Source organism: Finegoldia sp. P1-F-LS, from assembly GCF_052932205.1.
Window position 1 is genome coordinate 115,344 of sequence record NZ_JBRFJH010000004.1, and the last position, 57,671, is coordinate 173,014.

Genomic DNA, 57,671 nt, shown 5'->3' on the forward strand with positions numbered 1-57,671 from the left:
ATCTATCAACACTGGTTTATGGAAGTTTTTGAGTACAGATTTTATCAACTCGTAATTTAATTTATCTTTTCCCATTCCACATCCAATTGCTACGCAGTTTTTATTGGAAATATATTCTAAAATTTGAGAAATAGAATTATCACTCAATTTTTTATCCTCACATTCAAGTGGAAGTATTATATTCTCAACGGATTTAATTTGCATAATTTCCGAGATAATTTCAGGAACAATTGTGTACACCAATCCACTTCCGCATCTAAGTGCTGCCATACTCGCCAAGTAGACGCTGCCACACATTCCGTTCGAACCACCAACTATGCATACTCTTCCGTAGTTTCCTTTATTGGAAAAGGGATTTCTTTTTTTTATTGTAAAATCCATTCTAATCCTCCAACATCAACACGCACATTGCTACTGCATATTCTCCATCATGAGAAATGGATGCATCAATATCTAAAACTTTTGGAAATTTATCTGTATTTAATTTTACAACTAATCCGTTATCATGTATAGACTCTACATCCATAAAACTCATTTTACCAATTCCAGTCTTCAAAGCTTTTGACACTGCCTCTTTCATGCAAAACATCCCTGTAATAGTCTGGAAACTTCTATTTTTGGATTCAATATATGAAATTTCTCGTTCAGTGAAGACTTTTTTCATAAATTTATCCAGATTTTTTATGTTTTTTATTCGTGAAACTCTTAGAATATCAGTTCCACATCTAATCTTCATTTTTGATTCCTTCAAATTTTTCCAAGAATTTGTTTCTCAATGCTAAAAAATCTAACTTTTCAATATCTTCCACGCTTTCCACATCTTTTACGAAATCTTCTACGATTTCTCCGATTATTTCAAATGAATTTTGTGAAAAGTTATTAATATTATATGATTCTGACAAATATTTTATACTTTCTTTCACTAATTTATCCGTCAAAATATCTTGGTAAGTTTGGTTGATATTGCAGTTACTGATTTCTTTTTCGATGATTCTTCTTATGGAATATATCACATAATACACAAAATCCATGAAAATCTCGTCGTTTTCTCTGTCATCAATGGCAAATAATATCGACAGACAGAAATTCCAGTTGAAGTCCTTGTCCAATCTGCTATTGAGTCCTTGTGCAAATGATGTGTGAATGTAATCTCCAAATTCCATATCTGAAAAATCATACAACTCACCAAAACTAATCGGCTTGTTACTTATTGCATTTACTTTGTTTAATATGTCGATTAACCTCTCTTCGTATTGTTTTTTCTCTAATACATCCATCACAGAAAACAGATAATCGCTGACCACATTTGCAATATTTCTCATATCTATTACAAATCCTAGATTGTATTTTAGCTTGAGCATGTAACCATCATGAATCATTTTTGTTATGATGCTCTTAAATTGTTGTCTTGTTGCATCATCTTCGTTTGATTCTACTGTCATCATTTTTTTATAAACACTGTTGAGTTGTTTGTCGATAATTGTAAGGTTGTTTTTGATTGAATACATCACATCACGTATCAAATCTTCTGTCATTACATAGTTTGAATTTTTGTACAAAATCGAATGATCTACTTCTCCCCAGAATACATTAACCATGGATTTTATTTGCACTTCGAAATTTATTTTCATTTCTTCATTTTCCACGAAAATTGCGTCAATTTTATAAATTTCAAACCCGTTTTTTTGTTTTTGTGGTTGAGGTTGATCCAAATTAAGCCTGATTCTCATATCATACTTGGAGTAATAATAGCCATTTTCGTCTTTGTAATAAAAAAGTCTTTTCAAATATTCGTACAAATCTTTTTCGTTTTCATTGAAACGACATTCTATTCTAACTCCTATCAAATCCGGAAATAGACTGAACACATCTTCTACGTCTTTACATTTTATATAATAATTTTGTTTTAGTATTTTTTCTTTGATGCTGTCTTCTTTTTTTACACGTGCGTTAATATTAATAACATCTTCGTTCGTTTCAAAAACTTTACTGAAAAACTCTTTTGCTTCTTCCGCAACAAAGTTTATAAATTTATTGCGACTATTTATTAATTTAACAGCATCATTCATAAATTGAAAAATTCCAGCTCTCATTTTTATTCTCCTTTTTATTGCTACTATTATTTTACCATATTTAAGCTTTTCACAAGCATTAAAAAAGAGCACTGCGTGTGCTCTTTTGATTTTACAATTTATAGAAACTTCATCCTGTTGGGATTAATATCTCGTTCTATTTCGTGAAAGCCCTTGATTTCGATGTTATTTTCTTCTATAATTTCTTCGATTTTGGGTTTGTCCTCCAAGTTATCGTACAATATAGAAATCCCACAACACACATCCAAAACTCTTGGTGTTGGCGCAATCGTAGCTTTAATAGAATTTTGTTTGATTAAATCGTAAAGTTTTTGTCCGTTTGCTACATCTTTGAACAAGATGTAGTTCATTTTATCTGCCATTTTCAATCATTTCAACGAACGCTTCAATTCTTGTCTTCAATTGTTCGCTGTCTTCGTCTGTATAATCAGTTTCAATTCCCAATACTGGAATGTTGTGGTCTTTAAGTTCTTTTTCTACAATGTGACCTTCTGTATCGTAAATATTACAGAATTTTAAGTTAACATCGATTACACCATCAACGTTGTATTCTTTTGCAAGTCTGATGATGTCGTCAACTCTTTCAGTGTTTGGAGTGTAGCATGCACAGTTGATACCTTTCATGTATCTATCTGTTAAGTGATCAACCATTTCGTCCATAGTCTTTCCAGATTCATCTACTGTTAATTCGAAATATCTTGAACCTGTACACATTTCTTCACATACAACTGCTGCTCCACTTGATTCGATGATGTGGTGTAATTTCCAGTTTGGAATGGACAATGGAGTTCCTGTTAACATTAATCTTGTAGCGCCTTTTTTGTACACACTAACGTTTTGTTCTTTTCTCTTATCCAATTCATCGCATAATTCATTAACTTTTTGTGCAAATCTTGTTGGGTCATCGTAGAATGCAATTTGTGAAATCAATAAGCAGTCCTTACCACTGATTGGAACATTATCTAATTTACGGAATTCCCATAATCTTTGCATTGCACGTCTTTTGTTATTGATTAAAACAATAGCATCGTGTAAAGATTCTGGAGTTAATTTGTTGCCAGTTAATTCTTCGATTCTATCGATATATCTGTAAACTTCGTCTTTGAAGAATTCAACGTCTTTGTCTCTTTTCATTTGTGGCAAATCGAAGATATACATTGGCGCATCTTTTGACATGATTTCCCAAGCTTTTTTCTTGCCATCGCAAGTTGTTTCTCCAACGAATAAGTCTGCAAGTCTGAAGAATGGACAAGTTTTTTCAAATCTAGCACCCAAAGATGCCTTGATTAGCGGACATGTTGCAGTTGGAAGATATTTTTCTCCACCTGGTACCCAGAATTGTGATCCTGAACACAAACCAGTATTGATAGCTCCGCAGCCAAATACTACTTCATCAGGAACGTGAATACAGAATGTTCCTACAACCTTTCCGCCGTTTTTTTGGAATTCGATTAATTCAGCTGGTCTAATCCCGTGGATTTCTGCAACAACCATGTTGAAATAATCCATTTTTTCTGGTCTGTTTTCTTGTGATAAATATACATCACCAAATGCTTGTGGTAAAACTTCACATAAAACGTCGTGTTGATCGACATCCATTCCTAAATCTTCCCACATTTTTCTGTAATCTGCCATTTTAAATACCCCCTAGTAAGTAATTACATTATCATCATAATCAAATTGGCTGCAGTTACATATCACATAATCTGGTTTGAAATCAAATTGCCTGTACTTTTCATCTATGTATTCAAAACCTTTTTTTGTAAAAATATCGTGATATTCACCTTCACAAAAATAGCCTTCTTTGATTAACTGATCAAATTTTTTGTACACTCCAGCTGCTGCCTGAAGTTTTACAGATGATTTTTCCCTAAATGAATCATCTATATGTCGTTTGATGAATTCTATTCTTTTGTCAATGTCGAAGATAAATTTGGAGAAATACTCCACCTCATAAATTCTTCTCTCATCGATATCGCATTTTCTGAGATTGAATATAAGAGATGAAATTTCTCTTGATTTTTCGATTAGTTCATAGAACTTTTTTTCGTCAAATTTTTTGTTTAATTTTTCTTCCAAATACGCAATCAAAGACTTGTAATCTTTGTATTTGTACACGAAAACATCCTTGTTAGTTTTCTTTTTCAAAGTTTCGTAACGAATTTTGCAACTATCATCTACTATAAAAAACGATGAACTAAACATAAAAGGACATCTCCCGAGTTCCAAATAAGCAAAAGAAGAATTCAACATATCACAGTAGTTATTATCCGTATAATCTTCTGTGACTTCCCTATCTATTCCATAAGAATACACCGTTGTAACTCCAAAACTCTCGACGATTTCCCATGGAACTCTACCCCACAATGAAACAACAGTTGTAGATTCTCTCAATGTGAGTGCATCGATGTATGCGTTTTTTCTAATATCCAAATAATCCATTATCTTGCTAAGACTGCTGCTCCTATTGCCCCTGCAAATCTTGCATTCTCGTTTGTTTCTACAGTTGCTGACAAAAGCTCTGACAAATGTTCTGTCATATAATCATTTCCCGAAAAACCTCCAGTTAAGAAATAATAATCTGTAGCAGGAAGTCTGTGAACCAAAGTCTTCACTTTGTTAATAATAGAATTAATTACACCACAAGCAATATCTTCTTTAGGTGTACCTTTTCCAATTAATGAAATAATTTCTGTTTCTGCAAATACTGTACACATTGAAGAAATCTTGACATCTTTTCCAGTTCTTGCCAATGCAAACATTTCGTCAAGTCCAACTCCAAGACGATTTGCCATTACTTCCAAAAATTTTCCAGTACCGGCAGAACATTTATCATTCATTATGAAATCTTCCACCATACCATTTTTGTAGCTTATCGCTTTTGTATCTTGTCCCCCAATATCGATAATAGTCATGTCAGCGTCGTTGAAAAAACTTGCGCCCTTTGCATGGCATGTTATTTCTGTAACAACTTTGTCCGCAAAAGGAACAGAAACTCTTCCGTATCCCGTAGCGACAACTTTGCTATTATCTTCGTTAACCCCATTTGATTCAAGCCATTCTTTGATAGTTTTGCTAGTTTCAACAGAACTCCATCCTGTTGGCATAACTTTCTTGAATACAATTTCTTTTTTTGAATCATCCAACACAACTACCTTTGAAGCAGTTGATCCGATATCAATTCCTACATAATACATATTTATCACCAATTTCATTATAACATCAAATAAAACCTTTTTATGGTTTATAGAATCATTCAATAAATATGGCCTTATTTATTGATAAAATTTATAAATAAAATTCTCTACTACAATAAATCAAATTTTTAAATCTAAAATAATTTTTAGCAAAAAAATAGTAGCGCATTTTAAAATGCACTACTCATTTATTTTTTATTTAAAATAATGGCCAAATTATTCTTAAAACGAATACTATTGCCAAGATATACATCAAAATTGAAATATCTTTTCTTTTTCCTGCTAATAATTTAATCAATACATAGCTTATCATTCCAAAAGAAATTCCTTCTGCGATTGAATAACAAAATGGCATTGCAATTATTGTTATAAATGCTGGAATTGCTTCCGAATAATCGTAAAAGTCGATTTCTTTGATTGAGCTAAGCATGAATAATCCAACGATTACTAATGCAGGTCCTGTTGCTTGTGCAGGAATCATTCCAAACACTGGGAACAAGAATAAGCTTAGGAAGAAAAAGAATGCAGTAGATAAAGCTGTAAGGCCACTTCTTCCACCTTCTGCAACTCCTGATGCTGATTCAACAAATGTAGTTACTGTACTTGTTCCAAGCAAAGCACCAGCTGTTGTACCAATTGCATCTGCTAATAATGCAGGAGAAGCTTCTTTTAATTTACCTTGTTCATCTAACATTCCAGCTTTTGCACTAACCCCTACCAAAGTTCCAACGGTATCAAAAATATCTACAAATAAGAATGTGAACACTACTGTGAACATATCGAAAGTAAATATCTTGTCGAATTGAATTTGAAAAGCTACTGGAGCTAATGATGGTGGCAATGTTATTGGAGATCCACCTTGGTATTTTGACACTCCCAAAATCAACGCCAAAATTGTTGATGCCAAAATTCCATACATCAACGCTCCTTTGATTTCTCTAGCCAAAAGCAATGCGATAATGAATAATCCTACAACGAAAACTACACTTTCTCTGCTCAATAGATTTCCTAATTGTAAAACAGTACCTTCACCTTTTAAAATAATTCCTGAATTTACTAAACCAACTAACGCTATAAAAAGTCCAATTCCACAACTAACTGCTTTTTTCAAATTAATTGGAATCGCATCAAAAATCATTTCTCTTACTTTAAATAGTGAGAGAATTAAAAATATAATACCTTCTAAAAATACTGCAGTAAGCGCAAATTGCCAAGTATAGCCCAATGTTTTAACAACTGTAAATGTAAAAAATGCATTAAGTCCCATACCTGGAGCAAGTCCAAATGGTAAGTTCGCTAAAAAAGCCATGCAAATCATTGCAATTATACTTGCAACTACACTAGCCGTAAAAACACCGCCCTTGTCCATTCCAGTTTGGCTCAACATTTGTGGATTTACTGCTAAGATATAACTCATAGTCATAAACGTAGTAAATCCTGCCATTAATTCCGTCTTAACATCTGTTTTTTTCTCAGTTAAACGAAATCTTTTTTCTAAAAAATCCAAGTTTTCCCTCCTTAATTTTTATCAAAATCTTCGTATTCCAATTGTTTATCTTCCCAATCTGAATACAAAGAATTTTTCTCAGCGTTAAGATTTTCCAATTCTTCATTTAATTCAAGAATTTTTTTCGGATCATCGTAAATGTCATTTTGACAAAAAATATCTTCAATTTCTTTGATTCTCTCATCAATTTTATCAATATTTGATTCGATAGTCTCGATTTGTTTCCTTAATTTTTTAAGATTATTAGTAATAGCGCGTTGTTTTTTCTTTTCCTTAACAGCGGCAGTTTTGTTCAAACTTTCTTCTGTTTCATCTGTTTTAGAATCATTTATTTTTTCTTGATAATAATCGTAATTTCCAAGGAAAGTCGTCGATTTGTCTTTTTCTAATACAATAATTTTATCACAAACTCTATTTAAAAAGTATCTATCGTGGCTAATTACAAAAACCGTACCCTCGTAATTTATTAAAGAATCTTCCAAACTTTCCTTTGAGTCTATGTCCAAGTGGTTAGTAGGTTCGTCCAGTAATAAAAAATTTGATTTTGAAAGCATCAACTTCAATAACGATACACGAGCCTTTTCTCCACCACTTAAATCTTCAATCAGTTTGAAGATATCGTCTCCAACAAAATTCATAATAGCAAGCGCACTTCTGATTTCGTAGTGAGTCATTTTGGGATATTCGTCCCAGATTTCATCGATAATCGTGTTTTTGTCGTTCAAATAAATTTGTTCTTGGTCGAAATATCCGATATTAACATTAGATCCTAATCTGAATTTTCCTGAAGTTGGTTTTAATTTTTTAGTTATAATATTAAATAAAGTCGTTTTACCAACCCCATTTGCTCCGATTAGTCCAACTCTTTCTTCCTTATATATATCTAAGTTACAGTTCTCAAAAATTAACTTGTCGTCAATTTTTTTGGACAAATCTTCAACCATCAACACGTCTTTGCCGCTTGGCGAGGATATTTTGAATTTTATTCCAAATGTTCCGTCATCATAAGTAGGCTTATCCATTAGTTTCATTTTATCTAGAAGTTTTTTTCTGGATTGTCCTTGCTTATTCTTTTTCGCATTATCAGTACTTGTATATTTTTCAACGATTTCAAGTTGTCTCTTGTACTCACGTTGCTGATTTTCGTATGTTTTACGTTGAATATCCATGTAGATTTTTCTTTGTTTCATAAAACCAGTGTAATCTGTTTCGTAAGTTTTGATGGTTTTATTTTCCATGTGAAAAATCCTGTTTACAATTCCATCTAAGAAATATCTATCGTGAGAGATTATAACGCAAGCACCTTTGTAATTTTTTAGAAAAGTTTCCAAAAACTCGATAGCTTTGATATCCAAATGGTTGGTAGGTTCGTCTAATAATAATACGTCGCATTTTTGAAGAAGAAGTTTTGCGAGCATTATTCGTGATTTTTGACCACCACTGAAATTAGTGACGTTTTTGTCCAAATCATCATCCGAAAATCCCAGGCCCTTTAATGTGCCTCTGATTTCAGAATCGTAGAGATATCCCCCCATTGATTCGAATCTTTCCAAATCTCTGTGGTATTTGTTCATCAAATCTTCCAAATCTTCAGCATCATTCATTTGATTTTCGTATTCTCGAAGTTTGTTCTCCAATCTCAATACTTCTGAAAAAACACTCAAACATTCTTCGTACAAACTATTACTTGAATCAAATGAATTGTGTTGCTTCAAGTATCCTATTTTCAAATCATTTTTAATGAACAAATCCCCACCGTCTTTTGATAATTCTCCTGTCAAAATATTAAACAAAGTGGATTTGCCAGCACCATTTATTCCTATGATTCCAATTTTATCATTGTCGTTAATATTAAAAGTCACTTTTTCCAAAATGCTCTTATCTAAGAAAGATTTTTCTATGTCTTTTGCGCCTATTAGAATCATTTTTTTCACTTCCTAACTAAACAGTCAATCAACCCAATGATGAGTTAATTGACCTTATTTTTTTAAAGATGACACAACTTTATTTGAATCTACATCTATAAGTTTGATTTCATCTTCATCTATTATTGCGACTGATTTGACACCGTCTTTTGGAATCGAAGGGCTTCCAGGATTTAACAAAATAACTCCGTCTTTTTCTTCCAAAACTTTTACATGAGTGTGACCTGTTATCACGATATCGCAATTATTCGCATTGGCAATCCTAATTCTATTGTCTTCATCTTCTTCATATCCATGAATTGTGAAAATTCTATATTTGCCAAGATTTAATATTCTATGCTTTTGTGTCAAATCGTGTTCAATTACCATTTGATCTACATCGCTGTCGCAATTTCCTCTAGTATAGATTACATTATCCATAGATTTGAAAATAACCGCCAAATCTTTTGGATTATAATCTTCTGGAAGAGCATTACGAGGTCCATGATACAAAACATCTCCCAGATGCAAAATCGTATCGCAATCTTTTAAAATCTCCAGAGCTTTTTTTGTATTGTCCAAAGATCCATGAGTGTCGCTTATTACGCCTATTTTCATTAGATTAATACCTCATCCAAAATTTCTTTTACATTACTTGTAAAATAGAATTTGATTTTTTGTCTTATTTTAGGATCAATATCTTGTATATCTCTCTTGTTTTCTTTCGGCAAGAACACCTTATTGATTCCGTATCTGTGAGCAGCCAATACTTTTTCCTTGACACCACCAATTGCCAAAACCCTTCCTGTAAGTGTTATTTCTCCGGTCATTGCAAAATCGTGTTTTACTTTTCTTCCTGTCAATGCACTAACCAAAGCTGTAACCATTGTAACACCTGCTGATGGGCCGTCTTTTGGAACAGCTCCTTCTGGAACGTGAATGTGAATATCTTTTTCTTTGTAGAATTCACCTTTTATTCCCAAAGCTTCTTGATTGCTTCTGATATATGAAATAGCAGCCATGGCCGATTCTTTCATTACATCTCCAAGTTTTCCTGTAAGTTGTGTTTTGCCGCTACCATCCATTACATTCGCTTCAATTGTAAGAATTACTCCGCCAACTTGTGTCCATGCTAATCCATTTACAACTCCAACTGTATCTTCTCTTGGAATTTCATCATCTAAAACTAATTTAGATCCCAAGAATTTTTCCAAATTTTTATTGTTAACTACAACTTTTTTTACATCGTCTTTTACGATTTTTACCACAGCTTTTCTGATAACTTTCCCGATATTTCTTTCAAGCTCTCTTACTCCACTTTCTCTAGTGTAGTTGTTTATAATTGTATAAATAGCATCTCTTGTGATGTGAAATTGTGATTTATCCATTCCATTTTCTTTTAATTGACGCGGAAGCAAATATCTATTAGCAATTTCAAATTTTTCAGAATCTGTGTAGCTTGTAACTCTGATAACTTCCATTCTATCTAACAAAGCATCTGGGATTTGTTCTTGTGAGTTGGCAGTTGTAATAAATAAAACATCTGACAAATCTACAGGGATTTCGATGTAATTATCTGTAAATTCGCTATTTTGTTCTGGGTCTAAAACTTCCAATAAAGCACTTGCAGGATCTCCTCTAAAATCAGAAGCTAACTTATCAATTTCATCCAATAAAAATACTGGATTTAATTTCTTAGCTTTTTGCAATTGAGTTATAATTCTTCCTGGCATCGCACCAATATAGGTTTTTCTGTGACCTCTAATTTCTGCTTCATCGCGCACACCACCCAATCTCATTGATACAAATTTTCTGTTAGTAGCATCAGCGATTGATCTTGCTATTGAAGTTTTACCAACTCCTGGAGGTCCAACCAAACAAAGTATAGGTCCTTTCAATGATCCTGTCATTTTCTTAACTGCCAAATATTCTAAAATTCTTTTTTTCACATCTTCAAGTCCAAAATGACCATCGTTCAATACTTTTTCTGCTACCTTCAAATCAATTGAACTTTTTGATTTTTTATTCCAAGGAATATCCAATACTTGATCGATGTAATTTCTAATCACAGTACTTTCAGGATTATTTGGATTCATAGAAGATAATCTGTTGATTTCTTTTAAAACGTGTTCTTCGGAATCTTTTTTGAGTTTTAGTTTTTTAACCCTATTAGCATAATCGTCTGTATCTTCGATATCATATTCTTCTCCCAATTCCATCTTAATTTGACGCAATTGTTCTTGAAGAAAATATTCTTTTTGTGTATCAGATATTTCTTTATTTGTTCTTTCTTCGATATCTTCTTTTATCTTCAAAAATTCAATTTCTTTGATTACAAATTTGTACACCAATTCAATTCTTTCATCCATATCCAAAGTTTCTAATAGCAAAATAGAATCCTTGTCATTTAATGAAATAAGCATTGCAATTGTATCTATTAAAGAACTAGGATCTTCTTCATTTAAAAGACCGCCGAGTAAATCTTGTGGCAATGGCTTTTTGATAATTTCTGCCAAACTTTCAAACGAAGAAATAATCATCCTAATCATAGTCAATGATTTATCTGTTGGATGATATTTTGTCTTATCGTACTCCATAACCTCTACGTTTGCTTCTAGGAAACTGTCGTTTTCGACAAAGTCTACGATTTTCGCTCTATCATAAGCTTCTACCAAAACTCTTATATTTCCATTTGGCATTTTAATTGTTTGTTTGATACTTGCAAGAACTCCTGTATGATAAAAATCTTCCTTTGTAATGTTTTCTAACATTGGGTCTTTTTGAGTACAAATAAAAATCTCAGAATTCCTGAGCAAACTAGCATTTAAAGCATTTAATGAAACTTCCCTTCCAACTTCAAAATGTTGGATATTATTTGGAAACAACCACAAACCACGCAACGCGATTATTGGAAGTTTCTTTTCTGATATTGTATAGTATTCTTTCATCAAACTCCTCTTTCGAATTTAATCTATTGATAAAAATAGCTCACCTTACGTGAGCTATTTGTGTTATTTATTATTTGTTTTAAAAACAAGTTTTGGGTCTTTTCCTTCTAGTACACTTTCTTTTGTCAAAATAACTTTTGAAATGTCTTGTCTTGATGGTAGCTCAAACATAATATTCATCAAAGATTTTTCTATTATTGTTCGCAAACCTCTGGCGCCTGTTTTTCTATCATAAGCTAATTTTGCAATAGCTTTTAATGCATCTTCATCAAATTCAAGCTCAACATCATCCATTTTGAATAATTCTTGATATTGTTTGATAACCGCATTTTTAGGTTCCAAAAGTATTCGAATTAAAGCTTGTTCATCTAGTTCATCAAGTGTAACTAAAACTGGAATTCTTCCTACAAATTCAGGAATTAAACCGAATTTAATCAAATCTTCTGGTCTAATATCTTTGAACAATTCAGAAATTTTCTTGTGTTCATTATCTCCCAAATCCGCACCAAAACCTATCGATTTTGTTTCTGTTCTTCTTTCGATTATTTTTTCTAAGCCTTCAAAAGCTCCGCCAACAATGAATAAAATATTTCTCGTATCAACTTGAATATATTCTTGGTTAGGATGCTTTCTTCCACCTTGTGGTGGTACGTTACAAATTGTACCTTCAACTATTTTTAGCAAAGCTTGTTGTACACCTTCACCGCTAACATCTCTAGTGATGGAAGGATTTTCGCTTTTTCTAGTAATCTTGTCGATTTCGTCGATATAGATGATACCTTGTTCTGCTTTTTCGATATCGTAATCTGCCGCTTGAATAAGCTTCAAAATCACATTTTCTACATCTTCTCCGACATATCCAGCTTCTGTAAGACTAGTTGCATCGGCAATAGCAAAAGGAACATCTAATATCTTAGCTAATGTTTCTGCCAAAAGTGTTTTACCACTTCCAGTCGGGCCTACCAATAAAATATTCGATTTTTGTAATTCTACATCATTGTTCATTAGATTAGAATTAATTCTTTTGTAATGATTATATACTGCAACAGCCAAGGCTTTCTTGCCTTCTTCTTGTTTGATTACATAATCATCAAGCACATCCTTGATTTCGATTGGCTTAGGCAAATCAATTCTTTCTTGGATATTATCTACATCTTTGAATTCTTCTTCGATTATGCTATTACATAATGAAACACATTCATCGCAAATAAAAACTCCAGGTCCAGCAATTAATTTTTTTACTTCATCTTGTGATTTCCCGCAAAAAGAACATTTATATTGATTTTCGTTTTTTGGCATAAATATTTCCTTATTTAGAAGTATATATAACTTCGTCTATCAATCCATACTCTTTTGCTTCTTCTGCTGTTAGTATGAAATCTCTGTCTGTATCTCTTTCAATTTTTTCTAGAGGTTGTCCAGTTCTTTCAGATAATATCTTGTTTAATAATTCTCTCTTCTTCAAAATATTCTTAGCGTGAATTTCGATATCACTAGCTTGTCCTTGCGCTCCTCCAAGTGGTTGATGGATTAAAGTATCTGCGTTTGGAAGTGCATATCTTTTTCCTTTTGCTCCACTTGTTAGAAGAATTGCGCCCATACTAGCAGCCATACCAACACAGATAGTTGAAACATCTGGTTTAACGTATTGCATAGTATCGTAAATTGCTAATCCCGCACTTACAGAACCGCCTGGTGAATTAATATATAATTGAATATCCTTTTTAGGATCTTCACTTTCTAAAAACAATAATTGAGCTATAACAAGATCCGCCATCTGATCATTAACTTCGCCTGTAACGAAAATAATTCTTTCTTTTAAAAGTCTAGAGAAAATATCATATGATCTTTCACCTCTATTACTTTGTTCTACAACCATTGGTACTAAAGATGGCATATTAATAACCTCCTATTATTAATTCTAATATATTGAAATATTATTTATCTTCTTTGTCTTCAGATTTTTTAATTTCGAATTTAGTGTTTTCTACTAATTTTTCTAAAGCTTTCTTTCTCTTGATGTCTTCTTTTAAGAATTCAACATTTGGGCTGTTTTTGAATTCTTCGATGAATTTTTCTTCATCGTCTTTTCCATAAACCTTAGCGAATTCTTTTAATTGTTCATCTAATTCTTCATCTGTAGATTCGATTGCTTCTTTTTCGATATATTTTTCTAATACCAAATCGCCCTTAACTTTTAATTCAGCGTTAGCTCTTAATTCTTTTTTAACATCTTCTTCTGAAGTGTTAGTGATTTGGAAGTATTGATCTGTATTTAATCCCATTTGTTGAACTCTTCTTGCAAAATCTTGGAATTGACGATTAACTTCGTTGTCAATCATAGATTCTGGAACTGAAATTTCAGTAGCTTCAATCAAAGCTTCTACAGCTTTGTTTTGTTTTTCAACTAATTGTCTTTGTTCGTTGTCTTTTTCTAAGTGTTCTTTGATGTCTTTCTTGTATTCATCAAGAGTATCGAATTCAGAAACGTCTTTTACGAATTCATCATCTAATTCAGGTAATACTTTTTCTTTGATTGAATTGATTTTACATTCAAACTTAGCATCTTTTCCCTTTAAAGAATCTTCGTGGTAATCTTCTGGGAATTTAACATTAACATCAAATTCATCTCCAGCATTGTGACCTACGATTTGTTCTTCAAATCCTGGAATAAATGTGTGTGAACCTAAAACTAATTCGTAATCTTCAGCTTCTCCACCATCAAATGCTTTATCATCTACAAAGCCTTTGAAATTGATAGAAACAGTGTCGTTTTCTTTAGCTTCTCTTCCTTCAACTTCTTGAACTCTTGCGTTTGATTCTAATTCGTGGTTGACTTTCATATCAACATCAGAATCAGTTACTTTGAATTCTTCGATTTCTGCTGAAAGCTTAGAATAATCACCTAATTCAAATTCTGGTTTTAAATCAACAGTGAATTTTACTTTTACATCATTGTTTTCAGTAATATCATCAAGATCGATGTCAGGTTGAGAAACTGGTTCTAATTCTAATTCTTCGATAGCTTTTTCGTAAATTCCTGGTAATAAAAGATTTACAGCATCTTCGTAAAATAAACCTTCACCGTAAGCTCTTTCCAACATTTTTCTTGGAACTTTACCTTTTCTAAATCCTTTTAAACTAAATCTAGATCTATTCTTTTTGTAACTTTCCTCAATTGCGTTATTGAAATCTTCTGCAGGTATTTCACATGTGAATACCGCTTGGTTATTTTCTTTACTTACAAGCACTGCGCTCATACTTTCCTCCTAATTTTTATTTAAAACTTAAATTAATTTCACTTAAAATAGAAATTCCAGGTAATATTATACCCTAAATACCATTTTTTTTAAAGTTTTTTAGCTAAAATGATTAAAAAAATGTCATTTTTGCTCAACTTTGTAGTATAAATCCAATTTTTTTGCTAATTTTTCAAAATTTTCTTGCGTTTTGCCAATATAAACACCGTTTTGTATTGATGTCGTGAGAAGCTTATTGGTAGACTTGTCTACATTTCCTTCATTTACTAAAATATTTACGTAATTTTTTTGTAGACTAACATAAGACGCCAATAAAGATGTTCTTATATCCTTATACTCCGTAAAGATAATCTTCGAGTATTTTATATTGGAATTTTGTGCATAGTTTGCATCATAAACAGATCTGTAATCATTTCGTGTGACCTTGAATCCATTTTGCTTTAACTTCTCATCGTATTCACTACTTATCATTGAAGTTGGTTGATCTATCAATATGTTTGAAATACCCTTATTAATGGCAAATTTTATAATCGATTCGTCAAATTTCTTACCAGATAAAAATGTAATCGCATATCCATTTTTTAGATAGTATCCCATCTTTGCTTGAATAAAATTAAAATTAGACATATCGCTAAGAACCAACGTATCGGTAGGGTTAAGATTAGTATTTTCTTTGATGACATTCTTTGATACCTCTGCGCGATTTTTCCCGTCAATTCTCGAAACCAACAAACCACTCAATTTCAAATTATCAGAAATCTCTTCTGAAACTGATTTTGGACCACCGATAATATACACATTTTTTGCTTTCAGTCTATTTACTTCTTTTAATATAGGACTTTCCTTCTTTATATATGCTCCATCATTTTGAATAAACAAAATCGCCGCCTTGTTCTTATATGCAAAACTTAGTGCCGAAATTATATCACTTTCTTTCTTTTCATTTACAATAACCAAATTAGGGTTTTTATCATAAACTTCTGCAGTCAATTTCTCTGATAAATTTGAACAGTCTTCCTCAATTATTTTGTCCAGAACAACATTCGTATCACAGAAAGATTTTGTTGATAAAAACAATAAGCACATACACAAAAATAAAATTCTTTTCATATTTACCTCTTTATTAATTATATATTAAAATCAAAACAAATTGCAAAAATATATCAATTGTTGCAAATTTCTGCAATTTAGTTATATAATTAGTTAGTACTATCAAAATGATGAAAGGAATTGTATATGTTCGTATTGGAATCAAAATTGATAAAGGCAGTTCAGATAAAATCAAATGAAGAATCTCACGAATTAGCCGATAAAATATTAAAAAATTGGGAAGAAACTGAAACTAATATTAGATCCCAAAAGAACACAATTATTCAATTGCTAGGGATATTTTGTTGGAATCAGGTTAAAAATATAAGTGATCCTGAAAGTCTAAAATATAATGAAATAGAAAAAAACAAATTATTAAATAAATTAGATCGCGATGATTCAGAAAATTTAAATGAAATATTTCACGAAATCGTTGAGTATTATACAACAAATCAAAATATATTTACTAAAGGCTGTGAAAATCCTTTAATCAAAAGAACTTTGGATTATATTTACAACAATAGCGAACAAAAAATTTCGCTGGAAGTGTTATCTGATCATTTGCATATATCTAAAAGTTATTTGTCGACATTGATTTGCCAAAACACCGGCACTACACTTCCAAATATTTTGGCAACTTTCAGAATTGAAAAAAGCCTCCTACTTTTGACTTACACTGACAAATCAATCAGCGAAATATCAAAAGAATTGGGCTTCCAATCAGATTCTTATTTTTGCCAACAATTTAAAAATATAAAACAAATCACACCTAAAAAGTTCAGAACAATAACAAAGCGTGACCTTTATTAAGGCCACGCTTTTTTTTATTGTTTATCGTAATCTTTAGAATGTGGACAAGAACTGGATCCGCAATCACAGCTGCCACCTTTTTTTATAATATGACGTACTGCAAAAACAACTGCAGCCGCAATTATTATTAATATTATTATATCTGCGATATTCAAAAAATCACCTTCTTTTAAATTATAACTCTATTGTACCGCTCTTTTTGATTCATTATGTTTGTATTTATCTTTTCTAAAAATCAAATACAACATTACAACAAATACTGCAAGTGCTATACCTGTCATTATTGTAAATGGTTGTTTTACTACCAACACATTTAAGAATTGATATACCATGAATGAAATTAGATAAGCAAAAACAATTTGATAAATAATCGCAAATGCTGTCCATTTTGAAGAATTCATTTCTTCTTTTATAGCACCAACTGCCGCAAAACAAGGAACTGTTAATTGGTTGAATACCAAGAAACTCAAAGCAGATGCTATAGTGAAGTTGTTTTTTACCAAATCAGCTATTTTACCTGTATCATCACCTACACCAGAAACTATTCCGTAAACGCTGACTACCATTTCTTTAGCAACAGTTCCTAAGAATGAAGCTACAGTTGCAGTCCAATTCCCGAATCCTAATGGAGCAAACAATGGTGCGAATATTTTTCCGATATAAGCCAATATAGTATCAGTACTGTTAGCGTCGAAATGAACAAATTCTCCCTTAACAGAAATATTTTGTAAAATCCAAACGCAAATTGATGCAACTAAGATTATTGTACCTGCTTTTATGATAAATGATTTAGTTCTATCCCAAGTTACACGCAAAACATTTGAAACAGTTGGTTTGTGATATTCAGGAAGTTCCATTACGAATGGAGCTGGTTCTCCTGAAAAAGCTTTTGTCTTTTTCAAAATAAGGCCACTGATTATTACTGCCAAAATTCCTGTAAAATACAATAATGGAGCAAACCACCATTGACCGAAAATCGCTGCTGCAAATAATGCTATGATTTCTGTTTTTGCACCGCAAGGCATGAATGATGCAACGATGATAGTCATTTTTCTGTCGTTTTCATTTTCAATAGTTCTTGTTGCCATAATTCCTGGAACTGAACAACCAGTACCAATTAAGATTGGAATAAATGATTTACCAGATAAACCAAATTTTCTGAACATTCTATCCAACATAAATGCAATTCTTGACATGTATCCTATATCTTCTAAAATAGCTAACAATAATTCCAACGTTGCAACCAAAGGCAAGAATCCCAATACTGCACCAACGCCGGCAACAATACCATCTACAACAAGGCTTGTTACCCATTCGCTAGTTCCGATTGCTTCTAATCCTTTTGTAGCTAAATCAGCTAATGCAGTTCCCATCACAGTATCTGCCCACCAATCGTGGAATGGAGGACCACCAACAACTTTTACCGCAATAAAGTAAACGGCTATCATTATCAATGCAAAAATTGGTAATGCCAAAAATCTGTTAGTAACCACCCTGTCGATTTTATCACTAGTTGTTAATCCCGATCTTCCTTTTTGTACAGAATCTGAAATTACTGAAGTAATGAATGTATATCTTTCATCTGTAATTATGGATTCACCATCATCATCGTATTCTTCTTCAATTTTTGAAACAATTTCTTCAACTTTTGCTTTTTCTTCATCAGTGATATGAACAGCTTGCAATGCTTTTTCGTCTCTTTCCAAGGCTTTTACAGCAAACCATCTTTTTGATTCAGAATTTTTAATGGATTCTACACTATTTTCTATTTCAGTAAGCACATTTTCAATTTCATCACTAAATGATTTTATCGATTCATGATGAGATTTCACTTGTTTTTGTGCAACTTCAATTAATTCATCCAAGTTTAATTTTTTAAGTGCTGATACTTCAACTATTGGAACTCCCAATTTTTCAGATATTAGTTTTGTGTTTAATTTATCGTTATTTTTCTTAACGACATCCATCATATTAAATGCCAAAACCATTGGAATTCCAATTTCAGATAATTGTGTTGTAAGATACAAGTTTCTTTCAATATTTGAAGCATCCACAACATCAATAATTACATCTGGTTTTTCGTTTATTAAGTAATTTCTACTAACAACTTCTTCCAAAGTATATGGAGAAAGCGAGTAAATTCCCGGTAAGTCGGTAATTTTAATATCTTTGTTATTTTTTAAGGTTCCCTCTTTTTTTTCTACAGTAACTCCTGGCCAGTTACCAACATATTGATTGGATCCTGTCAATGCGTTAAACATAGTAGATTTACCACTATTAGGGTTACCTGCTAAAGCAATTCTAATTGACATAAGTCCTCCTAATTATTTATTTATCAATTCTATTAAAATATTTTCTGCATCATCTTTTCTAAGACTCAACTCGTATCCTCTCAAATTGATTTGAACTGGATCTCCTAACGGTGCTACTTTTCTGATATAGATTTCTACATTTTTTGTAATACCCATATCCATAATTCTTCTTTTAACAGGACCTTTTCCTAAAATCTTAACAATCCTGTAGTATTTTCCTACTTCGGCATGCTTAAGATTCATTTCGTTATCCACTTTATGTATCCCCCTTGATAAAATATCATTAAATATGATTTACCATAATTCTCATAGCTATATCTTTTCCTATAGCCACTCTTGAACCTTTGATTTTAACTATCAAATTTCCGTGGCTTTCTGAAACAACACTAACGAGCGCCCCTTCAACAAAGCCCATATTATTCAACAGTTTTTTTTGTGCATCATCTTTTATTGATTTTATTTTTATGATTTCAAAATCTTCGTTCAGTGGCACTAGAGCCAAATTCATTTAATCACCCTCATTTAAACGTTTAAATCTGTTACCTTGATATTATATTGATAAATAGTATTAATGTCAAGAGAAATTGAGAATTATTTTCCTTCTCATTTACATTTGTTACAAAAATGTTGCAATTTGCTAATAAAATTTACACTACATTTTATATTTGATATAATATCTCAAAGAGATAAAAACAAAAAAGCGCCAGACCTTTACGGTTAACGAGGGATAGAGTCATCGAGTTTTTCGGCGGGAGCTCTATAGGTAACACAGCCTTAGCATTTAACAAAGTTCAAAAGTAATTTTGAAACAAAAATAATGAAGTGTATCTCTAAAAAATTTGGAGGTAAATATATGTGCGGAATAGTATGTTATAACGGCGAAAAATCAGCCGTAGAAATCATATTAAACGGATTAAAATCTCTGGAATACAGAGGATATGATTCAAGCGGTATTTCTGTCGTAACAGACAAAATCGAAACAGTAAAAAGAAAAGGAAAATTACAAAATTTAATAGATTCTATAGATGAAATTGATAACAATGCAAGTATTGGAATTGGTCACATCAGATGGGCAACTCACGGCGAACCTAATGAAATAAATGCCCACCCTCAAGTAAGTGAAGATGGCAAATTCTCAGTTGTACACAACGGTATTATCGAAAATTACAAAGAATTAAAAAAAGAAATGGAAGATAATGGCTACACTTTTAAATCAACTACTGATACAGAAGTTGTGGTTGCTTTGATTAGCCACTATTACAAAGATAATTTGTTGGAAGCAGTAAAATCTACAATCAATAGATTAAAAGGAGCTTATGCGTTAGGAATTGTTTCAGAATATGAAAAAGACAAACTAATTGCAGTGAGAAAAGAATCTCCATTGATTTTGGGTAAATGTGATGACGGAATAATCTTAGCGAGTGATATTCCTTCTGTTTTAAAGTATACAAGGGACATTGTGTATTTGGAAAATGGAGATGTCGTAGAGATAGATAAGAAAAATTACACAATTTACGACAAAGACTTCGCAAAAGTTGATCGTGAAGTTAAAACCGTTGACATGACAATTGATCAAGCTAGTAAAGGCGGCTACGATCATTTTATGTTAAAAGAAATTCACGAACAACCAGAAGTTGTGAAAAAGACTTTGGAAGTTAATCTAAATAATAATGTAATAGATTTTGCAGAAAACTCACTAACCGAAGAAGAATTATCGAAAATCAACAAAATTTATATCGTTGCATGCGGTACAGCATTCCATGCAGGTGAAGTTGGTAAAGTTGCAATCGAAAAATTGGCAAAAATTCCTGTAATTACTGATATCGCATCAGAATTCAGATACAACGATCCATTTATCGATGAAAATACTCTAGTGATTTTGATTTCTCAATCAGGAGAAACTGCTGATACATTAGCAGCTCTTAGAGAATCCAAAAGCAAAGGCGCAAAAATCTTAGCAGTTACAAACGTAGTTGGTTCATCAATCGCAAGAGAAGCTGACAAAGTCATCTACACTTTGGCAGGTCCAGAAATCGCAGTAGCCAGCACTAAAGCATACATTTCACAATTAGTTACAATGATTATGTTGGCTTTGGATTTCGCAAAGAAATTAGGCAGAATTGAAGATTCTGAATATACAAAATACATCGAAGAATTAAAAACAATGCCTAAAAAAATTGATGAAACATTAAAATCAGAACCTATAACTGAAAAAATCGCTGAAGCAATCAAAGATGATAAATCAATGTTTTTCATCGGACGTGGATTGGACTTTTTGAGTGTAAAAGAAGGAGCTTTGAAATTAAAAGAAATCTCCTATATTCACACTGAAGCCTTCCCTGCAGGAGAATTAAAACACGGTTCCATCGCTTTGATCGAACAAAACACTCCAGCATTATCAGTTATTACGCAATCAAAATTAGCTGAAAAGACAATATCAAATGTTCAAGAAGTTGTGACAAGAGGAGCTAAGGTATTTACAATCACAGTTGAAGGAAATGACAATATGAAAGATTTCTCAGAAGAAATCATCTTCATTCCTAAAACTTTAGAATTATTGTATCCTATACTTTCAGTAGTTCCCGAACAATTATTGGGATATCACACTTCTTTGAAAAAAGGATTAGATGTGGATAAACCACGTAACTTAGCAAAATCAGTTACAGTTGAATAAAAAAATACGGAGTACTCATTTTAATGTGAGTACTCCTTTTTTAATGATTAGTATTAAATTTTTAAATACATTTTATAATTCTAAATTAGGATAAACTTTCAAATCAAGTCCATCTTGTTTTCCGTTGATAAAATCATAGTATCCAGCAGTAGCAATCATTGCGGCGTTATCTGTGCACAAGATTTTATCTGGGAAGTAGAGTTGTATTCCCTTTTCTTCTGCTTTTTCTAATACTCTTTCTTTTAATCTAGAATTTGCTGCAACTCCGCCACTTAGAACGAAAGTTTTTTGGTTTTTTTCTTCTAATAATCTAAAAGATTTTTCAACCAAAACATCTATTACAGCTTCTTGGAAAGATGCTGCAACATCTTCTTTTATTATTTCTTCATTTTTTTGATTTTTATTGTTCAAATAATTTAACACAGCTGTTTTTAATCCACTAAAACTAAAATCGTAACTGTCTTTTTCAAGCATTACTCTTGGAAAATCTATAGCTGTTGGATTTCCTTGTTTTGCAAGCCTGTCAATAACAGGTCCTCCTGGATATTCCAATCCCAACGCACGTGCAACCTTGTCATAGCTTTCTCCACAAGCGTCATCTCTTGTAGACCCAATTATTTCGTAATCTTGATAATCCACAACATCTATTAAATAAGTGTGCCCACCAGATACAACCAACGAAATAAATGGCGGTTCTAATTCTTTGTGGCTAATGTAGTTTGCACAAATGTGGCCTTGCATGTGATTTACCCCTACAAGAGGCTTCTTCAAACAATAGCTCAATGATTTTGCACAAGAAATCCCAACTAATAACGCTCCAATAAGTCCGGGACCTTTTGTAACACAAATTACATCAATATCTTTCAATGATAAACCTGCTTCGTCCAAAGATTGTTGCAAGATAGAATTCATCGCTTCCAAGTGGAGACGGCTCGCAACTTCTGGAACCACACCACCATATCTTTTGTGCACATCTATTTGAGAAGAAATCACATTACTCAACACTTCTCTTCCATTTTTTACAATTGCAACACTTGTTTCATCACAAGACGTTTCAATTGCAAGCGTAATTATATTTTGTTTAATATCATCCATATTCAACATCATCCTCAATGCATTTTCTCTTGGAGTTTCGTAATATCCATTAATTCTACCGTTTTTTTGAAATCCAAATTTTGTGTAAAGATTAATTGCCTCAAAGTTAGATTCTCTAACTTCCAAGAAAATATTTTTGACATTTTCCTTTTTGCAAAAATCTAACATAAATTTTATAAATTCAGTTGCAATCCCACAGTTTCTGCAACTTTTTTTCACAGAAATTGTGTGCAATTCAGCCTCATCAACAACTACTGAAAACCCAAAAGCTCCTACAATCTCTCCGTTATTTTCTCCGACAAAATAGTGATTGAATTCATTTTTCAAACAAGCTTCGTATCCAATTTTGCTCCAAGCATCAGAAAAACTTTCCCTTTCAATCTCAACAACATCATCCAAGTCGAAAAAGTTCATTTCTCTAATTATCATTATTTTGTCTTCTTTCATAATCTCGTTGTGCTTGAGATTTTCTAACATAGTCTGGGCTAAGAGTGTAGTAGCTATCAAATTTTTCAGTTTTATTTGCCAAATCGCAAATCGATCTTGTAATGCAATTATTCAATGAAGAATTTGCAAGGTAGAAGTTATCATTTGAATTGATTTCATCTACAAAAGAACACACTCCATCTCCAACGAAAATATATTCCTTATCATCGTCAAGTTTTTCTATCAAATCTTCAAAATAAATCAAATCATCATCCATCAATCGTTCTAATTTTGAATCGTTAGTGAACATTGAGTAATAAACTCTTCCACCTCTAGCATCTAAAATAGGAATGATAATTTTGTCAGTGTTAATCATATTTGCCAAAGCTTCTAATGTGGATATACCGACGATTTTCTTATCGAAAACTTGTGCAAAAGTCTTCGCAGTAGTCATTCCAATCCTAAGACCTGTAAAAGATCCCGGTCCTTTGCATACTGCGAACACGTCCACATCTTCAATTTCTGTATCTAATTTTTCAAGCATTTGCTCAATCATCAAGACCAAAGTTTCGCTGTGAGTTTTCTTTTGATTTATATTATAATCTCCAACAATCAACCCATCTTCCATCAAAGAACAAGAGCTAATCATAGTCGAAGTATCAATTGCTAAAATTTTCATTTAATTCCTCTATAATTTCTTTTTCTCTTTTATTGTTGCCATCAATTCTAATTTTTCTGGAAACATCACCAGTTTTTTCAATGTAAATTTCAATTAAGTTTCTAGGCATATAGGACTGCGCCTGACTTGCCCATTCAATTATAGTAATTCCTTCAGGATACAACAGCTCATCGATATCCAAGGATTCTATCTCCATCTCATCTTCTAATCTATACAAATCAATATGATTTAATTGAATGTTCCCATAGTATGTATTTACCAGTGAAAAAGTCGGACTTGTTACATTTTCTTCAATTCCAAAACTCTTCGCAATAGATTTAGTAAGAGTAGTCTTTCCAGCTCCCAAATCTCCAATCAAAGATATAACATCTTGTTTTTTCAAAGTTCTTGCAAAAATTTGTCCAAATTTTTCAGTATCTTTTAAATCATTTAAAATATATTCCATAAATATCACCAAATAAATTATATCACAACTGAACAACAACAAAAATGACTCATTATGTAGAATAATGAGTCATTGTATATTTTATGAATTTTTACATGTATATTATTGATTATTTTTTCAAAAATCTTGAAATTGGCTTGTAAAGTGCAATAGTAACTGCAGATACAATAATACCTTTTACAATGTTAAATGGCACAATACTGAAAAGCACAAACATTAATGGAGTGCCTGCCAATGAATTTACTTTTGCGAACTCTTTTGTAAAATCAACCAAATTAATTCCGTACAATGGGAAAATTACAAAATAGTTAGAAATGCAAGCAACTATTGTGTAAGCCAAGACTCCGAAAACCAATCCTGTGATAGCTGATTTTCTGCTTTTACCTTTATTGTAAATTGAGCTAGCTACAACTACAAACACTGATGATAATATGAAGTTAGATAATTCTCCAACTCCACCAGTTGTTGTTCCGTTGATGATAAAGTTCAACAAAATCTTAACTGCAGAAGTCAACACACCTGCTACAGGTCCTAGTGCAAATCCTGAAATTAAAACTCCCAAATCTCCAATATCCACTGTCATAAATGGTGGTGCAAATGGTAGTGGGAATTTGAAAATCATAAGTAATGCACTTATTGCCCCTAAAATACTAATTCTTACCATAGTTTGAGTACTAGATTTTTTTCTTGTGGTTTCCATAACCTACCTCCTAAGATTTTCAAGGGCAAATAAAAAAGCCCTTATTTTTTAGGGCTAAATGTTAATTATTACACTTACTTCTTTCGTCCAGACTTTACTGTCGGTATTGGAATTACACCAATTCATGCATAACGCTCGCGGACTGTAACCGCCGGTGAGGAAATCAACCTCGCCCTGAAGTAATTTCATTATACCACTAACAATATTTTTTGTAAACTTTTAGTATTAAGTATTTTTATTTTTGGGTATACTATTATTGAGGTGATTTTATGAACATAACAAAAGAATTAATGAATTTTATTGATAACAGTCCATCCGTATTTCACGTTATCGATAATTTCAAAAAAACACTAACAGAAAACGGATTTACTGAATTAAAATTTAAAGATAATTGGAAAATCGAAAATGGCGAGGGATATTTTGTAACAAATAACGATTCATCAATTATTGCTTTTAAAGGAAGTTCTGATTTCGATAATATCAGATTGATCGGATCACATTCAGACAGTCCAACTTTTAGAATAAAACCAAATTCTATAGTAAACAAAGACGGATTTTTGACATTAAACACTGAAGTTTATGGTGGACCAATATTAAGCACATGGTTTGACCGCCCATTGTCTGTAGCTGGTAGAGTTGTGTTAAAATCAGACAATCCATTCAAACCTGAAATCAAACATATCAATGTAGACAAGAATTTATTGATAATTCCTAACGTTGCAATCCACATGAACAGAGAAGTTAATAATGGATACAAATTCAATGCGCAAAAAGATACATTGCCACTTTTAGCATTATCAGAAAAAGATTCGAAAATTTCTTTCGAGGAAATTTTGGCAAGAAATACAGGAATAAACGCAGATGATATTTTAGATTTCGATTTATTCTTGTACGACAGACAACAAGGAGAATTTGTCGGAGAAAACGACGAATTTTATTCCGTAGGAAGAATCGATAATTTGGGAATGGCTTTTAATTCTATAAAATCATTAATAGATTCAAATGTTACAAACACATTAGCATTGACTATGGTTTTTGATAACGAAGAAATAGGTTCTTCAACAAAACAAGGTGCAGGCAGCACACTTCTAAGTGATTGCTTCAAAAAAATCGTAGAAGATAACGATAAAAACTTCTACGAAGTATTGCACAATTCTTATTTGATAAGTGCAGACCAAGCTCACAGTTTGCATCCAAATTACACAGAAATGGCAGACCCTACTAACAGACCACTAATTAACAACGGCCCTGTTATTAAATACGCTGCAAATGGAGCATACACTTCTGACGCTGTTAGCTCTTCAGTATTTAAAAAATTATGCTTAGATAAAAACATTCCATGCCAAGAATTCACAAACAGATCAGATAAAAGAGGTGGATCTACAATCGGACCAATCACTGTTTCTAATTTGGATATTCAATCTATTGATATTGGAAATGCGATTCTTTCAATGCACTCTGTAAGAGAATTAGGTGGATGCAAAGACAACGAATATATCTACGAATTATTCAAATATTACTACGAATATTAACAAATTGTAAATAAAAAGTTAATTTTTTAAAAACTTAGAAAAACGGAGATAAAACGAGATTGTTAAATTTAATCAGTTTTATCTCCGTATATTTAATTATAAATCGATTTGTCATAAACGCTGTTCTATCGTATACTAATAAAGTACTTGAGATAAGCAAGTAAAAAACGTCGGGGTGTAGCGCAGTCCGGTAGCGCACGTGGTTTGGGACCATGGGGCCGGGGGTTCAAATCCTCTCACCCCGACCATAATCACAAATTAATTTTGTGATTTTTTTGTTTCCTTTTGTTATTGATATTATGAAAAAATACATCTGTTTCGTACAGATGTATTTTTTTGCTCATTTTTAAGTAAAATAAAAAACGTAGGACAAATTTACATTCATCCTACGAATTCATTACATATTTTTAATCAACACAACCACACTGTGTGCAGCTTTTTTGGTCTTTTCTTCCAAATTATTATCAAATTCATCATCCGCATCATCGTCTGCAAAATCAGACAAACTTCTTATAACCAAGAATTTCACATCGTTAAGATAGCAAGTATGAGCAATGGAACAACCTTCCATCTCTGTTCCCAATGCGTGATATTTTTCGAATAACTCTTCTTGTTTTTCAGTAGTGCATATAAATTGATCTCCTGTAACAATAAGACCAATCCTGTGCTTCAAGTTTTCTTGAGTCATTATTTCATCTAATTTTTGTAAAGTTTCACGATCTGCCTCAAAAGTGTCGGTGTATGGGATTCCGTCACTTAAAATATCCAAGTTTATATCGTGATATTTTAATTTATCTGCAAGAATTATCTCATCAAATGTAAGAGACTTGTCCAATCCTCCGCACACACCACAATTTATTACCAAATCAGGATTATACATATCAATAATTCGTTGAGTCAATGCAGCAGAATTAACCTTTCCAACTCCACAAACGCAATTGATAATTTTCTTATCCTCAAATTCAGAAAAATAAATTTCATAATGATTGAACTTATCCATTTTAATTGGCTTGAATTGTTCTCTGAAATACTCTTGTTCACTTTCTAAAGCTGAAATAATCGCTATCGTTCTCATATCAACTCACACCTTTCTTCGATTAAATCTTTCAATTCAATAGCCTTCTTTTCCAAAACTTCTTGGTTTTCTCCTTCAATCATTACCCTAATCAAAGGCTCAGTTCCTGAAGGTCGTATCAATACCCTGCCTTCATCTTTAAATTCATGCTCAAGTTCAGCTATTTTTTTGTTAATGACTTCATCATCTTTGTAAACTTTTTTGTATTCATTATTAACCTTAGCATTCACCAAAACTTGTGGGAAACTTGTCATCAAATTATTCATTTCTGAAAGTTTTTGTTTTGATTTAACAGCTATTTCTGCTAATTTAATCGCAGATAATATTCCATCACCAGTTGTATTATCTTCTATGAAAATAATATGTCCAGATTGTTCTCCACCAATAATGTATCCATTTTTTCTCATTTCTTCAAGAACGTACCTGTCACCAACTTGTGTTTTGATAACATCTACTCCAATTTCCTTCAAACTTTTGATAAGACCGATATTAGTCATAACAGTTCCTACAACTGCATTGTTTTTTAGCTTATTGTTTTCTTTTAAGAAATGTCCAACTGCACAAATAACATGATCTCCATCCATTATTTCACCAGTTTCATCACAAGCAATCAACCTATCTCCGTCTCCATCGAACGAAAATCCCATATCAGATTCAGAAATTTTTACCAAATTACTTATAACTTCAGGATTTGTTGAACCGCATTTGAAGTTGATATTCTTTCCGTCGTATTCAGTATTTGTAACTGTTACATCGGCGTTTAATCTATTGAAAATAATTGGTGCGATTTCAGAAGTTGCCCCGTAACCACAGTCCAAGCTTACCTTCACACCTGTCAAATCCAAATCAACCCTGCTCAAAAGATAATTGATATATGTATCTCTTGCACATTCTTCTTCATAAACTCTACCTACTTTTTCTCCTGTAACCTTCAAATCAATCTCATCTTGATGATCAATCAAATATTCAATTTCTTCTTCAAGACTGTCTTTTAATTTGAAACCCTCATTTGAAAAATATTTTATTCCATTAAATTCGTAAGGATTGTGGCTTGCAGAAATCACTATACCGCAGCAAGCATTGTAAAATCTAGTTAAATACGCCACAGCTGGTGTAGGAATCACTCCTAATCTGTACACATCAAAACCCATGCTAGTAATTCCACTAATCAAAGCCGCTTCCAACATATCCCCAGAAATTCTAGTATCTTTTCCTATAACAATTAATTTATTATCTACATCTTTTAATTTATAACAAGCTGCTCTCGCAAGCTTATAAGCTAATTCAACAGTTAAATCTTCGCCTGCAACGCCTCTTATACCGTCAGTTCCGAAATATTTTCCCATCAATATCCCCCTCTATTTTTATAATCTAATTATAACACATAATGTAAAAATCAATAAAATGTGAATTTTTTCCAAATAAAAAAACGAGTTTGCACTCGCTTTTATATAAACATGAAACTTGTAATTGGTAACAAGAACAATGTATTTATTATTAAAGTTTTTAAATTATCAGATTTATATGAAAAGTATACACCAATTAAAGAGGTGATTGGCAACAATAAGAATGTAACTTGTCCGAAAAAATTCGGTGAGTCTGGTGATGTTTCAGCTACTTTTTTCATATAAAAAGAAACTATTGTTAGAATTAAACACAGTACAATTGTTATTAATGGGATTTTGTTTTTTGTTTTCATATTATTTTTCCAGAACAACTGTGGCTGTGATTCTACCATTGGATCCTTCTGCAAGTACTATTGATTGCGGTAAATCCAATGTTACATCCACGCTGTTTTCTCCTTCTTTAAAATCTGTTAAATCTATTGGTTTTGTGGTTACATGTGAGTGTGATTTTATAATATCATCTTGTCCTTTTATCTTTACTGTGGGTCTGCTAAATGTAATTTTAGCTACTTTTAATCCATTTGGAATATTTGTAACTACTGGTTTGATTTCGACATCTTTTTTCAGCAAAACATCTATAATAACTTTGCAGCTTTCAGATGATTTGGTCAAAAATGATTTTGCAGCATCATCTTTTAGGCTTAGATTAATCGGTAAATCTAGATTGATATCCTTGTCGATATTTGATTGATCGATTTTAACCGATGCGTAATCAATTGAGTTAAGATAAGTTTTTGCTCCAGATACTGTGATTTCTTGTGGATCTAATTTTATAGAATCAACTTCCACATTATCTGGTAAATCTCCTACCTTCATTATTCTTATAGGAAATTTTACCGTGTCTACTGTTTCTGTCTTTACTAAAAGTGTTTCGTCTGATTGGTCAACTACGTTGACTCCTTGTGGAAGGCTCAACTCTATAGGTAGTGTTTCAGAATCTACTTTTATGGATTTTACATCAACAAAAGCCTTAATTTCTGAATTTTTCATTTTAGTTATTGTATTTCTTCTTCCTTCTACACGCATTGATATTGTCGGAGCTTTCGGAGATATTATCACTCTTCCATCTTCTCTTAGTTTATCAACTCCTCGATATTCAACGCCAATTACTGGAATATCCTTTGTGACTACTGGATTTTTGTTTTCCATTACAAATGACCATAAAAATATCGCCAAGAATAGACAGACAATTTTTATTATAAGATTATTCGAATAAAATCCTTTGAAGTCAATGTTTTTTAAGTATGAATTATTCTTTATTTTATCTTTCATCTTCTATTTCCTTTCTGTTGAAAATATAAGAATCTTGATCATTGTATAATTTTGTCAAAATCTTTGTTAAAGTTGGTTCATCAACATATCTGTTGATTTTTCCGTGTTCAGCTATTGAAATACCACCAGTTTCTTCTGAAACTATTAGTGCCAAACAATCACTTTTCTCGCTCATTCCTATAGCCGCTCTGTGCCTTGTACCCAATTCCTTGGATATGGATTGTTCTGTGGACAATGGCAAAAAACATGCTGCCGCTTTGATGGTATCATTTTTGATTACAACCGCGCCATCATGAAGTGGAGTGTTAGGTATGAATATATTTATCAAAAGTTCGCTAGAAATCGCAGAATTTAAAACCGTACCAGTTTCTACTACATCTCCAAGTCCTGTGCTTCTCTCGAAAATAATCAATGCGCCAATTCTTTGTCGTGAAAGTGAGAACACAGCATGTACTATTTCTTCCACGCACTTATCCACTTTTTCTCCTCTGATATCGGCAAATGATTTGGTCAATATATTACTTCTACCTATTGTTTCCAAAATTTTTCTAAGTTCAGGCTGGAACACCACTATTATCATAATAGCCAAAGCCGTCATCATGTTTTCCAAAACCCAATTTACAGTGTATAATTTCATCGAATCACTGATTTTTACAAAAATAAATATGATAACTAATCCTTTTACAAGCTGTTCGGCTCTTGTTTCTTTTATCATCATATATAATTTGTAAATACAGACTGCAACTATAGCGATATCTATGATATCTAAAAATCTTAATGTATTTATCATGTTAAAAAATTTATCCAAAAAAACCAAATTAATCATTCCCATCTTTGTTCTTTAATTATATGATACCATAAATTTTTACTAATTTTTCGCAAAATTAACAGCTTATATCAACATTTATCTATAAAAACATTTTCACAGTTATGTTTAATAATCCAATCCGTTTTCGAGTAACTCGCTTAATTTTTCAAGTGCCAAATTTTCATCTTCACCATAACATCTCAAAATAAGCTCACTACCTTTGTGTGCAGATAATGACAAAATGCTTATAATGCTTTTGCCACTGTATTTTTTACTATCTTTGATAAATTCAATCTCACAATTGTATTTCACTGCTTCATTCAAAAATTTGGATGCAGCTCTTGCATGAAGTCCTATCTCATTTGTTATACAAACCTTTTTCTCTACCATGTTTTCCTCCGTATTTTTAAAAATATAAGCCGGTATTATTAACCGGCTTAAATCTAAATATTAATATTCTATGAATTTTTCGGATTTACATCCGCAGATTGGACATGCATCGATTTTTTCAAATCCAATATATCCACAAATTGGGCATAGTAATATTTGTTCTACTTCTAAGTCTTTTCCACCGTCAACAAATTCTTTTGCTTTTCCGAATCTTTCAGCGTGAACTTTTTCTGCTTCCACAGCAAATTTCATAGCTCTTACCGCTTCTTTTTCTTCTTGCATTTCAGCTACTTCTATGTAAGCTGGATACATTTCTGTTGCTTCGAAGATTTCTCCGTTTCTAGCTCCTTCTAAGTTTTCTGAAGTGCTTCCAATTCCGAAACCAGCCATGCTAGTTACTGCGAAATCACCATGAACATCTTTTAATGCATCAAAGTGCAATGCAGCATGAATTTTTTCTGCATCTGCTGTAGCATTGAACAATCTAGCAACATTTTTAAAACCGTCTTTTTCAGCTTTATTCCCCCAAATGTTGTATCTGTTTCTTGCTTGAGATTCTCCCCCGAATGCTGATTGCAAGTTTGCTTGTGTCATCAATTTCATATCAATTACCCCCTATTTAATTTTATAATAATATTATACCATATTGTTAACAAACAATGAATACAATTTGTAATTATTACATTTTATCTCATTCTGCTTACTATTACTTTTCTTCTTAAATCCTGATGAGAATCGCTGTCTTCTTTCAATTTATCCATCCACATAAGTGATTTGCCAGTTCCCCTAACAACTGCCGTAATCGGTCCGTCTACAATTCTAGCATTCACTCCAATTCTTTCAGAAATTAATCTGTCCAATCCTTTTAATAGACATCCTCCGCCACTCATGATGATTCCTCTTTCATAAACATCAGCCGCTAATTCTGCTGGAGTTTGTTCCAAAACTTCTTGTACCGTGTCTACGATTTTATCTATCGGTTTTTTCAATGCAACAGAAATATCTTTTGATGAAACGTAAATGTGCATCGGCAATCCATTTACCAAATTTCTACCCTTAATTTCATACAACTCTCCATCATCTCTTGGATATGCACTACCTACATTTATTTTTACTTTTTCTGCAGTGGATTCACCAATAATCATGTTGTATTTTGTTTGGACAAAATCTTGTATTCTTCTATCAAATTCATCTCCTGCTACTGGAATTGATTTATTGATTACAATTCCACCCATAGAAATTACAGCAACATCCGTAGTTCCACCACCGATATCTACGACGATGTTTCCTCTTGCATCTGTTACATCAATTCCTGAACCTATAGCTGCTGCCAGTGGCTCTTCAATCAAATATGTGTTGTAAGCTCCTGCGTATTTTGAAGCTTGAATAACAGCTCTTCTTTGCACTTGAGTGATTTGACTTGGAACGCAAATTAAAACTTCAGGTCTGATTAATGATTTGCCCAAAGTTTTTCTGAGCAAATACGAAATTATTTTTTCTGTAGAATTGAAATCTGCAACCACACCATCTTTTAATGGCTTCTTTGCGATAATATTTCCCGGAGTTCTCCCCAAAATTTTCTTAGCGTCTTTTCCAACTGAAATTATTTTGGAATTAAAGCTATTCATCGCCACAACTGAAGGCTCGTTCAATACAACACCTTTGTTTGGCAAATAAACAAGAACTGATGCAGTTCCCAAATCTATCGCTATTTTTCTTCGAAAATTCATATTATCACCTATAATTCTTTTTTATTCAAAATGCAGACACTGTTTGCAGTAATTCCCTCACATCTACCTTCGAAACCGAGTTGTTCTGTTGTAGTTGCTTTTACTGAAATATTAAATGTATTAGTGTGCAAATCTTGTGCGATATTTTCACGCATTTTGTCAATATAATCTCTAAGTTTTGGTTTTTGACAAGAAATCGTTGAGTCAATATTTCCAATTTCATATCCCATATCATCCATGATTTCAAAAACTTTTCTAAGAAGCACTCTGGAATCAATATCTTTGTATTTCATATCAGTATCTGGAAACAATTTGCCAATATCTCCAAGACAAAGTGCACCACATATAGCATCCATTATCGCATGAATCAAAACATCCGCATCGCTGTGACCCAAAAGTCCCTTGTCGTGTGGAATTTCAACTCCGCCTAATATTAATTTTCTATTTTCAACAAGTTTGTGTACATCTAACCCAAAACCTATTCTCATTCATTTTCTCTCTTTCTAGCAATTAACTCTCCAAACAACAAATCTTCTTTTGTCGTAATTTTAATATTGGAATAATCGCCCTTAATAATTTTTACTTTTTTCCCGACGATTTCAAGCAACGATGAGTCGTCTGTTACATTTATTTGTTCGTCAAATACTAATTTGTATGCGTCTTTTATAGCCTCATATTTGAAAACTTGAGGCGTTTGTGCCATATACAAGTGTGATCTGTTCGGAGTGTTCACAACCGTCATATCATCGTCAACATATTTGATAGTATCCTTGGCTGCTACGCTTACAACTAGCCCATCGTAATCACCAATCGATTCGATAGCTTCGAGTATTTTCTCGCGCCTGATAAAAGGTCTTGCTGCATCATGGCTTATTATCAAATCACAATTTTCATTTACTTTGTTCAATCCATTATATGTAGATTTTTCTCTTGTATCGCCACCGAAAGCAATCACGATATCTCTGTAATTTCTATCTTTTATAAAATTTTGTACAAATTCTTCGTCTTCTTCTCTAATTACAAGAATGAATTCTCTGATTTCATCAATTGATTGAAAAACATCCAGAGTCATCTCCAAAATCATTTTATCTTTTATTTCCATAAATTGTTTCGGAATTTTATTATTCATTCTTTGAGAGGATCCAGCTGCAGTTATAATAGCTGAAATATATTTATCCATATAACACCTCATTATTATTATATCAAAAAATCAATTTAATTAAAAAAATATGAGATTGCAATAAAAAAAGAGAACTAATAAAATAGTTCTCTACATAAAATTCAAAAGTCATTTAATTGAATAATACTAATTATCCTTCTCATCAGATTTTTTTGCGAAAATCATTTTTCCTGCAGAAGTTTGAAGAACACTCGTTACAGTACACTCAATAATTTCTCCAAGATACTTTTTGCCATCTTCTACTACAATCATAGTGCCATCGTCCAAGTATCCTATACCTTGATTGTTTTCTCGTCCTTCTTTTATGATTGACACATTTATTGGTTCACCTGCCACAAAAACAGGTCTCATAGCATTTGCCAAATCATTTATGTTGAATACGAAAACTTCTTGCAAGTCTGCAACCTTATTCAAATTATAATCGTTCGTAAGTAAATTGGCATTCAATTCTTCTGACATTTTCACAAGCATTGAATCTACCTTGTCAATGTTTGGATATCTCTTATCAACAACTTTAACCTTGTCCTTGTACTCAGTTTGCATAGTTTTTAAAATATCCAATCCACGTCTTCCTTTTTGTCTTCTCAAATAATTATCAGAATCTGCGATATGTTGAAGTTCTTCGATGACAAATATAGGAATTATTAGATTTCCTTCCAAAAATCCTGTCTTCAATATATCGATAATTCTACCGTCAATAATAGTAGAAGTATCTACGATTTTAGGTCTAACTTTGCTATCTTTGTTGGAAAATTTTAGATTTGGTTTTTCTTTGGTTCTAACTTTTTCAAAAAACGAAATGAAATCGTCATGGTAGTTCAAAGCAAGCTTCGCCCCCAAAAAACCCATTCCTATGAAAAACACAATTTCTAATATTACCGTCAACACAGTTCCTATCCCTGGAATATTTAATTTTAACAATGGCTGCGATATCAAAAAAGCTAATACAAGCCCAACCACAAGACCAATTGTTCCTATAATAATATCGACCAGAGAGAATTTTTTAAGCGAATCTTCGATAGATTCTATTAATTTTAATTCTACCGATATTAATTTCGGAGCCAAAGCATAAAATATAAATCCAAAAACAACTGCTGCTACAATCATTGCAACTATCTTGATAATCATACTTGTTGATTTCTCGATAAAATTGCTGAAAATAACATTAGTAAATATAATTCCTAAAACAGCTCCGATGATAGATATCAGTATTGACATCCCTCGTCTGAACAAAACATTTCTCCTTTCAAAAATATTTTAATCTAAATCGATCAAATCGTTCACCATACTTTCAGCTTCTGATGGTTTTAAATTCAATCCACTTGCTATTTCGCTAATAAGCATTTTTCTGGAGGTATTGAGTACTTTCTTTTCAATCATGGATAAGCCTTTTGATGAATCTAATTCATACAAACCCTTGTACACGATAGCAGTTTCTTTTATATCTCCAATTCTTAATTTTTCGAGATTTTCTTTGTATCTTTGATTCCAATTTGAAGGAAAATCAACTTCTTGATTCTTTAAAATATCTCTTAAAGAATGGATTATTTCTTCTTCTGCAACAAATCTTATTCCCATATCATTTATCTTATCTACAGGTATCGAGATTTTCATTTCCCCCATTGGCATTTTCAAAATAAAATAATCTTTCTTAACTCCCAAGACCTCTTTATTTTGTACTTCGGTAATTATGCCTGCACCGTGCATAGGATAAACAATCTTATCACCTATTTTAAACATACTATCACCTCACTTTATATTATAGCTTAATCAGAAATTTAATTCAATAATAAAACTTTTAATTATATCATATCTTATGTATTTGTCAATTAAAAAAAGGCGATGAATTTCATCGCCTGATTTATCGTAATAATATATTAATTTAAGATTGTAACTCTAACTGTTCTTCTTCCCCAACGATTGCTTTGCGCTTTTGATCCAAATACTAAGTCAATTTTATTTCCTTTGATTGCTCCACCAGTATCTTCTGCTCTAGCGTATCCATAACCTTCAATGTACAATCTAGTTCCCAATGGAATAACATTAGGATCTACAGCTGCTACACCATATCTTATAGCAGTTCCCATTGCTGTTGTAGAATATCCGCCATTTTCAGAAGGATCTGAAGTATAAGCAGTAGATCTCATTGTAATAGTTCTTCCTGAAACATTTTTAGGAGCTGATTGGGCTTGTTTTTCTTTTTCTTCTTGCTCTTTTTTTCTTTTTTCTAAAAGTTTTTGAGCTTGGATTTTTCTTTCTTTTGCCAATCTTATATCTCTATCTTTTGGAGATTCTTTTGTAGTGTTTTTAGCTTGAATATAAGCTGTTCTTCCAAAGTAAGTAATTCTTAAATTATCTTCTTCTATGTGACCTTTGATTTCCGAGTCCTTGTCGATTAAACCCAATTCTTTTGCTTCTTTTTCTTTTGAATCAAAAACTTTAGTTTCAACATTAACCCATCCTTCAAATTTATTTGGATCTGGTTTAACTTCTTTTTCTGACAAATATGATTTGTAAATAAAGCCTACGTAATTTTTACTATCTATAGTAACAGAAACTTTTGCAAAAACATCTCCGATTTTTTCAACTTTTACATTATCACCTTGATCCAAAACTTCGATTATTTTGCTATGTTCATTATTCTCTTTAAATAAATCTGTATCATCATTTATCCAATATTTTTTTGATTGTATATTTTCACTTGATTTTTGTTCTACTTTAACATTATTCAAATCTTTCGCTTGTGAATTTGATGGTACAAATGCTAATAAGCTTGTCATAATGACAACCGAAGAATTTAAAATTAACTTTCTAAAATTCATTTGTATCTCCTCTTTCTTTTCTAGATTTTTTGTGTTTATTTTTTTACTACTCGGCTATTTTATAAAACCTCGAAAAATAATTCAAGAAAAAGGAACATGTTTTTTCGTATCTAATCGATATATATTTTCATTTACATGCTTTGTATCTATTTGCTCAAATTAAAAAAATATTAAACGCTTGAAATTTAAGGGTTACAAAAAGGTTACAGCAAATTTCGTTTTCGTTTGTCAACTGAGTACAACTACTGAAAATATTACATTTTTGTAATATTTTCAGTAGTTTTGACTGCATCTCAATAAAATTTGTCTTGTTAAAGTAAAAAAAATCCTCATAAATGGTATCTAAATTCTATTTTAGATTCCAAAAATGAGGTTTTTATCTGATATATTTTTGTAAATGTTGGTGTTTTACAATTCTCCCAATTCTTTTTTCAATTCGTACACTAATTTATTCTCTATTTTTTCTACATCCATTACGAAATTCATCAATCCACCAAATATAGATTTGTTATGAAGCTTAATGTCAACATCCACAAAACTTCCTGAATTTAAATCTCCAAAATTAAAATTCAAATATCCATCAATATTTCTGGAATTTAAATCAATATACATTTTTTCATTTTCAACGATCTCTTTTATAGTGTAGGTCATTGAAACTCCCAAATTATCTATTACGTATTGGTTTTCAACTCCTGTTGGTTTTGAATTGTCTAATAATCTATCTTTTATCGTCTGGAAAACTCTACTTTTATCAGATTGGAATTCTTCTCTTTTCTTTAGTTCACCCATTTATAATTTCCACCTTTCTTTTAATTATTTCATCCAATTTTCCTGAGTAATCTCTCAAATTTTTGTAGTTCGTGTATTTTATTATACCATCTTTTATGATTTTAGAATTAGCAGTCATTCCAAATCCTATTATACTTTCTAATTCTTCGTTGATTACAATATTGTATCGTGAAGGAATTTCCTTGCAATATCCGATATTTTCCATGTTATTCAGAATATTTTTCTGACGATATAAATAATACGGAATGTAATTATTGTATGATGTCCATTCTTTTACTAATTGCATTTGTTTTTCTGCAATATTTTCTCTGAAATTTTCTTTGTCGTATCGTTGTGAATACTTACTTCCATTTTTAATCGACAATGTGTGAAAAGTTATATTATCCGGTTGTAGTCGACTTAAAATTTCGAGATTTTCTCTCGTATTATTCACATCATCATACAATAATCCTAGTATAAAATCCATATTTATCACAAATCCCAAGTCTTTAGCTTGAGTGTACAAATCAATCAAGTTTTCATTGTTTTGAATTCTTCCCATAGCTTTCAGTGCTTTTTCGTTAAAAGTTTGTGGATTCAAGCTAATTCTTGTGACGTTGTACTTTCTCAACAATTTTAGCTTATCAAAGTCCAGGCTATCTTCTCGTCCCGCTTCAAATGTGTATTCAAGTAAGTTTTCTGACACAAAACATTCCTCAATTGCTTTCAATAATTTTTCAAGCGTTGTGTAATCTAAACTTGTCGGAGTTCCACCTCCAACATAAATTGTTTTGATTTTGTACTTGTCGATGCTTTTCGAAACTTCTGTTATTTCTTTTAATAGATAACCCATATATTCTTCTCTTCTGTCGTTGTTTTTGTAAACAATTGTTGGAAAGGAACAATAATCACATCTGCTCGGACAAAAAGGAATGTTGATGTAGATGTTGTAGTTTTTCTCATCAAAGTCTATGTTAGACTGAACTTTTTCAATATTTCGAAGTAATTTCAAATTCTCATCATTAACTAAATACATTTGTTTCAATTCTTCGTCTGTGTGATTTCTCAAAATCTTTGATGGCTTTGTTCCAGTTAATATTCCCCAATCATTTTTATAATTGTATCTTTTTGAAAATATCGTATACAGTATTTTTTTTAATTCTAATCTCGTTGTAAATGGATATGTTATATCTTTTTTTACGTAATCTTTTCCTATCACAAAATCACATTCTCCAAATTCTAGATTTTGTTTCAAATCAAATATCGTAAAAATATCGATACACTCTTTTTGATATCTTTTGTCTTCTAATTGTATTTTCATATTTTTAAAATAAATAATCCGGCATTTCTTTTAAGAAAAATGCCGGGTTTGGTTTTATAAATCGTCTTCTATTATCGCTGATTTTGAATATGCTGATGGTTTTGCTTCGAAGAAGTCTGTCTTAATTTTGTTTGGATCAGAATATTCGCTCACCCATTTCATTGAAGGAATTTCTCTTTCATAACCTGGATAAATAACCCCAAAACCAAGTCCTGTAGATCTCAAATTACCCAAATATTTGATGTAATCTTCAACCATTTTAATGGACAAGCCTTGGATTTTTTCACCAATAACGTATTTTGCCCATTCTATTTCAGCTTCTGCCCCTTGTTTTATCATTTCTTTGTATTGAGCATTTTTTTCTTCAGTAAACAATTCTGGACGTTCTTTTTTCAAATCCAAAATCATAGATCTGAACAACCACAAGTGAGTATTTTCATCTCTATTGATATATCTGATTTCTTGAACAGTTCCTGGCATTTTACCCATTCTACCCAAGTTATAGAAGAACATAAATCCAGAATAGAAGTAAATTCCTTCCAAAATATAGTTTGCAATAAGAGCTTTCATGAAGTTTCGTTCGCTTTTCTTTTCAAAAAAGTCGTTGTATTGATCTCCGATGAATCTGTTTCTTTCTAACAAAAACTCGTCATCTTTCCATTGGTACAAAATGTCCGTTCTTTCTTCTGGAGAACAAATCGTATCCAAAATATAGCTATAGGATTGAGAGTGAATTGATTCTTGGAATGCTTGGATGGATAAGCACAAGTTTATTTCATTAGCAGTAATGTATGCTTCCAAGTTTGGAAGTTGTGCAGTTTGCAAACTATCTAAGTAAATCAAGAAAGATAAAATTTTATCGTAAGCAATCTTTTCGTCTTCTGATAAATTTCTGTAATCCTTGATATCTTGATTTAAGTTGATTTCTTCTGGAATCCAGAAGTTGTTCATAGCTTGTCTGTACCATTCACTTGTCCAAGAATATTTTATGTTGTTAAAATCGTTCAAATTAGTAGTGTTGCCATTAATAATTTTTCTCTTTGATAATTCAATATCTCCGTGTTCATTAAATAAACCACGTTTTTGTAATTCGTCCATAACTCCTCCTTGATTTTTCATACTTCTATTATATTCTATTTAAGAAAAAATCGATAGCCTCGATATATCCTTCTGCACCTTTTCCTTTTATAACTTTTTTAGCAAAGAGTGACACGTAAGAAAATTTTCGAAAAATTTCTCTCTCGTCAACATCTGACAAATGCACCTCAACAGTGTCAATATTCACAGCTTTCAATGCATCCAAAATCGCAACAGAAGTGTGCGTGTATGCGGCGGGATTTATGATTATTCCGTCCGCTTTTTTGTAAGCACTTTGAATAATATCCACGATTTCTCCCTCGTGATTTGATTGATAAAACTCTACATCAATATTATTTTTCACACAGTATAATTTCATCTTTGATTCAATGTCTTGTAATGTCAATTTACCATAAATTTCTGGCTCTCTTATGCCGAGCATATTCAAATTTGGCCCATTAATAATAAATAGTTTCATTGAAATCCTCCACGATTAATTTGGCAGTTGTTTTCGCATTGTAATTGTTGAAATATTTGTCGCTAAATCTTCGGTACAAATAATTTCTGTTTTGTCTAATTTCACGCATAGTATTTGTTTTATAAATCGGTCTATTTTTCTTGGATAATTTACTGTTCGGTCTGTCAATCCAATAAACGACAGAATTTTGGTGAAGATAATAAAAATTCTTCTTAACAGTAACTGCTCCTCCACCAGTTGCGATAACCAAATTCTTTTCTTTAGAAAATTCTTCCAATACCTCAGACTCTATTTTTCTGAAATAATTTTCTCCTTGTGCAGCAAATATATCGCTAATATCTCCATATCTTTGCGTGATGATTTTGTCGATATCCACAAGTTTCTTGCCAGTGTTTTTTGCGATGATTTTAGCAACTGTGCTTTTTCCACTTCCTGGCATTCCTACTAGCGCAATATTCATGTTTTTCGTTCTAATTTTTTGTACGATTTTTTCTACAACATCGAAGTCTATTTTTTTAGAAGTGAAAATCTCGCACGCTTTAACAGCTTGATACACGAGCATTCTCAAACCATTGTCGTTTGGAATTCTAAGCCTATCACAATCCATCAAAAGAGAAGTTTTGTTTGGATTATAAATCACATCAAACACAGCTTCTGGTTTAATTTTTCCAATTCTTACAACTGATTTCAAATTATTCGGATACATTCCAACTGGAGTTGCGTTGATTAAAATGTCACAGTTTTTGTAATATTCTACATCTTCAAACTTGTGCTCACCTTTTCTTGAAATCACTTTGATAGTTCTTGCTTGAAGCCTTTTCGCACATTCTACGGCAGTTTTGCTAGTCGCGCCATCTCCCAAGATTACGACTTCTTTGCCTTTTATGTTGACAATTCGACTAATCATGTATTCCATTCCGTCGATATCAGTGTTGTATCCTTTGATAGTATCGGCGAATTTTATTGTGTTTACACAGCCGATTTTTTTCGCATCGTCACTCATTTCGTCCAAATATTTTATGACCTCTTCTTTGTACGGAATGGTTACATTGATACCATTGATGTCTTTTCTTTTGAAAAATTTATCCAAATCATCTTCTTCAAAATATCCGTAATTGTAGTATCCTAATAGTTCGTGAATTTCTTTTGAATAACTGTGCTTTAAAGATTTCCCTAATAGTCCGTATTTCATTTCAAATTATCCTGAATTTTTTTCGATTCTAGTAAAATTTTAGCTTCAACTTCCTTTATATTATCACGATATTTTAAATCTGTTTGATCTATCTTTTCAAAAATTTTCTTTTCTCTCGATTTGTCTTCTGTTTCAATATTATTTTTTGATTTAAACTCGCCAATTTCGGAACAAATCTCAAATCTTTCTTCTAATAACCTGGCGATTTCAGAATCAATTTCATCTATTTCTTTTCTAAATTTTTCCATCCATACTCCTTTAACAAATCGTAAATCACAAACGCCGTGATAGATTCCATAACACTTACAGCCCTGATTCCAATGCTTGGATCATGCCTTCCCTCAACGGTCAAAGTAGTGTTTGTTCTATTTCTCAAATCAATTGTTTCTTGTGTTATTCCAATCGATGCAGGTGGTTTGAAAGTAACTAAGGAAATTATAGGCATTCCCGTAGAAATCCCTCCAAGTATTCCTCCGTTGTAATTCGTTTTGGTTTTAATCTGTTCGTTTTCAATATAATAGCAGTCATTCACAACAGACGCATTTGATTTGTCGAATGATTTTCCAAATCCAAATTCAACCGATTTTACTGCACCAATTCCAAAATAACTTTGCGACAATCTCGATTCAATCGAATCAAAAAGCGTATCCCCAACACCTGCTCTCAAATTATACACAACAGTTTCAACGCTTGATCCAATGGAATCTTTTTTATCTCTTAAACTTTCTATCTTCTTATCTATTTTATCGATTATTTCATCATTTATTACTTCGATTTTTTTATTCTTCAAATCACTGTAGTCTGTAAATTTCAAATCATCAAATCTTTCATCTACAATATCGCCGAGTGAATACAAGTGGCTAAACACATAAATATCGTGTTGTTCCAAAATTTCTTTTGCAATAAATCCTGCCACGTTAATCACTGCTGTTAATCTTCCAGAAAAATGTCCGCTTCCGTTGATATCGTTGAAACCATTGTATCTAACAGTTGCAGGATAGTCTGCATGCGATGGCCTTGGCGTATTATAGATATTGGAATAATCTTTTGAATGATAATCTGAGTTTTTAATCACAAAAGATAATGGAGCGCCCGTTGTTGTATCATTCAAAATCCCTGATACGAACTCAACTTCATCTGATTCTTTTCTCAGTGTAGTGTTGGATTTGCCGGGAGATCTTCTTTTCATGTGTGCTCTCAATTTTTCGTAGTCGATTTTGATTCCTGGATCAACTCCATCAATCACTCCACCAATCATCGAGCCATGAGACTCTCCCCACACAGTTAACTTAACTAATTTACCTATCGATGACATCGCTACCCAACCTTTCTATTTCATCAAAAAACGATGGATAAGATTTCTTCACAGCTTGCCAATCTTTTATCTCAACTTCTTTTGTAATGATCGAAGCTATTGCAGCCGCCATTACAATTCTGTGATCATCACAAGAATTTACAACTGCAGGTTTCATTTCTGATTTGTAAATTACGAGATTATCTCCTTCTATCTCGCAGTTTACGCCGAATGATTTTAACATATCGTAAGTTGATTTAATTCTATCCGATTCTTTGAGTCTCAATCTTTTGGCGTTTTTTAAGACTGATTTGTCGCATTTTTGAGACAAAACCACCGCCAAAATTACAAATAAATCTGGCGTTTGTGATATATCGATTTCGCAGTAATTCTCGTTATTTTCAATTTTTTCTAGAAACTCAACGATTTTTCTGTCTGCTTGTACCGAATCCTTTTTCAAATTTTCAACTTTTATATCTGCACCCAATGCATTTGCACACAAGAAAAATGCTGCGTTTGACCAGTCTCCTTCTACGATAATTTTTCCTGGAGATTTTAATGCGCCTGGTTTTACGATGACTTTGTCGAGCAAAATCTCAGAATCTACACCAAATAATTTTAAACATTCTTGTGTGATTTTGATATATCCAGTAGATTCCAATTTTGATGATAATTTGATTTCGCAGCCACCGATTAGTGGTGCAATCATCATTATTGCAGAGATATACTGGCTGGATACATCGCCTGGAAATTCGAAATCAATTTTGTGAAAAGTTCCATCAACCGTAAATGGAAGTTTCTCTTCACTAAAAGTAAGACCCGCTAATTTCAATTGATTCACCAATTCTTTTATCGGTCTATCTTGTAGTCTTCCGCTACATTGTATATTTGTTTTTTGTGATAGGAAACTTACCAATGGCAACAGAAATCTAAAAGTTGAACCTGAATCATTCACATTGATATCCGACACATCTTTTTGAAAAAACGAAGGATTAACTGTAACTTCGTTTTCATTTATTTCGATTTCTACTCCCAAATTTCTCAAACAATCAATAGTTGTCATTATATCGTTCGAAAACTCATTGATGATAATAGTAGTGTCTGTATCTGCAACACTTGCCAAAATCAAAAATCTGTGTGCAAATGATTTGGAAGATATAGCATCCACCTTTCCTTGTAATTTGTCAGTTTTAATCTTCATAAATATCACTCAAAACCTTTTTGTAATCAGATTTATTCATGCTTAAAATCGTACAATCACCGATTTTTTCTGAAATTATCAAAGATATCATGTCTTTTGTGTTCTTCTTGTCACGAAGAGTTACATCGTACACATCGTCTACAGAATAATCGTAATTTTCATCCAAATTATACATTTTCAAAACTTCTAATATTTTGTCGTAGTCTTTGCTGTATTTTTTCGCCATGCATTTCATTCCATAAGCTACGCCATGCCCATGCATCACACTATAATTAGACAATTTTTCGACAGCATGTCCCAATGTATGCCCGTAATTTAGTAATCTTCTCAAGTTCTGTTCCAATTTATCTTTAAGCACGATATCCTTTTTAATAGTTACACAAATTTCTACAATTTCCGATAAATTGCTTTGTTTTGTGTATCTTCTGGAACTTATCATGTCAAATAATTCTTCATCAAAACAAATTGCGTATTTGATTATTTCTCCAAATCCATCTTCAAATACGTAATCGTCCAATGTTTTTAGTAAAAGCGGGTCTATAATACAAAGTGCTGGATCTTTAAAAGCACCAATTAAATTTTTCCCAGTAGGTAAATCAATTCCCGTCTTTGAGCCTACAGAAGAATCCACCATCGACAAAACAGTCGTGGGAATTTGAATAAAATCAATTCCTCTCATGAAAGTCGCTGCCACAAATCCAGCCAAATCACCGACAACCCCTCCACCAAAAGCAATCACAGTGTCATTTCTGTGATAAGACAAACTCATGTAATTCATTATTTTTTCGTATTCAGATATGCATTTGGAAGATTCACCAGGTTTAATCACGTAAAATTCATGCTCAATTTCCAAATCGTCTAGCAAAATATCCAATGTTTTGTGATGATATCTATCCACATTTTCGTCAGTAATAACAATCGCCTTGGATTTTATAAAATTTTTCAAATAATCTCTTGATTGATTTAAAGCATCTAATCCAATCATGCAGTCGTAATTATTCACATTTATTACTGAATACATTGTCTTAATTTCCTTACTTTTCTCATTATTGTTCTAAATCTTTCGCAAGTGACAGATTGTGGTCCATCGCTAAGTGCATTTTCAGGATCATTGTGAACTTCAATCATAAGCCCATCGCAGCCTGCAGCAGTCGATGCAAGTGATAGCGGTTCTATCAAAGTATATTTGCCGCTTGCGTGTGATGGATCCATAATTATAGGAAGTTGTGACAATTCCTTCATAACAGAAATAGCTGAAATATCCAAAGTATTTCTTGTATAAGTTTCGAAAGTTCGAATTCCTCTCTCGCACAACACGACATTTTCGTTGCCACCAGTCATAATATACTCAGCGCTCATTATCCATTCTTTGTAAGTCGCGCACAAACCTCTTTTTAGCAATACTGGTTTATCTGAACGTCCCAACTCTTTAAGCAAGGAATAATTTTGCATATTTCTAGCTCCAACTTGCAACATATCTACATCGTTGAAATAATCCAAGTCAGACAAATCCATAATCTCTGTAATAATCGGAAGTCCAGTTTCTTTTTTTGCTTGGATTAACAAATCAATTCCTTTTTTACCCAATCCTTGAAAAGCATAAGGCGATGATCTTGGCTTAAATGCTCCACCTCGAAGGATATTTGCTCCATTTTCCTTCACACTTTTTGCAATCGTAATGATTTGTTCTTCGCTTTCAACAGAGCAAGGTCCAGCCATTACACAAAAATTCCCGTCACCTATTTTGACGCCGTCTACATCGACAATTTTAGGTTGTGGATGATTTTTTTTGTTCGCCTTGCTAAAAGGTTCTTCAATTCTAATAACCTTGTCCACGATATCAAAACGCGATATTAATTTTTCATCAATACTTGAAGTATCTCCTATTAATGAAATAATCGTGTATCTATCGCCAACAGTCTCGTCAACTCTGACGTTTTGTTCATTTAAAAAATTTATTAATTTTTTTACTTCCTTTTCGTTAGGATTTCTTTTTAATTTTACTATCATAATTTTCTCCGATAATCTTATTCTATTAATAGTATATCAAAACTTGAAAATTTAGTATAATATAAGTAGAGAAATTTAGAAAGAGTGATAACATGATAGAATCAAACGATTGGCTATTAAAACAAATCAACGTAGTAAGTGAATTTTTGCAAAAATTATTTACAGATATGGAAACAAGTAGAAAATTAAACGAAAATGAACAATACCAAAAAGATTCATTCGAATTTGAAAGATTGTTGGAAAATCTTATCGAAGAAGATAGAATTAATGATGCAGAAAATATTTTATTCGAAAAGCTAGAGACAAATAATCTAATGTATGCGACAATTGCTACTAGATTTTATGACAAATTAAAAGGACTTTCTGACGAAAAACTTCAAAAATCAAACTACAGTCGTGACGAAATCCTACAAGGATTAAACGATATGTGTAATATGTTTGGTTTGGAAATATTTAAGGGATAAAAAAAACTGGTTTATACAAACCAGTTTTTTTAATCGTATGATCTTTGCCATATGTCTCTAATTTTTTGCATAATATCTCGGTCAACTCTCTTAGGATATTCGTATCCCAAAATTTCTGCAACGTGAAGTCCTTGTTTTCTAAAAAGATCACATGATTTGAATAAAGTACTCCACAAGTTTTCCAATTCAGGTAACGGATATGTTTGCAGATATCTTTCATAGTGCTCTTTTGGAAGATAAGTCTTGATGTATTCGTAATTGTATCCAATATTTACATTAAAGTCGTAATTACTTCCAATGTAGTAGCCAGTCATTTTATCTACATTTTCTCTGACATGATAAAACATTTGAATGGCGTAGATTTCTTCTTTTCTATACAATCCCTTTGCAACGTTCAATGAATTTATGAACATTTGATTGACTAACGATTCGAATTCGTGTTTTGTTGGCTTTAATTGTCTGAAACAAACATCCGATTTTGTGCTATTTCCAACCAAAACTTGGTCTTTATCCAGCAAAATTTCCGATTGACTATCTTCATTAATATACGCTTGCATCGTGTTTTCTTTTATGAAAAATATTCTAATTTTCGAAATATCATCGAGAATAATAGTGTAGCTTATATTATGCGGATTAATTTTATTTGTATAAGTTAATTTGTCAGATTTCTCCAGCATCAACACATCACCGAATAAACTTTCAATGAAGTGTGAATCCTTAAACTTTTCGAAATCACTTACTCCAAAAACAAAATGATAATCAGTGTTTTCGTCCTTTTTTAAAGTAGGATTAAGTCTTCTTCCCGTTTCTATAAGACTTCTAACTTCTTCATTTTCTTTTGAAAATTCAATAACTTTTCCTTTAATATTATTAACCATTCAAATCACCTATCATTTTGATTAATCACATATTCGTATACATCAGATGGTTTATTTGCAATGAAAACTGCATTTTTGTATTCATCTTCGTTTCCAAATCCATATCCTGCAGCGATTGCTTTGATATTGTTAAGCCTTGAGCCCTCAATATCGTGAAGTCTGTCTCCAACCATAATTGATTCTTCTGGTTTTATACCAGTTTCATCTATCAAATAAGCTATTACATCTTCCTTCTCAACCCTCGATTGATCCATAGTAGCACCGGCAGCATAAGAAAAATATTTCAACAGATTATTGTCTGCAAGAATTTTCTTGGCTGATGATTCTACTTTACTTGTAGCCAAATAAATTTTATATCCTGTGTCGTGAAGTTTTTGTATAGTTTCTACTATTCCCTCATACAAGTGCATTTCCTTCATGCCTTTTCTGAAATAATAATCTCTGAAATCTTCAATTCTATCTTTTGATTCTTCTTCACTAAAACCCAAATTCATGTAACTGTCTTTCAAAGGAGGTCCTATAAAAGATATAAGCTTACTTTCATCATATTTAAAATTTATTTTATCCAAACTAAACTTAACGGCATTTACAATTCCTTCATAAGAATTTGTAATAGTGCCATCAAGATCAAATAATATATTCTTAATCATAATTCCCCTCTCAATTTATTATATCATAGCAAATTTAAATAAGCGTAATAATAAAATAAAATTTGCACTATTGATTATTTTATCATATATTTCGTTTTGTGTTTGAATTTTGGGCAAAAGAAAACCTCGCACTTGGCGAGGTTTGTAATTTATTTTGTCATTCCTGTAGAATCGATGTTTCTAGCTTGAGCTTCGTCTTCTAATCTCTTGTCCATTTCAGCTTCTGCTGTTGTTTCTTCAACATTTTCTTTAGCTTCAACAGGTGTCGTACGACTAAGCTTTGCATCTTGTTCTTTCATCGCTCTTAAGCCTTCTTCTAAGCCTTTATCAAATAAGTGACACGCTACGAAGTGCTTATCGGAAATTTCTTGTAAAACTGGTCTGTCTTTTTTACAGATTTCCATTGCGTAGTTACATCTTGTACAGAACTTACATCCTTCTGGCGCATTAATTGGTGAAGGAATTTCACCTTGTAATTTAACACGGCCTTCACTTGAAACATCTGGATCTGGAATAGGAATTGCAGAAATCAATGCTTTAGTGTAAGGATGAAGTGGTTGATGATAAATCTTTGTGTTTGAAGATACTTCAACCATACTACCCAAATACATTACGCCGATTCTATCTGAAATGTGTTTTACCATTGACAAATCGTGTGAAATAAATAGGTAAGTTAATTTCTTTTCTCTTTGTAATTCAATAAGCAAGTTTACTACTTGTGCTTGAATACTTACATCAAGAGCTGAGATAGGTTCGTCACATACGATAAATTCAGGTTCTACAGCCAAAGCTCTGGCAATACCAATTCTTTGTCTTTGTCCACCAGATAATTCGTGTGGGAATCTTGCTCCGTGTTCAGCGTTAAGTCCTACAGTTTTTAATAATTCTGTAATTCTGTTTTGAATATCTTTTTCCTTCATTTCAGGGAAGTGAACTCTGATACCTTCTCCAATAATATCGCCTATTGTCATCTTAGAATCTAGAGATGAGTATGGGTCTTGGAAAATCATTTGAGCTTTTTTCTTGAAAGCTTGTCTTTCTTTACCGCTCAATTTTGAAGTATCTTTTCCTTCATATATAACTTTACCATTTGTAGGATCGTATAAGTTAATTACAGTTCTGCCGCATGTAGTTTTACCGCATCCAGATTCTCCTACAAGTCCGAAAGTTTCCCCTTTATATATTTTAAGATTTACATTTTCAACAGCTTTTAAAGTCTTGTTCTTACCAACTTTGAAAAACTTATCTAAGTTTTCTAAATCAACAAGCACTTCTCTGTTTGAATAATCTATGTTTTTATCTTTAATAACTTTAGTTTCTGACATAATTCACTCCTAATAAGGTCTTTCAACTTTTGGTGCTTGTTCATGTGTCAACCAACATCTGCAAACATGATGATCTGAGTATCTTGTTTCAGGCGGTTTCTTTTCTCTACAAATTTGCATTGCATAATCACATCTTGCAGCAAATGGACATCCTGGAATTTCCATCAATAAATCTGGTGGAGTTCCACCTAATGAATACAATTCATTATCTTTTGATGAGTCAAGTCTTGGAACACTCATCAACAATGCCCATGTGTATGGGTGATGTGCATCCTTAAATATTTCTTGTACAGTACCAGTTTCCATAATTTCACCGGCATACATTACTTGAATTCTATCTGCAAAGTCAGCTACTACACCTAAATCGTGAGTTACAAGAACTATAGAAGTGTTTTTAGTGTCTCTCAATTCTCTCATCAAATCCAAAATTTGTGCTTGAATTGTTACATCTAGTGCTGTAGTTGGTTCGTCAGCTAAAATAACATTAGGGTTACATGCCAATGCAATGGCAATCATAACTCTTTGTCTCATACCACCAGATAATTCGTGTGGATATTGTTTAACACGTTCTTCAGCATTAGGAATATTTACAGTCTTTAACAATTTAACAGCTTCTTTTTTTGCTTCATCCTTTGATAAATCAGTGTGCAATAAAAGTGATTCTGTAATTTGTTTACCTATTTTCATTGTTGGGTTAAGAGAAGTCATAGGGTCTTGGAATATCATAGATACATCAGATCCCTTATATTGTCTCAATCTCTTTTTGTCCATTTTAAGAACTTGTTCATCCATATATTTAATTGAAGATGGTTCTTTGATAACTGCTGATTGAGGTAAAATTTGAAGTATAGACTTACTTACTACTGTTTTACCACATCCAGATTCACCTACTAAGGCCAACGCTTCTCCATCGTAAATGTCAAAGCTTACGCCTCTTACAGCCTTTACTTCTCCAGCGTAAGTATTGAAAGATACATTCAAGTTATCTACTTCAATTACTTTTGGTCTGTTAGTGTAATCCTTAGCTACTCTTGCAGTTCTTGTAATTTCTTCTGATAAATTTATTTTTTCGTTCATATTATTTTCTTCGTTAACTATATCTTCTACAACTTCAGATGAAACAAACTTAGTTGTTGTTTCAACTTCACCATTTTCATCAATAGCAGTTTCTTCAACAAATGTTTCTTCTGAAAGACTTTGTTCTCTTTTTAATTCGTCTACATCTTTGTATTTATTCTTGCTCATGTTTTTTCCTCCTACTGTCTAAGGTTAGGGTCAAGCGCATCTCTCAAACCATCACCTAACAAAGTAAATGAAAGCATTGTTAACCCGATCATTAGAGCTGGGAAAAACAATTGATAAGGATAAAATTGGAATACTTGTTGAGCTTGTGAACACATAAGTCCCCAAGAAGTTTCTGGAGGTTGTACACCAAGTCCCAAGTAACTTAAGAAAGCTTCACCAAATATATATCCTGGAATATCAAATGAAATTGATACAAGTATTACGTTCAAAGTATTTGGAATAAGGTGTTTTATAATGATATCTTTGTTGCTAACACCCAATACACGAGCTGCCATGATATAGTCTTGTTCTTTTAATGAAAGAATTTGACCTCTTACAAGTCTCGCAAGACCACACCATCCAGTGATAGTCATGGCTAAGATAAGAGTTCCTACACCGTTCGAATTTAAAGCCAATCTTAAAATAATTACTAATAAAAGGTAAGGAATAGAAATCAAAATTTCTACAATTCTCATCATTATTGTATCAACTTTTCCACCAAAGAATGCTGAAGCCGCACCATAAATAGAACCAATTACAGTACCAATAATAGCACCTGCAAGACCTATTATGATGGAAATTCTACCACCTCTCCAAATTCTTGTGAAAATATCTCTTCCTAGTTCGTCAGTACCGAACCAGAATTTTCCACTTGGTGATAAGTTTACTTCTCCAACTAGTTGTTCGTGAGAATATCCTGTTAACATCGGTCCGATGATAACCATTACAACTAAAAATACTAATATAATAAATGCAACTAAAGCTGCTTTGTTTTCTTTGAATCTTCTCCAAGCATCAGACCAGTATGTTACTACAGGTCTTGCTATAAACTCAGATGTTCTATCATCATCTGAAAGTCTTTTAAATTTGCTTTGATCTATTTTTTCCATACTAATCCCCTAATCTATAATTTTAATTCTTGGATCTGCTATACCATATAAAACATCTACAACTAATTGAGATACTAAGAACAAGAATGCATAGAAAATTGTTGTACCTATAATCATAGGATAATCTCTGGCAGTTATAGAGTTTACAAAATAACTTCCCAAACCTGGTATAGAATACATACTTTCAATAATGAATGATCCAGTAAAGATACCAACGATTTGTGGAGCTATAATAGTGATGATAGGAAGGATAGCATTTCTAAAAACGTGTTTTCTAATTACGTTAAAGCCTGATACACCTTTTGCTTTTGCAGTAAGTATGTAGTCTTCGTTCAAAACTTCCAATACATTACTTCTCATATATCTAGCATATGTAGCTATAGAACCAAAGCATAATGCTATTGAAGGCAAAATTGTATATTTAATTTCGTCTCCATATCCTGAAGTTGGAAACCAGTTTAATTTTACTGCGAAAGCGTATTGTAAAAGAGCCCCCAAAATAAATACCGGTATAGTAATACCCAAAATAGCCAATACACTGATAATATAATCTGGCACTTTACCCCTGTTTAAGGCCGCAAGAATACCAAAGATAATACCAATTGTAATACCTATTACCATGGCTTGTCCACCAATTCTTCCAGATACTGGAGCAGTTTGAGCTATAGTAGTCTTAACTTCTCTACCTGGATATTTGTATGAAGCACCTAAGTCTCCGTGCAATGCATTTTTTAAAAATATTGCATATTGTGTTGATACTGGTTTATCCAAACCGTATCTAGCTTTGTAGTTTTTAATTGTTTGCTCTGGAAGAGTTTTACCCATAGCAGACAATGGATCCCCTTGAATATTATGCATCAAGAAGAATGTTGCTGTTGTGATTACAAATAATGTAAGCACCATATACAAGATTCTCTTTATAAGATATTTTAACATGAGTCCTCCTATATACAATTAGTAGGCTGTTACAAATTATTTGTAACAGCCTGCCATTTGCTACTAGTTATTTTATTTTTTTTCTAAATAAGTGTCTTTGAATCCTGCTGTTGAGAATTGGTTTAAGTTAATATGTTTTACATAATCTTGATAATACATATTTGTAGTACCAGAAATTATTGGAATAATAACTGTTTCATCAGCAAGAATTTGTTCAGCTTTCTTATACAATTCAACTTGTTTGTTTTTGTCTTTTTCTTTGGCAGCGTCTCTGATTAATTTATCATATTCTTCGCTCTTCCATCCAGTTCTAACTGCGTTAGCACTTGAAGTGAATAGAGACATCATTGCTGATGGGTGGTTGTAGTCAGCAGTCCATGCTAAATAACCCATTTGGTAATTACCTTTATTGATTTTACCAGAAAGGATAGCCCATTCCATCATTTCCAATTTAACTTTAACTCCAAGTTTGTTTTGGAAGTTTTGTTGGAAATATTCACCGAATTTTTTCAAGTCTGGTGAGTTAGTCATAATCAAGCTTACTTCTAATTTAGATGGATCTGGATCCATTCCTAATTCTTTAAGACCTTCTACTAATAATGCTTTTGGATCGCCTAATTTATCAGCCATTTCTTTAACAGGGTTTCCTGCCATTTCTCTGTATTTCAAATCTTCAATTGTAATAGCTTTTGGTACCCAGAAATAAGCTGGAGCTGATTTTCCTTTAAGAACTGTTTTGTTGAAGCCTTCTCTGTCTAAAGCGATGTTGAATGCTTGTCTAACTTTTTTGTTCTTAAATAACTTATCTTGGTGGTTAACTGCGAAGTAATCTACTGCTGGAATATCAATTTTTTGAGTCTTAGTTCCTTCTCTCTTATCGAACTTAGAAGTCCATTCTGGTTTGTTTGTACTTACACTCATAACTTCTCCAGATTGGAAAGCATTCATCATTGTGTTTGTATCAGTGATAACTCTTATGTTAACTTTTTCTAATTTAACATTGTCTTTGTTCCAGTAATCTTTGTTCTTTTCAAGAACTAATTTAGAATTGTGAGTCCATTCAGTTAATTTGAAAGGTCCGCAACCTACTATTGTGTTAGCTTCAGAACCGAATTGTTCACCGTGTTTTTCAACTATGTCTTTTCTTTGTGGGAAGCATACTCTGAAAGGTACGATGTTAATGAAATATTGTGCTGGAGCACCTAATTTAATTTCCAAAGTTTTGTCATCAAGAGCTTTAACTCCTAATTTATCCAATGGAGCTTTTCCTTCGTTAACTTCTTGGAAGTTAGCGATATCAGCTAGTAAGAATGATGAACCAGAACCTGTCTTAGGGTCTACAGTTCTTTTAATACCATATTCAAAGTCTTTTGCTGTTAATGGTTGACCATCTTCCCATTTTAAACCATCACGTATTGTGAATGTGTAAGTCATAGCATCTTCAGATACTTTCCATTCTTTAGCTGCTGCTGCTTCTGGTTTCAATGTTAAGTCATCATTTTGAACCAATCTAATAAGTGGTTCATATACGTTATTAACAATTGTATTACCATAACTGTCGCTACCTTTTTGAGCATCAATAGAGTCAGGGTCAGCGCTTAAGAAAGTATTATATACTGTGTTTTCTCCTTTAGCTCCTCCGTCTTTTGATCCTCCATTTCCACATGCTGTACCAGCAACCATTAAGCCGGCTAACATCAAGGCAACAAACCTTTTCTTGTTTCTCATTTACAATTCCTCCTTAAATATTTTAATCATATGAGAAAATCCGAATTAATCGTGAATACATATTTAAAATTAAATAAGTTCTAGTCTTCACGTTTTTCGTAATTTCATTATAACATGAATTTATGAAAATGATAACATGAAGAACGTTTTTTTCAAATATTTTAATATTAAATTGTTATTTTATTATCGTGTTCTGTTTTTTTATAAAATGTTTCGTTTTATTTTTCTTTTGTGTAATTGAAATATTTTTGTAATATTCTGTATTTTATTGAGATATTGTTTTCATAAAATTATCATTTGATATTTATTATCATATCTGTTCTGAGTGAAATATTTTAACATTTTTTTCTAATATTTTTGTGTTTTTTGTGTGAAATATTTATTTAATGGAATTATGTACATAAAAAATGAGATATTTTAGGAATTTATAGTGTCAAAGCATTTAGTGAATTTTTCTAAATCATTGTAACTTATTTGTAATATTTTTTTATTTTTTAATCCCATTAAAAAATACGACCTTTTATGGTCGCATTTTTATAAATCTTTTATCAATTCATCTACCATGTGCTCTTCGGTAGACCAAGATGTACAAATTCTTATATTGATATAATCATCTGTTTTGTAGTTTTCGCAAAAATTATATTTATGTTTTAATCTGTGATATCTTTCATAATCCATGTTTACGAATATCGTATTGGTGGTTGATTGTGTAGCTAATTCATAATTTTGTTCTTGTAGTCTGTGTCTAATTCTGTCAGCTTGCTCATCAGCTTTTTCTGCTAATTTGAATATCAAATCGTCAGTGAATAATTCTCTAAATTGAATTCCTAAAAATCTGGATTTGGCAATTAACATTCCCGAACCTTTTATGTAATTTTTGAAATGAAGTTTGAATTCATCATTGTTTAATATCAACGCTTCTCCAAACATCGCACCACATTTTGTTCCACCAACATATGTCGCATCTACTATATCGCAGATTTCTTTTAGTGTTAAATCGTTGTTCTTTGCAGCAAGAGCATACGCAAGTCTTGCACCATCCATAAATAAATACAATCCATGTTTGTCACAAACTTTTCTGATTTCCATAAGTCTTTCTTTAGTATAAATTGTTCCAGACTCCGATGAATTGGTTATGTAAACCATTTTAGGAATTGGTTTATGGAAATACGCTGGATCATTCATTCTTTCTGAGACAAACTTATCTATTACTTCTGGAATTAATAATCCATCTTCATCTTCTACTATTTCTATTTTATGACCAATATCTTCAATAGCGCCAGTTTCTAATGTGTTTATGTGTGCATTGTCACATGCAATAACGCTTTCAAACGGTCTTAAAGATGTTTTGATTAAAAGTTTATTGCAAGCTGTAGAACCGTGCAAGAAGTAAACATCTTGATCCGAAATTTTCCTTTTTATGAGTTCTTTTGCTTGATGAGTGTATTCATCGTTGCAATATCCTTGTTGTTGTACCATGTTGGTTTCTTCAAGTGCTTTTATAATGTTTGGATGAACTCCTTCAAGATAATCGCAGTTAAAATTATACATAATTTTCTCCTCAATTGACAATAATTAATTTGTTAAAATACAGATTTATTATAACACTAGATAAAATTTTGTAAAGAATATTATTCAATTATTTTGTGTACAAACATTTGATTTGATAAGTCATTTTTTGTCCACTATCATAAAAACTATCCACTCTTTCAAGTATAGTTTTATATTTAGTTTCGCCAATCACACCTTCATCTACAATGGATAAATCAGGATTTTCCGTGTCAATATCGGGACCTTGTTCATTCCAGAAATCTTCTAATTTGTTTCTAAATTTTTCGATATTTAGTTTACCTATTTTTTTGCCTTTGTATTGTATAACAATTACGTTTGATTTTTTAGAAAACGTAACTTCTGGATTTCCAGTGTTATTTATGCTTTGATTAGTAAAATCGTATTCGAATACTATGTTTTCTAGAAGTCTATCGTATCCTGTTGTATCAATTTCTAATTTATTGTTTGCATAAAATCTATTTTTACCATACAAAGATTCAAATTCATCGCCTCTAAACCCAAATACTCTTTTCATATTTATTTCCGAAGTTGTGAATTTTTCATCCAAAAAAGCCAATTCTTTTGCTGAGTGTTTTCTTGTAAAATAGTCAAGCTTATCTTTTATTTCTTTTATTTTAGCTGGATTTATATTTTTTTGTGGTTTTATTTCGCCATTTACAAGAAGATTTTCTTCGATTAACATTTTTTCCAATCGGTTTTTTTGATCAATTTTACTTATATTGTACGCAGAAACAGGTCCAACTGATGATATTAAAGTTAATATCAACAGCGTTGTAGGTATTGTGATGTATGTCTTTTTGTTGAAAAACAAATAGTAAATCATCGATATTACGATAAATATTCCGCCCATCACTACCATATATCTTCCTTCTGTTATTCCGTAATATGAAATTCTAATACCTATTGAGTAGAACATCATACCCGAAAGTATCAACAATATTATAGGTTGAACTTTATCGTAGATTTTTATGAATTTGTCTTCAACTGTTTTTGATACAAACAAAACCACAACTGAAAGCAATCCATACCACAAAATTAGATTTGTGATTATATTATTAGGAATTGTCTTTAATACTACTACTTTTATTATATAAAGAAGCAAAATCGATCCGTATATCAAAAATAATGGAGCAATTATTCTTGTAAATAAAAACTTAAAAGGCAAAAGCCATTTTATTTTCAAATTTTCTTCGCAATATTTTAACGGGAACTTGGATAGAATTATAGTTGCATTTAGTAAAAGGAATAT

General features: G+C 32.0%; 59 protein-coding genes, 1 tRNA gene, 1 pseudogene and 1 riboswitch (2 of these 62 cut by a window edge). Of the genes and pseudogenes, 6 read left to right on the forward strand and 55 right to left on the reverse strand.

Annotated features, from left to right (window positions below; genetic code table 11):
• From ACU68Y_RS04955 to ACU68Y_RS05025, 15 genes are all read right to left on the reverse strand, one after another.
• Positions 1-381, reverse strand: partial view of an NAD(P)H-hydrate dehydratase gene (locus ACU68Y_RS04955; protein ID WP_446755602.1) — the 5' portion only. Its footprint begins 459 nt before the window's first position; only the first 381 of its 840 coding nucleotides appear in the window; its start codon is at positions 379-381; the stop codon falls past the left edge of the window.
• Position 382: 1 nt separating this feature from the next.
• Positions 383-736 carry a holo-ACP synthase gene (gene acpS, locus ACU68Y_RS04960; RefSeq protein ID WP_446755601.1) on the reverse strand — a complete coding sequence of 118 codons (354 nt, stop codon included), beginning with the start codon at positions 734-736 and terminating at the stop codon, positions 383-385.
• Positions 726-2,093 carry a GTP pyrophosphokinase gene (locus ACU68Y_RS04965; RefSeq protein WP_035112988.1) on the reverse strand — a complete coding sequence of 456 codons (1,368 nt, stop codon included), beginning with the start codon at positions 2,091-2,093 and terminating at the stop codon, positions 726-728. Before ACU68Y_RS04965 ends, acpS begins: the two co-directional genes overlap by 11 nt.
• Before the next feature lie 98 nt (positions 2,094-2,191).
• A complete protein-coding gene (locus ACU68Y_RS04970) occupies positions 2,192-2,455 on the reverse strand; it encodes a DUF3343 domain-containing protein (protein WP_446755600.1) in 264 nt (87 codons plus the stop codon).
• The gene (locus ACU68Y_RS04975; protein WP_002837167.1) at positions 2,445-3,728 is read right to left on the reverse strand and encodes a double-cubane-cluster-containing anaerobic reductase; all 1,284 of its coding nucleotides are present in this window, start codon (positions 3,726-3,728) and stop codon (positions 2,445-2,447) included. The genes ACU68Y_RS04970 and ACU68Y_RS04975 overlap by 11 nt, the downstream gene beginning before the upstream one ends.
• A 12-nt stretch (positions 3,729-3,740) precedes the next feature.
• Positions 3,741-4,535, reverse strand: coding sequence for a 2-hydroxyacyl-CoA dehydratase (locus ACU68Y_RS04980; protein WP_446755599.1), 795 nt, complete (start codon positions 4,533-4,535; stop codon positions 3,741-3,743).
• Entirely contained in the window at positions 4,535-5,290 is a 756-nt protein-coding gene (locus tag ACU68Y_RS04985) for an acyl-CoA dehydratase activase (RefSeq protein WP_446755598.1), read from the reverse strand. The genes ACU68Y_RS04980 and ACU68Y_RS04985 overlap by 1 nt, the downstream gene beginning before the upstream one ends.
• Positions 5,291-5,489: 199 nt before the next feature.
• Positions 5,490-6,797 carry an NCS2 family permease gene (locus ACU68Y_RS04990; RefSeq protein WP_060790351.1) on the reverse strand — a complete coding sequence of 436 codons (1,308 nt, stop codon included), beginning with the start codon at positions 6,795-6,797 and terminating at the stop codon, positions 5,490-5,492.
• Between the two features lie 11 nt (positions 6,798-6,808).
• The gene (locus ACU68Y_RS04995) at positions 6,809-8,722 is read right to left on the reverse strand and encodes an ABC-F family ATP-binding cassette domain-containing protein (protein WP_446755597.1); all 1,914 of its coding nucleotides are present in this window, start codon (positions 8,720-8,722) and stop codon (positions 6,809-6,811) included.
• Positions 8,723-8,776: 54 nt separating this feature from the next.
• The gene (gene yfcE / locus ACU68Y_RS05000; RefSeq protein WP_446755596.1) at positions 8,777-9,319 is read right to left on the reverse strand and encodes a phosphodiesterase; all 543 of its coding nucleotides are present in this window, start codon (positions 9,317-9,319) and stop codon (positions 8,777-8,779) included.
• On the reverse strand, positions 9,319-11,649 hold the full coding sequence (lon, locus tag ACU68Y_RS05005; protein WP_002839518.1) for an endopeptidase La: 2,331 nt from the start codon (positions 11,647-11,649) through the stop codon (positions 9,319-9,321). Before lon ends, yfcE begins: the two co-directional genes overlap by 1 nt.
• 63 nt (positions 11,650-11,712) lie before the next feature.
• Positions 11,713-12,948 (reverse strand): ATP-dependent Clp protease ATP-binding subunit ClpX, encoded by a 1,236-nt coding sequence (gene clpX / locus ACU68Y_RS05010; protein ID WP_002837294.1) that lies wholly within the window; start codon positions 12,946-12,948, stop codon positions 11,713-11,715.
• Between the two features lie 10 nt (positions 12,949-12,958).
• A complete protein-coding gene (gene clpP / locus ACU68Y_RS05015) occupies positions 12,959-13,546 on the reverse strand; it encodes an ATP-dependent Clp endopeptidase proteolytic subunit ClpP (RefSeq protein ID WP_002835127.1) in 588 nt (195 codons plus the stop codon).
• A gap of 40 nt (positions 13,547-13,586) precedes the next feature.
• Positions 13,587-14,909, reverse strand: a complete 1,323-nt coding sequence (tig, locus tag ACU68Y_RS05020) for a trigger factor (protein ID WP_094202773.1) — start codon at positions 14,907-14,909, stop codon at positions 13,587-13,589.
• Positions 14,910-15,032: 123 nt separating this feature from the next.
• Positions 15,033-16,019 (reverse strand): cell wall-binding repeat-containing protein, encoded by a 987-nt coding sequence (locus ACU68Y_RS05025; RefSeq protein ID WP_446755595.1) that lies wholly within the window; start codon positions 16,017-16,019, stop codon positions 15,033-15,035.
• Between the two features lie 126 nt (positions 16,020-16,145).
• Between ACU68Y_RS05025 and ACU68Y_RS05030 the strand changes: the two genes are divergently transcribed.
• The gene (locus ACU68Y_RS05030) at positions 16,146-16,808 is read left to right on the forward strand and encodes a helix-turn-helix transcriptional regulator (RefSeq protein ID WP_002837202.1); all 663 of its coding nucleotides are present in this window, start codon (positions 16,146-16,148) and stop codon (positions 16,806-16,808) included.
• Between the two features lie 14 nt (positions 16,809-16,822).
• Here the strand turns inward: ACU68Y_RS05030 and ACU68Y_RS05035 are convergent, their stop codons facing one another.
• The 4 genes from ACU68Y_RS05035 to ACU68Y_RS05050 are packed head-to-tail and all read right to left on the reverse strand — an operon-like array spanning position 16,823 to position 19,628.
• Positions 16,823-16,963 (reverse strand): FeoB-associated Cys-rich membrane protein, encoded by a 141-nt coding sequence (locus ACU68Y_RS05035; protein ID WP_002837260.1) that lies wholly within the window; start codon positions 16,961-16,963, stop codon positions 16,823-16,825.
• A gap of 27 nt (positions 16,964-16,990) precedes the next feature.
• Positions 16,991-19,120, reverse strand: a complete 2,130-nt coding sequence (gene feoB / locus ACU68Y_RS05040) for a ferrous iron transport protein B (protein WP_002837135.1) — start codon at positions 19,118-19,120, stop codon at positions 16,991-16,993.
• 12 nt (positions 19,121-19,132) lie between these two features.
• On the reverse strand, positions 19,133-19,363 hold the full coding sequence (locus tag ACU68Y_RS05045; protein WP_012290900.1) for a FeoA family protein: 231 nt from the start codon (positions 19,361-19,363) through the stop codon (positions 19,133-19,135).
• Positions 19,364-19,403: 40 nt separating this feature from the next.
• Positions 19,404-19,628 carry a FeoA family protein gene (locus ACU68Y_RS05050; RefSeq protein ID WP_002839511.1) on the reverse strand — a complete coding sequence of 75 codons (225 nt, stop codon included), beginning with the start codon at positions 19,626-19,628 and terminating at the stop codon, positions 19,404-19,406.
• A gap of 345 nt (positions 19,629-19,973) precedes the next feature.
• On the opposite strand from ACU68Y_RS05050, the gene glmS reads away from it, so the two are divergent.
• Entirely contained in the window at positions 19,974-21,794 is a 1,821-nt protein-coding gene (gene glmS, locus ACU68Y_RS05055; protein ID WP_446755593.1) for a glutamine--fructose-6-phosphate transaminase (isomerizing), read from the forward strand.
• Positions 21,795-21,866: 72 nt separating this feature from the next.
• Here the strand turns inward: glmS and tsaD are convergent, their stop codons facing one another.
• From tsaD to ACU68Y_RS05080, 5 genes and pseudogenes are all read right to left on the reverse strand, one after another.
• A complete protein-coding gene (tsaD, locus tag ACU68Y_RS05060; protein ID WP_446755640.1) occupies positions 21,867-22,889 on the reverse strand; it encodes a tRNA (adenosine(37)-N6)-threonylcarbamoyltransferase complex transferase subunit TsaD in 1,023 nt (340 codons plus the stop codon).
• A 21-nt stretch (positions 22,890-22,910) separates the two neighbouring features.
• Positions 22,911-23,366, reverse strand: a pseudogene (gene rimI, locus ACU68Y_RS05065) (ribosomal protein S18-alanine N-acetyltransferase); the annotation flags it as partial.
• Positions 23,308-23,994, reverse strand: coding sequence for a tRNA (adenosine(37)-N6)-threonylcarbamoyltransferase complex dimerization subunit type 1 TsaB (tsaB, locus tag ACU68Y_RS05070; RefSeq protein WP_446755592.1), 687 nt, complete (start codon positions 23,992-23,994; stop codon positions 23,308-23,310). The pseudogene rimI and the gene tsaB, both read right to left, overlap by 59 nt.
• On the reverse strand, positions 23,975-24,439 hold the full coding sequence (tsaE, locus tag ACU68Y_RS05075; RefSeq protein ID WP_002842374.1) for a tRNA (adenosine(37)-N6)-threonylcarbamoyltransferase complex ATPase subunit type 1 TsaE: 465 nt from the start codon (positions 24,437-24,439) through the stop codon (positions 23,975-23,977). Before tsaE ends, tsaB begins: the two co-directional genes overlap by 20 nt.
• Positions 24,440-24,548: 109 nt before the next feature.
• Positions 24,549-25,139 carry an ECF transporter S component gene (locus ACU68Y_RS05080; RefSeq protein ID WP_002837231.1) on the reverse strand — a complete coding sequence of 197 codons (591 nt, stop codon included), beginning with the start codon at positions 25,137-25,139 and terminating at the stop codon, positions 24,549-24,551.
• Between the two features lie 71 nt (positions 25,140-25,210).
• Positions 25,211-25,325: riboswitch (FMN riboswitch) on the reverse strand.
• Positions 25,326-25,408: 83 nt separating this feature from the next.
• Between ACU68Y_RS05080 and ACU68Y_RS05085 the strand changes: the two genes are divergently transcribed.
• Together ACU68Y_RS05085 and ACU68Y_RS05090 are read left to right on the forward strand one after the other, a co-directional pair.
• Entirely contained in the window at positions 25,409-26,671 is a 1,263-nt protein-coding gene (locus tag ACU68Y_RS05085; RefSeq protein ID WP_446755591.1) for a M18 family aminopeptidase, read from the forward strand.
• Positions 26,672-26,842: 171 nt separating this feature from the next.
• Positions 26,843-26,919, forward strand: a tRNA-Pro gene (locus ACU68Y_RS05090).
• A 149-nt stretch (positions 26,920-27,068) separates the two neighbouring features.
• Here ACU68Y_RS05090 and ACU68Y_RS05095 read toward each other — a convergent pair.
• Together ACU68Y_RS05095 and glmM are read right to left on the reverse strand one after the other, a co-directional pair.
• Positions 27,069-27,746 (reverse strand): 5'-methylthioadenosine/adenosylhomocysteine nucleosidase, encoded by a 678-nt coding sequence (locus ACU68Y_RS05095; RefSeq protein WP_446755590.1) that lies wholly within the window; start codon positions 27,744-27,746, stop codon positions 27,069-27,071.
• Positions 27,743-29,092, reverse strand: coding sequence for a phosphoglucosamine mutase (gene glmM, locus ACU68Y_RS05100; protein WP_446755589.1), 1,350 nt, complete (start codon positions 29,090-29,092; stop codon positions 27,743-27,745). The genes ACU68Y_RS05095 and glmM overlap by 4 nt, the downstream gene beginning before the upstream one ends.
• Positions 29,093-29,203: 111 nt before the next feature.
• On the opposite strand from glmM, the gene ACU68Y_RS05105 reads away from it, so the two are divergent.
• Positions 29,204-29,377, forward strand: a complete 174-nt coding sequence (locus ACU68Y_RS05105; RefSeq protein ID WP_002837244.1) for a hypothetical protein — start codon at positions 29,204-29,206, stop codon at positions 29,375-29,377.
• Between the two features lie 69 nt (positions 29,378-29,446).
• On the opposite strand, the gene ACU68Y_RS05110 is transcribed toward ACU68Y_RS05105, so the two are convergent.
• From ACU68Y_RS05110 to aroF, 20 genes are all read right to left on the reverse strand, one after another.
• Positions 29,447-30,424, reverse strand: coding sequence for a CdaR family protein (locus tag ACU68Y_RS05110; RefSeq protein WP_446755588.1), 978 nt, complete (start codon positions 30,422-30,424; stop codon positions 29,447-29,449).
• Positions 30,414-31,256 carry a diadenylate cyclase CdaA gene (gene cdaA, locus ACU68Y_RS05115; protein ID WP_002837131.1) on the reverse strand — a complete coding sequence of 281 codons (843 nt, stop codon included), beginning with the start codon at positions 31,254-31,256 and terminating at the stop codon, positions 30,414-30,416. Before cdaA ends, ACU68Y_RS05110 begins: the two co-directional genes overlap by 11 nt.
• A 102-nt stretch (positions 31,257-31,358) precedes the next feature.
• Positions 31,359-31,622, reverse strand: coding sequence for an HPr family phosphocarrier protein (locus ACU68Y_RS05120; protein WP_304151772.1), 264 nt, complete (start codon positions 31,620-31,622; stop codon positions 31,359-31,361).
• Positions 31,623-31,682: 60 nt separating this feature from the next.
• Complete coding sequence (locus ACU68Y_RS05125) at positions 31,683-32,225, reverse strand: rubrerythrin family protein (RefSeq protein WP_002837301.1); 543 nt, start codon at positions 32,223-32,225, stop codon at positions 31,683-31,685.
• Positions 32,226-32,308: 83 nt separating this feature from the next.
• Positions 32,309-33,352 (reverse strand): rod shape-determining protein, encoded by a 1,044-nt coding sequence (gene mreB, locus ACU68Y_RS05130; protein ID WP_002837172.1) that lies wholly within the window; start codon positions 33,350-33,352, stop codon positions 32,309-32,311.
• Positions 33,353-33,360: 8 nt separating this feature from the next.
• On the reverse strand, positions 33,361-33,840 hold the full coding sequence (gene ispF, locus ACU68Y_RS05135; RefSeq protein WP_094230180.1) for a 2-C-methyl-D-erythritol 2,4-cyclodiphosphate synthase: 480 nt from the start codon (positions 33,838-33,840) through the stop codon (positions 33,361-33,363).
• Positions 33,837-34,532 (reverse strand): 2-C-methyl-D-erythritol 4-phosphate cytidylyltransferase, encoded by a 696-nt coding sequence (gene ispD, locus ACU68Y_RS05140; RefSeq protein ID WP_446755587.1) that lies wholly within the window; start codon positions 34,530-34,532, stop codon positions 33,837-33,839. The genes ispF and ispD overlap by 4 nt, the downstream gene beginning before the upstream one ends.
• Positions 34,533-34,658: 126 nt before the next feature.
• A complete protein-coding gene (locus tag ACU68Y_RS05145) occupies positions 34,659-35,750 on the reverse strand; it encodes a PIN/TRAM domain-containing protein (RefSeq protein WP_035112951.1) in 1,092 nt (363 codons plus the stop codon).
• Positions 35,751-35,789: 39 nt separating this feature from the next.
• Positions 35,790-36,272: a CarD family transcriptional regulator gene (locus tag ACU68Y_RS05150; RefSeq protein ID WP_002842429.1), complete on the reverse strand. Its 483-nt coding sequence runs from the start codon at positions 36,270-36,272 to the stop codon at positions 35,790-35,792.
• A 137-nt stretch (positions 36,273-36,409) separates the two neighbouring features.
• Positions 36,410-37,354, reverse strand: a complete 945-nt coding sequence (locus ACU68Y_RS05155) for a 3D domain-containing protein (RefSeq protein WP_446755585.1) — start codon at positions 37,352-37,354, stop codon at positions 36,410-36,412.
• 408 nt (positions 37,355-37,762) lie between these two features.
• Positions 37,763-38,143, reverse strand: a complete 381-nt coding sequence (locus ACU68Y_RS05160) for a hypothetical protein (protein WP_446755584.1) — start codon at positions 38,141-38,143, stop codon at positions 37,763-37,765.
• Positions 38,136-39,443, reverse strand: a complete 1,308-nt coding sequence (locus ACU68Y_RS05165; protein ID WP_446755583.1) for a coproporphyrinogen III oxidase — start codon at positions 39,441-39,443, stop codon at positions 38,136-38,138. Before ACU68Y_RS05165 ends, ACU68Y_RS05160 begins: the two co-directional genes overlap by 8 nt.
• Before the next feature lie 54 nt (positions 39,444-39,497).
• Positions 39,498-40,541 carry a ribonucleotide-diphosphate reductase subunit beta gene (locus ACU68Y_RS05170; RefSeq protein WP_002839591.1) on the reverse strand — a complete coding sequence of 348 codons (1,044 nt, stop codon included), beginning with the start codon at positions 40,539-40,541 and terminating at the stop codon, positions 39,498-39,500.
• A 28-nt stretch (positions 40,542-40,569) separates the two neighbouring features.
• Positions 40,570-40,998, reverse strand: coding sequence for a type II 3-dehydroquinate dehydratase (gene aroQ, locus ACU68Y_RS05175; protein ID WP_446755582.1), 429 nt, complete (start codon positions 40,996-40,998; stop codon positions 40,570-40,572).
• On the reverse strand, positions 40,979-42,190 hold the full coding sequence (locus tag ACU68Y_RS05180) for a shikimate kinase (RefSeq protein WP_446755581.1): 1,212 nt from the start codon (positions 42,188-42,190) through the stop codon (positions 40,979-40,981). Before ACU68Y_RS05180 ends, aroQ begins: the two co-directional genes overlap by 20 nt.
• Entirely contained in the window at positions 42,187-42,438 is a 252-nt protein-coding gene (locus ACU68Y_RS05185) for a chorismate mutase (RefSeq protein ID WP_002842394.1), read from the reverse strand. Before ACU68Y_RS05185 ends, ACU68Y_RS05180 begins: the two co-directional genes overlap by 4 nt.
• A complete protein-coding gene (aroC, locus tag ACU68Y_RS05190) occupies positions 42,414-43,505 on the reverse strand; it encodes a chorismate synthase (RefSeq protein WP_446755580.1) in 1,092 nt (363 codons plus the stop codon). Before aroC ends, ACU68Y_RS05185 begins: the two co-directional genes overlap by 25 nt.
• Complete coding sequence (aroA, locus tag ACU68Y_RS05195) at positions 43,489-44,685, reverse strand: 3-phosphoshikimate 1-carboxyvinyltransferase (RefSeq protein WP_446755579.1); 1,197 nt, start codon at positions 44,683-44,685, stop codon at positions 43,489-43,491. The genes aroC and aroA overlap by 17 nt, the downstream gene beginning before the upstream one ends.
• Positions 44,675-45,706, reverse strand: a complete 1,032-nt coding sequence (gene aroB / locus ACU68Y_RS05200) for a 3-dehydroquinate synthase (protein WP_446755578.1) — start codon at positions 45,704-45,706, stop codon at positions 44,675-44,677. The genes aroA and aroB overlap by 11 nt, the downstream gene beginning before the upstream one ends.
• The gene (gene aroF, locus ACU68Y_RS05205; protein WP_002837259.1) at positions 45,694-46,695 is read right to left on the reverse strand and encodes a 3-deoxy-7-phosphoheptulonate synthase; all 1,002 of its coding nucleotides are present in this window, start codon (positions 46,693-46,695) and stop codon (positions 45,694-45,696) included. Before aroF ends, aroB begins: the two co-directional genes overlap by 13 nt.
• A gap of 92 nt (positions 46,696-46,787) precedes the next feature.
• On the opposite strand from aroF, the gene ACU68Y_RS05210 reads away from it, so the two are divergent.
• A complete protein-coding gene (locus ACU68Y_RS05210; protein WP_446755577.1) occupies positions 46,788-47,159 on the forward strand; it encodes a DUF6483 family protein in 372 nt (123 codons plus the stop codon).
• A 29-nt stretch (positions 47,160-47,188) separates the two neighbouring features.
• On the opposite strand, the gene ACU68Y_RS05215 is transcribed toward ACU68Y_RS05210, so the two are convergent.
• The 9 genes from ACU68Y_RS05215 to ACU68Y_RS05255 all read right to left on the reverse strand — a co-directional run.
• The gene (locus ACU68Y_RS05215; RefSeq protein ID WP_002839510.1) at positions 47,189-48,037 is read right to left on the reverse strand and encodes an aminoglycoside 6-adenylyltransferase; all 849 of its coding nucleotides are present in this window, start codon (positions 48,035-48,037) and stop codon (positions 47,189-47,191) included.
• Between the two features lie 5 nt (positions 48,038-48,042).
• On the reverse strand, positions 48,043-48,687 hold the full coding sequence (locus ACU68Y_RS05220; RefSeq protein WP_446755576.1) for an HAD family hydrolase: 645 nt from the start codon (positions 48,685-48,687) through the stop codon (positions 48,043-48,045).
• 149 nt (positions 48,688-48,836) lie between these two features.
• Complete coding sequence (locus tag ACU68Y_RS05225) at positions 48,837-50,012, reverse strand: ABC transporter ATP-binding protein (RefSeq protein ID WP_446755575.1); 1,176 nt, start codon at positions 50,010-50,012, stop codon at positions 48,837-48,839.
• Between the two features lie 9 nt (positions 50,013-50,021).
• Entirely contained in the window at positions 50,022-51,257 is a 1,236-nt protein-coding gene (locus ACU68Y_RS05230; protein ID WP_012290923.1) for an ABC transporter ATP-binding protein, read from the reverse strand.
• A gap of 11 nt (positions 51,258-51,268) precedes the next feature.
• Positions 51,269-52,186, reverse strand: a complete 918-nt coding sequence (locus tag ACU68Y_RS05235) for an ABC transporter permease (RefSeq protein WP_002842361.1) — start codon at positions 52,184-52,186, stop codon at positions 51,269-51,271.
• A 9-nt stretch (positions 52,187-52,195) separates the two neighbouring features.
• Positions 52,196-53,122 (reverse strand): ABC transporter permease, encoded by a 927-nt coding sequence (locus tag ACU68Y_RS05240; protein ID WP_002837239.1) that lies wholly within the window; start codon positions 53,120-53,122, stop codon positions 52,196-52,198.
• A gap of 72 nt (positions 53,123-53,194) precedes the next feature.
• A complete protein-coding gene (locus ACU68Y_RS05245) occupies positions 53,195-54,850 on the reverse strand; it encodes a peptide ABC transporter substrate-binding protein (RefSeq protein ID WP_035112929.1) in 1,656 nt (551 codons plus the stop codon).
• Between the two features lie 534 nt (positions 54,851-55,384).
• Positions 55,385-56,401, reverse strand: coding sequence for a threonine aldolase family protein (locus tag ACU68Y_RS05250; protein WP_012290926.1), 1,017 nt, complete (start codon positions 56,399-56,401; stop codon positions 55,385-55,387).
• An 88-nt stretch (positions 56,402-56,489) separates the two neighbouring features.
• Positions 56,490-57,671 carry the 3' portion of a DUF4153 domain-containing protein gene (locus tag ACU68Y_RS05255; protein WP_304140019.1) on the reverse strand. 579 nt of this gene lie beyond the right edge of the window, so the window shows 1,182 of its 1,761 coding nt (coding positions 580-1,761); its start codon lies off the right edge, out of view; it ends in the stop codon at positions 56,490-56,492.

Excerpts from the sequence above, each read along its gene's own strand:
- acpS (WP_446755601.1), bottom strand. The coding sequence starts at position 736 with ATGAAGATTAGATGTGGAACTGATATTCTAAGAGTTTCACGAATAAAA.
- ACU68Y_RS04965 (WP_035112988.1), bottom strand. The coding sequence starts at position 2,093 with ATGAGAGCTGGAATTTTTCAATTTATGAATGATGCTGTTAAATTAATA.
- ACU68Y_RS04970 (WP_446755600.1), bottom strand. The coding sequence starts at position 2,455 with ATGGCAGATAAAATGAACTACATCTTGTTCAAAGATGTAGCAAACGGA.
- ACU68Y_RS04975 (WP_002837167.1), bottom strand. The coding sequence starts at position 3,728 with ATGGCAGATTACAGAAAAATGTGGGAAGATTTAGGAATGGATGTCGAT.
- ACU68Y_RS04980 (WP_446755599.1), bottom strand. The coding sequence starts at position 4,535 with ATGGATTATTTGGATATTAGAAAAAACGCATACATCGATGCACTCACA.
- ACU68Y_RS04985 (WP_446755598.1), bottom strand. The coding sequence starts at position 5,290 with ATGTATTATGTAGGAATTGATATCGGATCAACTGCTTCAAAGGTAGTT.
- ACU68Y_RS04995 (WP_446755597.1), bottom strand. The coding sequence starts at position 8,722 with ATGATTCTAATAGGCGCAAAAGACATAGAAAAATCTTTCTTAGATAAG.
- yfcE (WP_446755596.1), bottom strand. The coding sequence starts at position 9,319 with ATGAAAATAGGCGTAATAAGCGACACTCATGGATCTTTGGACAATACA.
- lon (WP_002839518.1), bottom strand. The coding sequence starts at position 11,649 with ATGAAAGAATACTATACAATATCAGAAAAGAAACTTCCAATAATCGCG.
- clpX (WP_002837294.1), bottom strand. The coding sequence starts at position 12,948 with ATGCCAAAAAACGAAAATCAATATAAATGTTCTTTTTGCGGGAAATCA.
- clpP (WP_002835127.1), bottom strand. The coding sequence starts at position 13,546 with ATGCCATCTTTAGTACCAATGGTTGTAGAACAAAGTAATAGAGGTGAA.
- tig (WP_094202773.1), bottom strand. The coding sequence starts at position 14,909 with ATGAGCGCAGTGCTTGTAAGTAAAGAAAATAACCAAGCGGTATTCACA.
- ACU68Y_RS05025 (WP_446755595.1), bottom strand. The coding sequence starts at position 16,019 with ATGAAAAGAATTTTATTTTTGTGTATGTGCTTATTGTTTTTATCAACA.
- ACU68Y_RS05030 (WP_002837202.1), top strand. The coding sequence starts at position 16,146 with ATGTTCGTATTGGAATCAAAATTGATAAAGGCAGTTCAGATAAAATCA.
- feoB (WP_002837135.1), bottom strand. The coding sequence starts at position 19,120 with ATGTCAATTAGAATTGCTTTAGCAGGTAACCCTAATAGTGGTAAATCT.
- ACU68Y_RS05045 (WP_012290900.1), bottom strand. The coding sequence starts at position 19,363 with ATGAATCTTAAGCATGCCGAAGTAGGAAAATACTACAGGATTGTTAAG.
- ACU68Y_RS05050 (WP_002839511.1), bottom strand. The coding sequence starts at position 19,628 with ATGAATTTGGCTCTAGTGCCACTGAACGAAGATTTTGAAATCATAAAA.
- glmS (WP_446755593.1), top strand. The coding sequence starts at position 19,974 with ATGTGCGGAATAGTATGTTATAACGGCGAAAAATCAGCCGTAGAAATC.
- tsaD (WP_446755640.1), bottom strand. The coding sequence starts at position 22,889 with ATGGATGATATTAAACAAAATATAATTACGCTTGCAATTGAAACGTCT.
- tsaB (WP_446755592.1), bottom strand. The coding sequence starts at position 23,994 with ATGAAAATTTTAGCAATTGATACTTCGACTATGATTAGCTCTTGTTCT.
- tsaE (WP_002842374.1), bottom strand. The coding sequence starts at position 24,439 with ATGGAATATATTTTAAATGATTTAAAAGATACTGAAAAATTTGGACAA.
- ACU68Y_RS05080 (WP_002837231.1), bottom strand. The coding sequence starts at position 25,139 with ATGGAAACCACAAGAAAAAAATCTAGTACTCAAACTATGGTAAGAATT.
- ACU68Y_RS05085 (WP_446755591.1), top strand. The coding sequence starts at position 25,409 with ATGAACATAACAAAAGAATTAATGAATTTTATTGATAACAGTCCATCC.
- ACU68Y_RS05095 (WP_446755590.1), bottom strand. The coding sequence starts at position 27,746 with ATGAGAACGATAGCGATTATTTCAGCTTTAGAAAGTGAACAAGAGTAT.
- glmM (WP_446755589.1), bottom strand. The coding sequence starts at position 29,092 with ATGGGAAAATATTTCGGAACTGACGGTATAAGAGGCGTTGCAGGCGAA.
- ACU68Y_RS05105 (WP_002837244.1), top strand. The coding sequence starts at position 29,204 with ATGAAACTTGTAATTGGTAACAAGAACAATGTATTTATTATTAAAGTT.
- ACU68Y_RS05110 (WP_446755588.1), bottom strand. The coding sequence starts at position 30,424 with ATGAAAGATAAAATAAAGAATAATTCATACTTAAAAAACATTGACTTC.
- cdaA (WP_002837131.1), bottom strand. The coding sequence starts at position 31,256 with ATGGGAATGATTAATTTGGTTTTTTTGGATAAATTTTTTAACATGATA.
- ACU68Y_RS05120 (WP_304151772.1), bottom strand. The coding sequence starts at position 31,622 with ATGGTAGAGAAAAAGGTTTGTATAACAAATGAGATAGGACTTCATGCA.
- ACU68Y_RS05125 (WP_002837301.1), bottom strand. The coding sequence starts at position 32,225 with ATGAAATTGATGACACAAGCAAACTTGCAATCAGCATTCGGGGGAGAA.
- mreB (WP_002837172.1), bottom strand. The coding sequence starts at position 33,352 with ATGAATTTTCGAAGAAAAATAGCGATAGATTTGGGAACTGCATCAGTT.
- ispF (WP_094230180.1), bottom strand. The coding sequence starts at position 33,840 with ATGAGAATAGGTTTTGGGTTAGATGTACACAAACTTGTTGAAAATAGA.
- ispD (WP_446755587.1), bottom strand. The coding sequence starts at position 34,532 with ATGGATAAATATATTTCAGCTATTATAACTGCAGCTGGATCCTCTCAA.
- ACU68Y_RS05145 (WP_035112951.1), bottom strand. The coding sequence starts at position 35,750 with ATGTCAATACTGATATCTATCATCGGAGCTGTTTTAGGAATTATATTT.
- ACU68Y_RS05150 (WP_002842429.1), bottom strand. The coding sequence starts at position 36,272 with ATGTTTAAAATAGGTGATAAGATTGTTTATCCTATGCACGGTGCAGGC.
- ACU68Y_RS05155 (WP_446755585.1), bottom strand. The coding sequence starts at position 37,354 with ATGAATTTTAGAAAGTTAATTTTAAATTCTTCGGTTGTCATTATGACA.
- ACU68Y_RS05160 (WP_446755584.1), bottom strand. The coding sequence starts at position 38,143 with ATGGGTGAACTAAAGAAAAGAGAAGAATTCCAATCTGATAAAAGTAGA.
- ACU68Y_RS05165 (WP_446755583.1), bottom strand. The coding sequence starts at position 39,443 with ATGAAAATACAATTAGAAGACAAAAGATATCAAAAAGAGTGTATCGAT.
- ACU68Y_RS05170 (WP_002839591.1), bottom strand. The coding sequence starts at position 40,541 with ATGGACGAATTACAAAAACGTGGTTTATTTAATGAACACGGAGATATT.
- aroQ (WP_446755582.1), bottom strand. The coding sequence starts at position 40,998 with ATGAAACTATTTATTATTAATGGGCCAAATTTGAATATGCTCGGCATA.
- ACU68Y_RS05180 (WP_446755581.1), bottom strand. The coding sequence starts at position 42,190 with ATGAAATACGGACTATTAGGGAAATCTTTAAAGCACAGTTATTCAAAA.
- ACU68Y_RS05185 (WP_002842394.1), bottom strand. The coding sequence starts at position 42,438 with ATGGAAAAATTTAGAAAAGAAATAGATGAAATTGATTCTGAAATCGCC.
- aroC (WP_446755580.1), bottom strand. The coding sequence starts at position 43,505 with ATGTCATCGATAGGTAAATTAGTTAAGTTAACTGTGTGGGGAGAGTCT.
- aroA (WP_446755579.1), bottom strand. The coding sequence starts at position 44,685 with ATGAAGATTAAAACTGACAAATTACAAGGAAAGGTGGATGCTATATCT.
- aroB (WP_446755578.1), bottom strand. The coding sequence starts at position 45,706 with ATGTATTCAGTAATAAATGTGAATAATTACGACTGCATGATTGGATTA.
- aroF (WP_002837259.1), bottom strand. The coding sequence starts at position 46,695 with ATGATAGTAAAATTAAAAAGAAATCCTAACGAAAAGGAAGTAAAAAAA.
- ACU68Y_RS05210 (WP_446755577.1), top strand. The coding sequence starts at position 46,788 with ATGATAGAATCAAACGATTGGCTATTAAAACAAATCAACGTAGTAAGT.
- ACU68Y_RS05215 (WP_002839510.1), bottom strand. The coding sequence starts at position 48,037 with ATGGTTAATAATATTAAAGGAAAAGTTATTGAATTTTCAAAAGAAAAT.
- ACU68Y_RS05220 (WP_446755576.1), bottom strand. The coding sequence starts at position 48,687 with ATGATTAAGAATATATTATTTGATCTTGATGGCACTATTACAAATTCT.
- ACU68Y_RS05225 (WP_446755575.1), bottom strand. The coding sequence starts at position 50,012 with ATGTCAGAAACTAAAGTTATTAAAGATAAAAACATAGATTATTCAAAC.
- ACU68Y_RS05230 (WP_012290923.1), bottom strand. The coding sequence starts at position 51,257 with ATGAGCAAGAATAAATACAAAGATGTAGACGAATTAAAAAGAGAACAA.
- ACU68Y_RS05235 (WP_002842361.1), bottom strand. The coding sequence starts at position 52,186 with ATGGAAAAAATAGATCAAAGCAAATTTAAAAGACTTTCAGATGATGAT.
- ACU68Y_RS05240 (WP_002837239.1), bottom strand. The coding sequence starts at position 53,122 with ATGTTAAAATATCTTATAAAGAGAATCTTGTATATGGTGCTTACATTA.
- ACU68Y_RS05245 (WP_035112929.1), bottom strand. The coding sequence starts at position 54,850 with ATGAGAAACAAGAAAAGGTTTGTTGCCTTGATGTTAGCCGGCTTAATG.
- ACU68Y_RS05250 (WP_012290926.1), bottom strand. The coding sequence starts at position 56,401 with ATGTATAATTTTAACTGCGATTATCTTGAAGGAGTTCATCCAAACATT.